Consider the following 57,671-nt stretch of genomic DNA (forward strand, 5'->3'; position numbering starts at 1 on the left):
TGTTCTACGTGAACGTCGCGTAGGTAAAGTTGCAAATCTTGAACAAGCCGTTGAAGAAGCAGATATCGCAGGTTCGGTCGGTATTGCACATACGCGCTGGGCAACCCATGGTAAACCAACTGAAAATAACGCCCATCCGCATATTTCAGGCAATGTGGCTGTTGTTCATAACGGTATTATTGAAAACTATCAAGAGCTTAAAGATGATCTTGAAGCGCTTGGTTATGTTTTTACCTCACAAACAGATACAGAAGTTGTTGCACATTTAGTCAATGACGCTTTAAAAAGCACCCCGAGTCTTTTAGAAGCGGTTAAAAGTGTGGTGCCTCAACTCAAAGGTGCTTATGCACTGGGTATCGTACATACAGACCATCCTGATGAATTAATCACGGTGCGTGAAGGTTCACCTCTCGTGATTGGTGTCGGTATTGGCGAGAACTTTATTAGCTCGGATCAATTGGCACTTTTACCAATTACCAACCGTTTTATCTACCTTGAAGAAGGTGATATTGCACGTTTGACACGTAATACTATTGAAGTATTCGTCGATGGTAAATTGGTGAATCGTCCAATCAAAGAGCTTGATGCGACTGTAAGCAATGCTTCAAAAGGTGAATATAAACACTATATGCTCAAAGAAATTTATGAGCAGCCTGAAGCGATTAAGCAAACGATTTCACAAGCATTAAATGGTAATGCGCTTCGTGATGATTTCCTTGCCAATGCAGTTCAAGATTTCAGCCAAATTCAACAAGTGCAAATCATCGCATGTGGTACCAGCTACCATGCCGGCATGATTGCCAAATATTGGTTTGAACAACTGATCGATGTACCTTGCCAAGTCGAAATTGCCAGTGAATTCCGTTATCGCTCGCCTGTGATTGTGAATAACACACTGTATGTTTGTATTTCTCAATCAGGTGAAACGGCCGATACTTTAGCTGCACTGCGTGATACGCAAAAACGTGCAGCAGCGAAAAGTTTAAATATCACCACCATGACCATTTGTAACGTGGCAACCTCGTCGATGGTACGTGAAACCAACTACAGTTTGTTAACACTCGCAGGCCCTGAAATTGGTGTTGCGTCGACTAAAGCCTTTACCACACAGCTTGCGGCATTGATGCTATTAGTATTGAAAATTGGTCAAATTAAGCAAAGCATTTCAACTGACCGTGTCTCTGAAATTATTGCAGCGCTTTGGCATACACCAAAAGTGATTTTAGATACTTTACAAAATAATGCTGAGATTCTACGTCTATCAGAATTATTTGTTGAAAAAAATCACTGCCTATTCTTGGGTCGTGGAACTGAGTTCCCTATCGCACTTGAAGGTGCTTTAAAACTTAAAGAGATTTCATACATCCATGCAGAAGGCTACGCGGCTGGTGAATTAAAACACGGTCCATTGGCACTGGTAGATAATGATATGCCTGTGGTGATTCTTGCTCCACAAGATGACATGTTGGATAAACTCAAATCGAATATGGAAGAAGTGCAAGCACGTGGTGGTGAGTTATTTGTCTTTGCAGATGAAAATAGCGGGATCAAAGCGAAAGATCGTCAACACGTGGTTTATGTGCCAAGTGTGAATGAAATCTTGGCACCAATTGTGTATAGCATTCCAGTACAACTGCTCTCATATCATGTTGCAGTGCTGCGTGGAACAGATGTCGATCAGCCACGTAACTTGGCGAAGTCTGTGACGGTGGAATAATTTAAGGGTATTAAAAAGGGCGCTTTGTATTCAAGTAATAAAGTATCATCTTGAGTAATATAGTTTCATCCTATGTAATAAAGTATCATCCTATATTGCCTAAATATTAATCGCCTGTTATTCTAAATTAATAAAGAATAATGGGCGATTTGTTATGGCGACAGAACATCAGCAGAACCGCTGGATTAAAGAAGGACGTGGACAAGGCAATCTAAAAGATTATAAGCCGTGGATTACTATACGGGATGTTAGTTCAAAAGGTCGTTCTCACCGAGTTTTTGGTCATACAACAAAACGTACCCATCATTTATTATCTGATTTAGAACTTGCGATTTTTCTACTTTTAGACTGGAATCCTTTAATTACTGATATTAGAGAGCAATTTCCCTTACCTCTCAATGCTACGCTGGAAATATCAGAACAAGCTAAAATCTCTCACCCAAAAGTTAGAGATACTCTACAAACTATAAGTTCAAGTTTTTATGTTAATAGTCAAACTGCTGATCAACCAAATTTTGCCATTCGAACTAAATACACAAATGACTTACAGAATGAGAGAATCATCGAGAAACTAGAACTAGAGCGTAGATATTGGAAAAGTACAAAAACACCTTGGTATATCCTTACAGAAAAAGAAATTCCTTTAGTTATTTTGAATAACATCAAATGGCTTTATCCAGCCATGAGAGAATCTAGTACTACAATTTATGATCAGTTAAATTCGTACATTCATATATTTACACAATATCCTGAACTCAATTTAATCGATTTAAGTAAAAAAATAGATCAATCATATAATTTACCAATTGGTGCGTCTTTAGCAGAGCTTCGAGAACTACTTGCTCAACGTTATTTCATTTTTGATATAACCAAAGACTATAAAAAGATTAAGGCTTCTGAGATTAAATTAGGGAATTTTGAAATATGGGAGGAAATTCGCCATGTTTCGAATCAATGATGTATATAAGTTTCACGGTGAAGACTACCGACTTCTTAAAATCACTCCTTCTCATATTATATGGATTGATCTAAACCACCCCCATGCAAATCCCTTTTTAATTGAAAAAGAGGAATTACTTACAGCCATAGAGGCAGGTGAAGCAGAAATAATTGAGGATCCTTTTGCCGATATTGTCTTAATTAATGTAAAAGAAGGCTCTGTACAACAACAAAAACGTGATATGGGAATGAACATTATAGATTTACTCATTTCTAATGAAAATTTCTATGATCCGTCTATACGCTTTAGCCTTGTTAAAACAATTATTGAACAGCACAAAACAACCCATCAGACTATTTATAGATTGGCACGTCGATATTGGCAACGAGGTCAAACACCAAATGCCCTTATTCCCAGTTATAAAAATTCTGGTGCTAAAGGTACTAAGCGTATTGCAAAAGATAAAAAATTAGGGAGGCCAAGAAAATATACTGAAGGTGTTGGTGCATTAGTTGATCAGAATATTGAAAGGTTATTTAGAATTATTATAAATAAGTATATGTTAACAAAGGATAAATACTCTTTAGGTTATGCTCATCGTAAATTTTCTACGATGTATCATACATTATTTCCAGATATTCCTGATAGCGAAATCCCAACTATCTGGCAGTTTAAATATTTTTATGATCGTGATTTTCCCAAAGTAACTCAGCTGACTGCTCGAACTAATCCAATTACTTATGCAAAAGACATCCGAGAGCTCTATTCAACTGTAAACACCCAAGTCTTAGGACCTGGATCTCGCTATGAAATTGATGCAACCATTGCAGATATTTATCTTGTATCAGATTCTGATCGTGCTTGTATTGTTGGGCGGCCGACTATTTATCTAGTTGCTGACGTATTTAGTAGAATGGTAGTGGGTTTCTATATTGGATTTGAAAATGCTTCCTATGTGACTGCCATGCAAGCTCTACAAGTTGCCATGACAGATAAAGTTGAGTTGTGTAAACAATATGGTTACGAAATTACACACGATGACTGGCCGTGTATTGGATTACCTGATGCCATTTTGGCAGATAGAGGTGAATTATTAGGACATCAGATTGAAGCTTTAGAATATAAATTTTCTATTCGTATCGAGAATACCCCGCCTTATCGTGGAGATTTAAAACCTATTGTAGAGCGTTATTTCAGAACTATTCAGGCAACATTTAAGCCTTTTGCTTCTGGTGTAGTACAACAGGCTAAAGAGAAAAAACGTGGGGGGTCTGACTATCGGTTAGATGCGACACTTACGATAACTGAATTTAAGCAGATCATTATCGGTTCAATCCTTACACACAATACGTCACATCAATTGACAACTTATGATCGTGATATAGATATGCCTAGTGATCTTCCTTTAGTTCCTATTCATTTATGGAATTGGGGAATACAACATCGCGTAGGTCAATTAAAACAGGTTTCTGAAAAAGCATTACGTGTTGCTTTATTACCTAAAGTTAAAGCAACCTTATCTGACCTTGGATTAAGAGTGTTTGGAGTATTTTATCATTGCCCTGAAATATATGAACAAGGCTGGATGCATCGTAAAAAATCTATTTCTCGTCCACAATCATTTCAAGTAGCTTATGACCCAAGTAATGCAGAAATAATTTATGTGTTTTATGAGGAGCATAGTCTAGATTATTGGGAAGCAATACTTTCTCCAAGATCAAGAGAATTTATAGGCTGTAGTTTTTGGGAAGTTTGGCAAATTCAGCACGAACAAAAGAAAGTAGAAGCCGCTCAAAATCTAAAAACCAATAGGTCTCAAGCATATATTGAAGAACGTATTGAATCAATTATTGCACAAGCAGATAAAAACAAACCTTCTTCTACATCCAGTAAAAAACAACGTTTGACTAATCTTCGTGAAAACAAACAGGCTGAAAAAGATATTGAACGATTGAAACAGAGAAATAATAGTCAAAAATCATCAAAAAATGCTTTGACGGTTCTAGAGCACCCTGAGTCATCTTCAAAAACTGAAAATAATATTCTCCATATGCCTAAGTCGAAACAATTCATAAACTTAGAAGATGATGAAGATTACAGACTTCGTTTTGGAGTTTATCAAGATTTACTAGATGATCTTGAAGATTCTAATGATGAAAGTTGATATTCACGAAATATAAATAGGCAGGATACGATTATGAACAATAAAAATAACCATGCAGTGTATACAGCAAGTCCAGTTGCTGATTATCAGGGGAATCCTTTTATCGAGGCATTACCTGTAATTTTTGAGGCAAAAGATACAATCCAAGCCATTAAAGGCACTATTGAATTTAAATTATCCGATAGACAACTCCCCAATAATACTCGTGCTCATATTATATCGCAGTTATTAAATAATTTTTTTCACCCTATTAAACGACATTTAACATTAGAACAAAAAATTTCTATTATGTTGAGAAAAGGCTATGTAGGACGAAATATTACTACAGGTGATTTAAATCGGCATTTACAAAATAGTTTTGAACATATTAAAAGCAATGATTTTAATGCTTCTCGCCATACAGATTTAATATCAACAGCACAGAGTCTAGTGTTTATTGGCTTCTCTGGTAGTGGCAAAACAACCACATTAAATCGCATTCTTAAAAATTACCTACAAAAAATTTACCATCCTGAACATAATTTCACTCAACTGGTCTATCTAAAAATAGACTGCCCATATAATGGCTCACTTAAATCTCTATATTTAAGTTTCTTTAGTGCTGTTGACCGTGCTTTAGGAACTAATTATGAACAACAATATACTCAAAAAAGACATAATGAACAAAAGCTCTTGCAACTTATGGGACACATTGCCCATCTTCATGCAATCGGTCTTTTGGTGATTGATGAAATTCAACACCTCATGGCAAACAGATCTAAAAATTCTGATGAAATGTTAAATTTTTTTGTGACTTTAGTGAATGTTTATAGCTTGCCAATCATTATGGTAGGAACACCTAAAGCAAGTAATATATTTGAGCGTGATCTGCGCTCCTCACGTCGAGCTGTAGGTTTTGGTTCAATCCACTGGGAACCTATAAAAAATGAGCCTGCAATAAAAACTACAGATGGAAAAATTCGAAAATCTGAGTGGATGACATTTACAGATGCTCTTTGGAAATATCAATGGTTAAGAAAAGCTGATCTCTTACTCTCAGAGGAGTTACGACAATGCTGGTTTGATCTAACCCAAGGTATTTTAGATGTAACTGTTAAGCTTTTTGTCCTTGCACAAATACGGGCAATTGAGTCTGGTTTAGAACGAATTACTGTAAAATTGCTCCAAAATACATATCAAGAAGATTTTAAACCAATTCATCATATTATAGATGCTTTACGTTCAGGTGATGCTCGACGGATTGCACAATATCCTGATTTGATCACACCTGAAATTGACAGACAATTATTAAAACTCTTTTCCAAAATCGAAGAAAGTGCAATTGAGCAAGAAGATGAGCTTGCTGAATATCAAGGACATGACGAATCTATTCGCTTACACAATCTATTACTAGAACTTGGTTATGAAACTAAACTTTTGATACCAATGGTTAAAAAGATATTTACCGAATATCCTGATAAACACTTGACCGAGTTACTTCCCATTATTATGGACTGGTTAAAGCAAGATATAGATCCAATAAAGGATTCCTCATTATCCAAACCCAAAACATCCAAACCTAAACTGCTTAAATATGATCAATGGCATACATTGGATTCAGTTGATTTACGTTTTCAATTTTCACAAAAAGAGAATGACCAAAGTTTTTATGATCATTTAAAAACCCAAACAGATCTGATCTTTGATATATCTCATTGGATAAAAGAAGTGAGTTAGATATGCTAAATTTTCCTATGCCTTATGAACATGAACTTATTTATAGTACAGTGGCTCGTGCTGGAATCCGCTTGGCATTTGAAAGTCCAAAGCAATTACTTGATGCTGTATTTAAAAATAGACAGGTTATTGCTACGGTTGATTTACCCTGTCATCTTAATGCGATCGTTAATCAGTATTCTGAAAAACAATTGAGTCTACAAAATATAATATACAAACATACATTATTTCCTATATATGCACCATTTGTACCTGAAGTAAGAAGAAAACAATGTATCAAATGGATGGCTAATATTTCACAAGGCTCAATACATCTTTCTTTGGGAATTAATGCTTCACGAATCCCTATTATTCACAAACTACGCTACTGTCCAAAATGTTTGAAAGAGCAAGCTCTTCAAAAAGGTGAATTCTACTGGTTGCGTTTATGGCAAATACAGGGAGCTTGCTGTCCACAACACGGTAAACTTGTCGAATCAACACTAGATTTAAGATCATTACATCGACATGACTTCATTGTACCTTCAGATATTTCCTGTACTGAATGGAATCAGGAATCGGCAACAAATGATGAACTTTTTATTAGCTCAAAATTAATAGAATTGCTATCTATACCACCTTTTGTATCATCAAGTTATGAACAGTGGACAATATTCTATAATGAACTAGCTAAACGAAATGGCTGTATACGTGGGCAAAACCAAATTGCTTTCGACCAAATTTTAGAAAAAATATCATTACGGTGGTCACAAAAATTTCTTAGGCAATATCATTTGGATGACTTAGCATCTGAAACCAGTTGGCTACGTCATATTTTTAGAAAACATCGCAAAAGCTTTAGTTATTTGGAGCATATTATTGTAATCGAAGCTTTTTTGAATACTGACTGGTCTTTTGCAGATATATTCACTCAAGTTAAATCCTTCCAGAAAGTAGTCTCTCAACAAAATAATCAAATAAAACCGCAAGATACTAATTTTGAAATAACCAGAGCTGAGAATCGTGAAAAATGGGTAGATTTAGTACAAAACCATGGGGTTAAACCCGCTCGTCACCTGCAGGCAGCTCTTTATGCATGGTTATATCGAAACGATAAAGATTGGCTATTGCAGACCAACCAAAACTTCCATCAGAAGTTTATTCCACAAGGGACTAAAATTGATTGGCAAAAACGCGATCTTTTGTATGTAAGGCAACTTATCCAACTTAAGAATACTTTAATCTGGGATTTAGATAGTCCGAGACGTTCTACAAAATGGTGGTTGAAACAGACGTCTACTTCAAATACATTAGAAAAAAACCTACATAAACTTCCCCTAATTAGACACTTTCTAGAGCGATATTGTGAAGATATTAGCTGTTATCAAATCAGGCGGCTAACAAAAGTTTTTATAGCGAGTAATCTCAACAGACAACCACTTCCTCAGTGGCGCATTCTACGAAAAGCTGGATTAAGTGAAGAACGAATGACATCTGAAACGAAAAAATTTCTAGAATACATCGTTCATGAATTCTCTAACATTATTCAAAATTAATTTGATTAAATCATTACCTTAATGAAATTAAATTTTGAGATTTCAATAAAATAAGCTTTAATATATAGTCATTTTTGTAAATCAACCAATGATTAAAATGGTAAAATCCTGATGATAAAAATTAAAAATTTTCCTAAAAATTCGAGAATTACTTTTTTAGGTTCTATTTTTAAAGACATAAAGAATAGCGAATGGAATATCACTATTGGATTAGAAAATGATAAATATTCAACAAAAGATCAGAAATATATATTAAACCACGCTCGTTTTTCTAATATGCCATTACTGGCACGCAACCGACGTTTCAATCAGACTGAAACCTTTACTCCTTTTAATGAGTCTACGATCACTATTAAAATAGATGATTTACAAAAATGGGATGTTGTAACTAATCAATCAAATCAGTATCATTTCAGCCATATTGTTAGCGATATTCATGCAAAACTAACTGATATTGAAATCGTTTTACCTCAGATAGAGCTTGCTAGAGTATTATTCTTCCATAATGCCTATCTATCTCGTGGTGCATTGGATCAAGGCCGTCTTACTCGGGAATTTGATATTATAAAGGAAGATCATCAAACTCTGATCAATATTCCTGTACTCTGTAACTTCCCAATGTCCCAATTTAATAATATAGGGATGCGCCGCTTGCTCGCATGGATATTACTCGATACAGAAGCACGAACATCTTTTGAAAGCATCTCCAAGAATTTTTTAAGTGAGAAATTGCAGACAAAATTCCGGGAATTTTGGAACTTCAATTTTGTGCCACCGTCCTTAAAGGATACTGAAATCACATTAAAAGTATATTTTAGTGCGAAGCAAAATAAATATTACGTAAATGAAATTCTAGCAATATCAAACTTACCTAGTGAAATTAATCATACGGTCATTTTTTGTAGTCCAAAATTTACTGTAAAAAATACTCAAGTAAGTTCTGGAGGTTCTTCAAGAGGCAGTAAAACTCCAAGAAATGAAGACCCTATAATTGATAATGAGAAAGAAGCTAATAGTGATAAGCCAACGGTAATTATTGATTCACAAAAAATAATAATGTCACTCGCATCACCTTTTGAAACCCAAAAAGCAATAATTAAACGTTCTGGTAAAAAAGGTAAAATTAATAACGATGATATAAATATATTACCTGAACCTCATGTAGGTACAGGTGAATCTAGTATTTTTGGTGAAATTGGCCGAGGAGAGTTTGAAAATTGTCAAGATGAAAGTGATGATCTTGAACTATTCATGAAACGATTTGAAGCATTTCAAGCTATGATTGAAGAATTCAGATCACAGCATCATATTCCATCAAAAGTTAAATTTACCATTTCTAAGCTTCCTGCTGTGAATCGATCCAAACTACACCTGACCGATGATGGTATCCTTCGATGTATCGCCGAAGTACAACTAGAATTTCAAAATAAGCAATTTATCATTCTAGAAATTGATACTAGCGACAACCGAAAATCACTGTCTACATTAATTATTAAGGTTAATAATACGGAAATCTGGGATCAACATTTTCCAAAATTTAAAGAAGATATTATTAAACGCTCTTTACGTTGGCCTACCGCAGAATCCTTAAATAACATTGGTATTCCCAAAGGTGTTAACCATCCAAAAAATAAATTTGAGATCACTATATCCGATAAAGAATTTAAAGATTGGAAAAACCGATTTATAGAAGTTTTAAAATCTACTTAATTGATATTTCTATAGTATAAGAAATTGAAAAATATCTTTTGTTAATTGGATATTCCTTCGTTTCATGGGACTTAATCTTGCACCTATCTGTACATCAATAACATAAGTACTTTGATCTCTAGATTATATTTCCTTATATTCAGGATGATACTTTATTACTGATTTTTTTATGGAGTTGAGGATACAGCATGATTTACGATGATACTTTATTTTCAAAATGATAAATCATGCACTATATAAATCAATTAGTTAACACAAATTTAGGGTGCAACTTTATTACTAGCTTACATCAATAAGTGGTGATGGATTATTCTCCCCATATACGGTTGCTGAAGAGCTAAAGACAAGCTTAAACACTTCTGCTTTTTGCATTGCTTGGGTAAGTTGAATGGATGCTGAAATATTATGATCAAAATATTCAAGCGGGATTTGCTGGCTTTCACCTACAGCTTTTAGACCAGCAAAGTGAATCACTGCATCAATTGGATAATTTTGAAAAATCTGATCTAAACAATGAAGATCCCGAACATCACCTTGAATGAAGGTCAATTTTTTCTGACTTAACTGCTCAACACGTGCTATTGATTATTTACAGCTATTAGATAAGTTATCTACTACAACATCATAACCTGCATTGAGTAGTTCTAAGCAGGTGGGTGAAGCAATATAACCTGCACCACCTGTAACCAAATTTTTTTTGCATAGCATCAATCTTATTTGAAGTATTTATTTCTGCTGATCTCTAGAACTAGAACCTACATATCTCTCAGTGCCTACTACTTGATCCGGAGCATTAATCCCCTCTTTGTTAAGCATCACTTTTACTGTTTTAAACATAATTTTAAAATCTCCCAAAATAGATCGATTTTCTACATAGTGCACATCAAGCTCAAACTTCTCTTCCCACGAAAGGTTATTACGACCACTAACCTGAGCTAAGCCAGTCATACCTGGTTTTACTTCATGGCGACGCATTTGATGCGGTGTATAGTGCTCTAAAAAGTCTTTCATTTGAGGACGAGGACCTACGATGCTCATGTCCCCTTTTAAGACATTAATCAGCTGAGGCATTTCATCCAAGCTTGTTGAACGCAACTTATGTCCAAATGGCGTAATACGCTGATCATCAGGCAAGGGATTTCCATGTTTATCAACTGCATCTAACATAGATCGGAATTTTATCATTTTGAAAATTTTGGCATCTTTCCCTGGGCGCTCTTGATAGAAGAAAACCGGAGAGCCTAGATTTTTGCGGACTTTGAACAGAACGATAATAAAAATAGGACTTAAAATTACTAATGCAATTAAAGCAATTAAAAAATCAATTAATCTTTTCATAAAATTAACCACTAAATTGAATTTTAAATATCCATCACAGTACACATTTGATTATTAATAATATCAACATCAAATTTAGATTTTGCTAAATTATGTGATTCAATAGCCATCTGATTTAAAATTTCAGGATTTTCTACAACTTTCAAAAAAGCTTTATACAACCCATCAACAGAGCCAACATCTACAATAAAGCCATTAACATTATCAATAACAGTTTCTTTACAGCCTGGAGCATTTGTTGTAATTATTGCTCGTCCCATTGCCATTCCCTCCAGTAAAGAACGAGGAACACCTTCACGATATGAAGGCAGAACTAAAACGTTATATTCTTTTACAATTGAAATAACATTATTTGTATACCCATGATATTCGACTATACCTTCCGATACCCAAGAATTCAATTCTTTCTCTGTAACAGATAATGGATTTAAATCTATAGAACCTAATAATCCGAACTTAATATTCGGATAAACGGATTTTAAGCGTTTTATAGCGTCAATATACTCATAAATACCTTTATCTTTTAACAGTCTAGCAACCATTAAAAAACTTGGAATTGGTCTATCATTTTCATCATTAATCAAAGGCATCAAAGAAAATTTAGAAAGGTTTACTCCAGAACCATTAACAACTGTAATATTACTTTCATCAATAATTAAATTTAATTTTTTGAATAAATCCACGTCATCATAATTTTGAAAAAAAACTGAAGAAGATTTTTTTATCGCCAACCCATAAAGAAAATGTAAAATTCTCTGCTTATAACCTAATTTTCTTTCAGTCTCATAACTATTAAAAGCATATCCTAAACCACTAATTAACATATGGCATTTAACGATTCTTGCAATCCTCCCAATAATTACTCCATATATTGCTGGCTTAATGGTATATCCCAACACATGATCGGGTTTAATATCTTTCAAAACGTAATATAGAGAAAATAAAGATTTCAACTCTCTCGCTGCATTCATTCCAGTACGATCTAAATAAAAATCTCTACATATAATATTATTATCAATCAAGATTTTTGCAGAGTCAGAGTTTTCTAAATTTGGTGCAACTGCATAAACAATATACCCCAATCCAACTATTTTTTTCAAAAGATCTAAGCGAAAATTAACCAGAGATTTTGGATCATTTGAAATAATCATGAAAATCATTTTTTATCACCTTTTTTCATTTGAAAAATAATTAATGCACACATAAAAATGGGGAAATAAGAAAACCATCTTAATCTTATTGCTGTACCAAAATTGTCATTAGATATTAACCAAATTGATGTGTATATAATAAAAAATATAAAACAAAAATTTAAGAAAAAGTTAAACATGTTTCTATTTCTAATTACATAAATCAAGCAAACAATAAATGGAATTGACTCCAAGACAAATAACAAAAAAGATGAAAAATTAATAAAATAAAATCCAAATAATTGAATAAAAGCACTATTTGAAAAATTTGCAAAAAACATAGCCTTATTTGAAAAATCAATTTTTAAATTTGTATTTGCATCATTCTCTACAAACCAGTTCCTATATTCAATTAATGGATCAAAAACACCTACATAATTCAATACAAACAAGGAGAATACATAAATCAGAAGCTTAAAATAAAAACCACGACCATCAACTCTTATATATTTTGACAAAAAATAACTTGCCAAAAAAGCAAACCCAAGATAATCCCTAAACCAGAACAGCCACAATCCAAAAATCAACACATATAAAAAAGAAATATTAAATTTAAGATTATTTACTTTAACAACATATAATGCCAAGAAAAAAACAAAAAGCATTACCACATCACGATATATATCAAATGAATGGTACAATATGCTTGGAAAGAAAAAAACCAAGAATAGCGATAAAAAATAATATACGTGATTCCTTATAAAATCAGATTGACTAATAATAGCAGTATAAAATATAGGCAATAAAATGCTATTAATAAATAATATGAAATATAAAACAATTTGCCTATTATAAAGACCAAATGTATTAAGCTCTTTTAAAAACCAGAACCAAAAATTAGTAGCCACTCTATCATATAAGTATCCAGTAGCATACAAATGATAAGTTTCAGCATCTCCATTTTTCAAAAATATATCATTGCCAAAATTGAAAAACAAAACCAAATATACCAATAAAAATTTTAAAAATATCAAAAAAAAGATAAATGTAAAATTCTTATAGGTTATAAATTTAAGCATATATTCCACTCACCTTCTTTCCACTTAAAATCATAAAAATGAAATTTGAGAATAAGATATAGAGACAACCAAGCAATATAAAATTATTAAATTGAAACAAGCTAATCAAAACATAAATTAATGGATAACTGATTACTATCGATAAAATCATATAAAAATTTAAATCCACATTTCTTACTACACTTATAGTTACAAAAATCCCTCTAATTAAAAATGAAACCAAAACCAAAACAAAAAATAAAAAAAGCGTTAGATAATTTTCATCTAATGATATTAAAAAAAACCCAGTTATAAAAACTAAAAAAACTGGAGAGATTAGTTTTAAACCTACATCGCACCCTATTTTTTTATTCATTTTATCGCAATATATACTTAATGGGTATTGCATTATATTAACAAAATTACTGGAAAATAAGTGTAAAATAGTATAAATACCCAAACTTTTTTTATCACCAAAATACATAATAAAGTACCGGGGAACCAAACTATTTAAGCTTACAACTGTATTTAAAACCCCATACTTAAAACTCACACGCAAATATTCAACTATAAAACCATAATTAAATTTTGCACGAATTCTAAAAGCCTCATAAAAATATACTGGCAATTGAGAAAATAAATAAATAAATAGTGTTTTCTTTAAATTAATCTCATATCCATTCAAGTAAAAATATATACCAATCATCCAAAAAAATGAAATTCTAAAAAAATTTTGTTTTAGAACATATTTATAATTTTTATAGCTTGAAAAAAAACCAACCACCAATTCAAACCTTAAATCCAAATATTTAACTAAGAAAAAAATTAAAAAAACATCAGGATCAAATATTTTAAAAAAAATATTCAAGAACTGAACAAGAACACCGCCACAAACAAATGTTATTACTGTTGAGGGTAATACTTCATTAACAAAAAAAAACTTCTTATCCTTATGAGTAATATTCATTAGCTCAAGATACTTATATAAACTGAATGTGACTATAGGAGCCATAATGCTTGTTAGGGCAGAATACTCCCCTATTAGTTCGAACCCATTCACTAAATATAAATATGCAAAAACAGAAATCACTGTCCCCATCGACAGTGATTTAATAAATACTAATTTAAAAATATTTAACAAACTTAAAGCCTTTTTATTAATTTAGCAGGAATCCCACCATATATACCATTAGAAGGTAGCTTTTTTGATAAAACAGCTCCTGCAGCTATAATTGTTCGTTTAGGAATAAATGAACCTGCTAATATTCTAACCCCACAACCTATCCAAACATCATCTTCTATAATTATATTTTTCTTGTCTAAAGGATTGTATTTTATTGGCAATGACACATCATTCCATGTATGATTAGTGGATAAAATACTGGAATTATGGGCAATTGCAACAGCATCCCCTATTTCAATACCACCTGAACATATCAATGTAGATTGATGGTGAATACTAACATTATTTCCTAATGAAAGGTTTTCAGGACTTTCTATATATATTCTTGATCCAAAAAAAACCAACTTTCCACATTTTTTCAATCTACCTGCAATAAAAATATATCTAATAATAGCTCCCATATTTCCATCAAATATATCTGATAATCTCCAGATAAAATTAAAAATCGGAACCGGTAAATATGAAAATATTTTTGATATAAAAAAAAGAAGTTTCCACATATCTTGATTACTCATTTCAAGTTGTTTACGTACCAACGCATCGCAAGTTGAATACCTTCAGCAATTTTAAACTGTGGCGCATAACCCAAGCCTTGCTCAATTTTGGCAATGCTGGCTTGTGAATGACGTACATCACCTGCACGAAACTCACGATAGACAGGATCACGGTCAAATTGAACATCATTTTCAGCAAGTGCGACTTGAATAGCACGATATAACTCATTCAGCGTAGTACGGTCACCTACTGCCACGTTATAGACCTGATTTTTTGCTTGATCTGATGCAGTCGCCGCCAAGATATTAGCTTGAACAGTGTTATCAATAAAACAGAAGTCACGACTGGTTTCACCGTCACCATTGATGAAGACATCCTCACCATCAATCATCGATGCTGTCCATTTTGGAATCACTGCCGCATATGCACCGTTTGGATCTTGGCGTTGACCAAACACATTAAAGTAACGTAGGCCAATCGCTTTAAATCCATATGCACGTGCAAATACATCAGCATAGAGTTCATTGACATACTTGGTCACCGCATAAGGCGAAAGCGGATTACCAATATTTTCTTCCACTTTTGGCAATGCTGGATGGTCACCATAGGTCGAACTGCTGGCTGCATAAGTAAAGCTAGCAACACCTGCATCACGTGCTGCGGTGAGCATATTTAAAAACCCACTGATATTGGTTTCATTAGTTGTGATGGGGTCAGCAATGGAGCGTGGTACAGAACCAAGTGCTGCTTCATGCAGTACATAATCCACACCTGCACAAGCTTTTTGGCAATCTGCAAGATTACGGATATCGCCTTCAATAAAGCTAAATTTTGCCCATTGTTCAGCAGTGACTAAGCTTTGCACTTCATCCAAATTATGCTGATGACCTGTGGCAAAGTTATCCAAACCGACAACCGCTTGATCTAGCTTTAATAATGTTTCAAGAAGATTCGAGCCAATAAAGCCAGCCACACCCGTCACTAACCAAATTTTGGGTGCTGTTTTAAGGTTTGCACATACCTGTTGATATTGATTCATGATGGTATGCTCCTTACAAACGCAGATCAGATTCAGCTTGAGATAACACGTATTTCAAGTCATACAGCACATGATCAGCTTTACCCAAAGCACGAATCGCATCTACGCCCATATCTTTAAATTGATGATGTGCAACTGCCAAAATAACGGCATCATATTTGCCATTTTCTAAGTTTGAAATTGGGCTAATACCATATTCATGCTCAGCTTCAGCTGCATCTACCCAAGGATCATAAACATCAATCTGAGTGTGATATTCTTTGAGTTCATTGACGATATCAATGATGCGGGTATTACGAATATCTGGGCAATTTTCCTTAAAGCTTAAGCCTAAAATGAGGACTTTGGCATCTTCAACTTGAATGCGTTTTTTCAGCATTGCTTTAACCAGTTGAGTCACCACATAAGCGCCCATACCATCATTTAAACGACGGCCTGCCAAAATAATTTCGGGGTTGTAGCCAATCGCTTGCGCTTTATGAGTTAAATAGTACGGATCAACACCAATACAGTGACCACCGACTAAACCCGGACGGAACGGCAAGAAATTCCACTTGGTACCTGCAGCTTGCAATACTGCTTCTGTATCGATGCCCATTTTATTGAAAATCAACGCCAATTCATTAATTAAAGCTATATTCACATCACGCTGTGTGTTTTCAATCACCTTCGCCGCTTCTGCAACTTTAATACTTGATGCTTTATGTGTGCCTGCTTCAATAATCAAGTTATAGACTTGATCAACATAATCAGCCACTTCAGGTGTTGAACCAGACGTAATTTTTAAAATATTGGTGACACGGTGCAGCTTATCCCCTGGATTAATACGCTCAGGGCTATAACCTGCGTAAAAATCCTGATTAAAGGTTAAACCTGAAACTTTTTCTAATACTGGAATACAAGTTTCTTCTGTTGCCCCTGGATAAACAGTTGATTCATAAACAACAATATCGCCTTTCTTTAAAACTTTACCAATGCTTTCTGAAGCTTTGATCAAAGGTGTTAAATCTGGCTGCTTATATTCATCAATTGGGGTAGGTACAGTCACAATAAAAAAGTTGCAGCTGCTTAAATCTTGTAAATTTGCACTGTAGCTTAATTGAGCGGCCTGCTTTAACTCTTCTGGAGAGACTTCCAATGTGTGGTCTTGACCGTTTCGAAGCTCATCAATGCGTTTTTGATGAATATCAAAACCCACTACAGGCACTTTTTTTCCAAATTCAACTGCTAGCGGTAAACCAACATAGCCAAGTCCAATAATTGCTATTTTCAGTTCAGAAAACTGTAACATTTTACAAAAGCCTTATGTTATGTATTTATGCGTATATAATTAAATATTTAAAACCGCGCATAATATAACAGATATTATTTTAATATTTCCAACTATTATATTTTTTATTATCGTTGGAATAAATTAATAATAAAATTTACTAAATTTAACACTTTCGTCATAATTCATCTGAATGATTTAAATTGTTTTTGTATCCATCCACATATAAAGTTAAGATATTAATTAGACTTGATAGCTCCCCATCACCACCTCTAATCCGGCCTAAATCTTTGAATAATTTTACAATTAAATCATAAGAATAAAATCCCTCAAAAGATTTTAATATCCGCTCATGATCAGTTTTCTCTACATTATCCGCATCAATTAATAATTCTTCATACAATTTCTCACCAGGTCGTAATCCAGTAAATTCTATTTTGATGTCGCCAAGACCATTTTCATCTATTGGTTTAAAACCACTCAAACGAATCATTTGTTTCGCCAAATCGACAATTTTGACCGGTTCACCCATATCAAGTAGAAATACATCACCTCCTATCCCCATCGCACCTGCCTGAATCACGAGTTGAGCTGCCTCAGGAATGGTCATAAAATAACGCGTGACTTCTGGGTGCGTTACTGTAACAGGCCCGCCTTTAGCAATCTGCTTTTTAAACAAAGGGACGACAGAACCTGACGAACCCAATACATTGCCAAAGCGCACAATACTAATTTGCGTTTTTGGATTTGTAGATGCCAAGCCCTGACAATACAATTCTGCCATACGTTTGGACGCCCCCATCACATTGGTTGGACGTACCGCTTTATCTGTAGAAATTAAAACGAAGGTTTCAACATTTTGATTCACCGCTGCATCTACACTACGCTGTGTGCCAATGGACGTATTATAAATACCTTCAAATGGGTTTGCTTCAACAAGTGGTACATGTTTATAAGCCGCAGCATGATAAACCGTTTGCACATTGTATTCTTGAATAATACGTTCTAATTTTTGCTGATTGGTGACAGAACCTAGCACTGGAATAATTTGTATATCAGAAGCCCGCAATTCACGATCAATTGAATACAAAGCAAATTCAGACATTTCAAACAACACGAGCATTTTCGGCTGATGCTTCACGATCTGACGGCATAACTCAGAACCAATCGAACCGCCCGCCCCTGTCACCATGACCACTTTATTTTTAATATTTTTTTCTAACAGTTCAGGTTTCGGCGGTACAGGATCACGTCCCAATAGGTCGATAATATCCACTTCACGAATATCTGAAACTTGGACTTGACCATCCACCAGTTGGGTTACCCCTGGCAGTTCCATAATTTTGACATCTGCCGTATCAAAAGACTCAATAATCTCTTTTTTCCGTGCACGACCAACGGAAGGCATTGCAAGTAATACTTCTTCAATACCGAATTTTCCAAGTTTTGCTTGCGCTTTTTTGGGTGAATAAATTTTTAAACCACTCAGTGACTGACCTTGTAAGGAGCGCTTATCGTCAATAAAACACACGGGCAAATAATCATCTGAGCGGTTTAAAGCTGCTGCAATTTGCTGACCTGCCAGCCCTGCGCCATAAATTGCCACACGTTTACGGCTTTGCTTTTTGGCAAAAGTTTTAAGGGTAGCGTAGCGAATGACTGCACGGCTCCACCACATGTATGAAAACAGCATAAAGCCATACATCAGTGGAATACTCATGGGAATAAATGCAACATTGAGTTTTTTAATCGTGTATAAGGCCACGATTTGAATAAATGTCCCGATTAAAATTCGCAGCAAATAATCTTCATTAAATGAACGCACAATTGCACGGTAAATACCGAGCAAAGCAAAAACCAGAATGCCAACCACACCGACATAAATATACCAAGCATCCAGTCCTTGCATGACCTGTACATTGGGACGTGCCAAACGAATGGCATAAGCTAACCACATCATCAATGGTAAAATACAGATATCCATCAGCACCAAAACGATTTGTTTTTGGCGACGCGGTAATGATGCTATAGAACGGATAAAGTCTTTCACAAGATGCTCAAATGGGGTCAATAAAGCGAATAAGAGCGCATATTATACGCTCTTTTCAGGTTTAGATTTTTGCGATCACCGCTTGGATCGCATCCACGGTTTTTTGCAAGCTGTGCTCAGATAATGTTGGGTGTACAAGGAACATTAAGCTTGTTGCACCTAGCTGTTTAGCTTGCGGTAAAGACTGCGCAGGACGCCAAGGCGTACCATCAAATGCTTTTTCTAAATACACTTCTGAACACGAGCCGCTAAAACAAGGCACATTCAATGCATTGATTTCTGCCATGACTCGATCACGCGACCAATCTTCAGGCAAGGCTGAAGTATTCACTTGCACATAGCATTTATAGGCTGCATGCACATATTCAACAGACGGTTTTACTACAGTAAAATACGGACTATTTTCAAACGCCGCTTGGATACGCGCCATATTGGCATTACGTTTTGCAGTCCATTCGGGCATTTGTTTGAGCTGTAAACGGCCAATCACCGCCTGCATTTCCATCATGCGCCAGTTGGTGCCAAATGAGTCATGCAGCCAGCGAAATCCCGGCGGATGTTGCTTGTTATACACGCTATCAAAGTTTTTGCCGTGATCTTTATACGACCACATTTTCTTCCACAGACTTTCGTCATTGGTAGTGACCATGCCGCCTTCACCGCCCGTGGTCATGATTTTGTCTTGGCAGAAAGACCATGCGCCTATATGACCGATGGAACCAGCTGATTTTCCTTTGTACATTGCACCATGCGCTTGGGCACAATCTTCAATCACAAAAATGCCTTTTTCCTCAGCCAACTGCATGATCGGATCCATATCACACATCCAGCCTGCCAAATGTACACAAATAATCGCTTTGGTATTCGGCGTAATCACTGCTTCAATGGTACGGCAAGAAATATTCTGTGAATCCAGCTCTACATCGGCAAAAATAGGATTAGCACCTGCAGTCACAATCGAGCTTGCCGAAGCTAAAAACGTACGTGAGGTAACAATCACATCATCGCCTGCGCCAATACCTAAGGCTTTGAGTGCTAAATCGAGTGCGACTGTACCATTAGCAACGGCAACTGCATGCTTGGTTCCTGCAAACTGTGCAAATTCCTTTTCAAATTCACGGCATTCTTGACCGGTCCAATAATTCACCTTATTAGATAAAAGGACTTTTGATACCGCATCGGCTTCTGCTTGAGTAAAGCTTGGCCAAGGTTCAAATGCACTGTTTAACATGGAGTTTTCCTAGTCTCAAAATCGAGTTTAAAAATCTATTTTCTCATCACAATACGGGCAGGATTGCCTATCACTGTTGCGCCTGGAGGCACACTTTTAGTCACGACAGCACCCATACCAACAATAGCACCTGCACCAATTACTAAAGGCTGATCAGGTGTGCCCTGCTTAATCATCGCACCCGCGCCAATATAGGCATGCGCGTGTATATGAATATTGCCGTTGCATTTTACGCCTGGCGCGAAAGTAACGAAATCCCCAATCACGCAATCATGCTCCACATAACTGTATAAATTGGTATGAAAACACTTGCCGATTTTGACATTTGAGCCAATGGTAACAAATGGACTTAAGGCAGAGCCTTCAGCGAGTTCTATTTGATCCATTAAAACCACATGGTCCGCGATGATCGACCAAAGGTGAATGCCATCCATCTTTAAACGCTGAGCGATCTTTTCTCGTACATGACTATTGGCAATAGCAATTTGTACGTATTTTTCTGAAGACGTTTCATTTAAAAATGCGAGGTAATTCATGGCACGATAACCATTTACGTCTGCAAACGATTCCAAGGCATCATCAATAAATACGATTTCTGAAGCATCGCTTTCACGTGCTAATTGCTGGCGTGCAACAGGCATTAAACTCCGCCCGCAGCCTGAAGCGCCATAAATGGCATAGAGCTTAGTCATCTTTAGGCTCCGAAGTACCGGTAAATTTACTCATGGTCGCTTCACCTTCGGCACTAATATCATCTTTAGACAATACTTTTTGTACCGTTTTCAGCATGATTTTAAAATCTAGCCATAATGAACGGTTTTCGACATACCATGTGTCTAGCTCAAATTTCTTTTCCCATGAAATGGCATTACGACCATTCACTTGCGCATACCCTGTGATGCCCGGACGCACGTTATGACGTTTGGCTTGTTGCTCATTATAGAGGGGTAAATATTCCATCAGCAGTGGTCGTGGTCCGACAATACTCATATCGCCTTTAATCACATTCCACAGTTCAGGCATTTCATCCAAACTGCTGGCACGCAGCATTTGACCAAAGGGTGTTAAACGCTCACTGTCGGGCAAGGAATCACCTTGTGCATCAACCGCATCTTTCATACTGCGGAATTTGATCATTTCAAAAGGTTTGCCATTGAGCCCCGGACGCACCTGACGGAACAACACAGGTGAACCCAAATTTTTTCGCACCTTATATGCCACAAAAGCATATACAGGAGACAGCAGCAATAGCGCAGATGATGCAATCACAATATCCAATAAGCGCTTTAACATGGTTCACTCTTGAGGTTAGATAAAAATGGTGGAGTCAATATTTATTTCTAGCAATGATTATACCCTGTCCAAAGCCATCAGATTTGTAAAAAATTCAACATCACAGGGATTCAAGTATTCCCCATTCTAAAAGCTGCTAAACCATATAACCGTTTAGAGATCTGTCCAACGACGATTAACTGCATGACCCGGATTATTCATACTGATCACCTTCGCGTAGTTTCCTACCGCAGTTGCATTTTCAGGAATATCTTTGGTCACGACGCTGCCCGCGCCTATAGTGGCATTATTACCAATTTTGACATATTCAATAATGCAGACATTTGGCCCAATATAAACATTATCGCCAATTTCTGCAGCTTGACGGCCGCCATTTGCACCAATGGTGGTAAATTGCGATAAATTCACATTATTGCCGATCACGGTTGTCGGATTGACGACCAATGGCCCGCCATGACCAATATAGAGGCCGTAACCAATTTTAGTGCTGGTATGAATATCAATGCCGTACTGCTTTTTTTTATAATAATAAATAGGATAAGCCAGTTTTGCCCACGCGCTTTGAATGCTGGCTAAACGCAGCCAAAATGAAAAATTAAAACCACGATTGAAAAAATAAGTTTTCAAAAATGTTTTAAAACTGACATGACCGGTATAACGGTATAAATCACTTTTTATATATTTTAAGGTCATCTGGATCGCCTCTTAAATTGGGTAAATCGCCTTTAATGAATATCCATTTCAGCCATCATGTGCTTATTCACTTGATGCACATCATATTTATTCAGCGCAATTTCCCGCGAACGCTGTCCCATATACTCAATCAGTTTTGGATCTTCAATAAAATATTGCATGCATTGCACCAAATCATCTACAGACTTGACTCCAACCAAATAACCATTCACACCGTGCGATACCGTTTCGCGACAACCTGGTGCATCAGTGGTAATAATCGCTCGTCCCATAGCCATCGCCTCTAATACCGTACGTGGCGTGCCTTCACGGTAGGAGGGCAACACGTAGACCGAGCTTTCAGCAATTGCAGGACGAACGTCACTGAGTTTGCCCCAATATTTGAGGCGATCATCGGCAATCCATGTATCAAGTTCGGCTCTAGAAATAGCTGATGGATTATCATCAATCCAACCGACCAAATGAAATTCCGATTCAGGATATTGTGCTTTGATGATGCGCGCCGATTCAGCATATTCACGTACGCCTTTATCACCTAAAAGGCGTGCAATGAGTAAGAATGAGACTTTGACCTGCCCTTGTTCATTTTTGGGTAAAGGCATGAAATCAAAGTCTTGCACATTCACCCCTGAACCATTCACCACCACAGTTGGTTTATTGGCATCAAGCAAATGCATGTCTTGGAATAGCTTTAAATCGTCTGGGTTTTGAAAAAAGACTTTATCGCTACGTTTGAGCGCTTGTGCATATAAGCCATGCACCATTTTTTGGAACACACTGCGCTTACCTGATTCGACATTTTGAAAGGCATAGCCCAGACCTGTAATTAAAGCAAAACGATGCGGTACTTTCGCAAGCCAAGCCGCAAGCGTACCGTAAATAACCGGTTTAATGGTATAGGACAGCACATAGTCAGGCTGAATTTGACGGATCTTCTGATAGAGATGTTTTAACAGTTTTAAATCCGCCAGCGGATTGGTGCCTGTGCGCTGCATGGGAATTTCATGCAGATGATAGCCAAGGGCTTGCAGTTTCTGCTGTTCTTCAGGAAATGATGCAAACTCAGGCGCCATAATGTGAATTTCATAGCCATGGGCAGAAATCGCTTCTAATAACTTGCCACGAAAATTGAGTACAGATGGCAAAAAACTGCTGATCATTAAAAACTTCATGCCTGTTGGCTCCACACCTGCATATATTGACGGCTGACAGTTTCAATACTGAAATTCTGTTCTACCCGTTCACGCGTCGCCTGTTTTAAGCTTTGTTTTTCTGCTTCTGATTTTTGTGCGTAGGCTAAAATCGCATCTGCCAAAGCTTGCGCATTACGTGCTGGAACGATACTTCCTAAATCCTGCACAATATATTTGGCATCACCCACATCTGTGCTAATACACGGCAAACCTGATGCCATGGCTTCGACCAATACATTTGGAAAACCTTCGGTAATTGAAGTCATCAAAAAGGCATCAATGGATTGATAAAAAGCAGGCATGTCCGAGATTTGATCAAGCAAATGTACTTTTTGAGCATCTAACTGATACTGCTCAAACAACGCTTTCACTTCAGAGTTTTCTAAGCTCGCACCTGAACCTGCAATCTTAAAGATGATGTTTTTATCTTTCAGCAAGCCCATGGTTTCAAACAAATAAGGATAGCCTTTTGCGGTGTGATAACGCCCTGCAAAACCAATCACGGTTGGTTCGTTTAACTGTAAATTCGGCTGAAACTTATCGAGAAATACACCATTGGCAATCACATGTGTATTAGGATTATTTAAGCCAAAATTTTCATGTTGTAATTTTGATGAATGGGCGCAATAAATAACACCAGCCACACTTTTAACTAGTATACGACTAATAAACAATGAAATTTTTGTAGGAATAGATTCTTCTTTCAATGAAGACAATGAGTGATGAATACCCCAAAAAATTTTAGGTTTTCTAGTCAAACATATTGTACTCAACGATGTAAAAACATTGGCATGGTACATCCAGCATTGAATTATATTTGGAGATAATTTTTTAAATAGCTTATTTAATTTTATAAGAACCAACAAGCTATTTATACCATTCCAGTGGAAGGCATATTTAGCCTTACAAATATTCAGGGCTTCTTGATAAGTATCAGAAATTCTCATTAAAACAATTAATACATGGTCATATTTATCTTGCGTTTCCTTAATAAAACGAGCAAGCATCATCTCCCCGCCACCCATTGCAGAAAAATTAGTAATCACATGCACCATTAATGGTTTATTCATGATGCTGACTCCAGCATACGCAAATACTGCTTAAGTACGGTTTGCTTATGAAACTGCTGAATATGCGCTTCAAAATCAGCATTTTGATATTGCACATAATCTGCAAAAATTGCTTGTTGCATCGCTTGGGTTAAACCTGCCTGATCATTGCATTCGACTAATAAACCAAACTTGGTATGGTCTAAAATTTCACGTGGACCACTTGGGCAATCAGTACTGACCACTTTGACTTTAGAGGCTAAGGCTTGAATGAGTACGCCCGGTAAACCTTCCCAATTTGAGCTTAAAACAAAAAGCGATGCATATTTAAAATAAGCGTATGGATTGGCATCAAAGCCTGGCAAATCCACCACGTCTTTTAGACCCAAGTCACCCACTAGAACTTCGAACTCTGCACGCAGTTCACCCTCACCTAAAATCAATAATCGGGTTTCAGGATGCTGATCATGCAAGGCTTTAAAAGAGCGAATCAGAAAACCAAAGTTCTTTGCTTCAGTGAGACGCCCCACTGCCAAAATCACTTTATTGTCACTGTTCAAAAATTTGTGTGTGACTGGTGCTTTGAGTTTTTCAAAATAGGCATCGTCCAATACAGGGTTATAAATCGTGCTCAGATTATTATTTTTATAACCATAATATTCACGGAAGTCGGCTTCAACTCCTTTGGACACACAGACTACTTGCTGTGCCATGGGATAAGTCCAATTCACCAAAGTTTTCAGTACAAATTTGGCAAGACCTTGCAACTTTAAGTTTTTGGACGGCGTGGATACCTCACGGAAGATCAATCGCGTTGCAACACCTGCAAGTTTTTTCGCAATGCCTGCCACAATATTGGTATGGGTTTGCGTTGCAACCAAGCAGTCGTATTGCTCAGCTTTCATTTTTATTTTTAAAGGCGTGATGCTATTCATCACCCGACCACAATTAAAATTGACCAATTCAATTTTAGAACTGACTTCGGGTAGCAGCTTGGCTTTGTCACCATTAAGGTCACATACACCTAAATGAATCTTTAGCCCTTGTTCAGCAAAGCTGTTCGCCAGTTGAATGACCGTACGTTCTGCACCGCCACCGCCCAAGCTTGGCAAAAAGAACATGACTTTATTCAACATAATCAGACCTAAATTTTATAAAATGCGAGAATATTAACGATGATTTTTTGAGGCTTGAATTGCCATGGCACGTTCCACACGTTCGCGATAATCCGCAATACCCGCTAAGTCAGTATCACTGGCACAGGTGCTTTGAATTTTGGCTTGATAATCAGCAAAACTGGATACCACTTTAGCAGGCACACCAATCGCCACGCTATGGTCAGGAATGTCTTTAGTCACCACCGAACCTGCGCCGATCACCACATTCGAGCCAATGCTCACACCCGGCATAATAATGCTATTCACACCAATAAATACATGTGAACCCACCTGAATTGGCGCAAAGCGTTGATAGCGTTTCCCTTGGTCATCTTTGACCAAACAGGTACTGCCATCATGGGTAATAAATTTCACCCCTGAAGTGACCGTCACATGGTCGCCAATGCTGACCAAGAACGGTTCTGAGCCCCAACTTTTAATATAGATTCGGCAGTTTTCACCGACTTTCACACCTTTTTTACGTGCATAAGCCACACTGCCCTTCGCCATAAAATAAGCAAGATCAAACAGCTGTCGAAAAGCAGAAACCATAAATGCCATACGTATGACCTATGTCAGGATCAGAAAATCGAAAGGAAAAAAATTAAGCTGAATATTTTACGCTGAAAACGTGTTTTAGGATATGAATAGTATTTTAAACAGTTTTGATCTTTTTAGCCGGAATACCGACATATACCCCTGATTCAGGCAAAGATTTAGATACCAAACTACAAGCACCAATCACGCTATCATCGGCAATAGTTACACCATCAAGTACCGTAACCCGTGCACCTAGCCAAATATTTTGTCCTAAACTGACGCCTTGTTTGGTAATCGCATCTTTCACCAACAGATCAGGCTCACCAAATTTATGGTTGCTGGCAATCAAAATACTTTGCGTACCAATACGGGTGTTATCGCCAATGGTGATACCACCACAGCCATTGATAAAAGACTTCGAGTTAATACTGACGTCTTGACCAATCGACACCTTGCCACCAAAGCATTTGATATAACAGCTTTCACCAATAAAACTGTGATCTGCAATTTCTAAAATCGCGCCTTGCTCGACAATTAAACTGACATGGTCGCCAATATAGACATTCTTACCGATCTTGACTTGGCCATTAATCTCTAGAGTACACGCTTTCCCGAAGTAACGGAATTGTGTGCCAAATGCCATGTTGTACATCACTTTACGGCACTGTGAAGCAAACCAATTTATGTATTTTAAGATTTTAAAAAACATCAGTTTTTGTTTCTCCACACCACATATAAAATGGCAAAGTTATAGAAAATTAATGCCACAGGCACCGCCAAGAGCATATAAATTTTATCGACACATAAAACATATAAGCCTGCAAATAAAGCGAATTTAATCAGGAGTTCAACAATTTGCAGTTTAAATAAGACTTGGCTATTCCGCTTGGCAATTAAATAAGCCGAACTTGGCGGATTACAAAAAACAGCCCAATAGCCCAACGCTAAAATTTGGAAATAAGTTGAGATGCCAACCCATTCCGAGCCAAAAATCCATAGATATAGCGATTCAGGCAAAATAAAGAAAATGGCAAATAAAGGCAGTGAAACCAGACTGAGCAATACACTGGCTTTTAAGGCATTTTGATTGGAATCTGTGTTTTTAAATTTGCGAATAAAGAACTGACGCAAAGTTTGTGAGATCAGATTAATCGGAACACGCAAAGTCCGTTCAACAATGGCATAAAAACCCATCGCCTGCACGCCGACAAAATGCGACACCACGTAGTAAGGCAAGTTATGCGAAAAACTATTTAGCAAGGCATGTGGTGTATTGGCATAAATGAAATCTTTATAATGTTTAAATGCCTGCCAACTCACTTGATAGAGCTGATGTTTCAGTAAATAAATCAGCACTGCCACAATCATAATGACCGAACTGACGTTATAACTGTTCACCAAACTAATTTGCATCACGAGCGGTAAAGACAGTTGAACCGCCACCACGATGGCACTACGGAAAATATTTAAACCTGCACAGAAATATTCTTTATGTGCGGAAAATTGATAATTATACAGACTTTGAATCAGGGTATTGGCAAGCACACCTGTCGCGACCGCCCCTGCCATTTCAACATTTAAAATAACACTGATGATGATGCCACTGATCATCGCAATGCCTATTGAGAACACCGCCCCTTCAAAAATCAGACTCTTTTTGTCTTGCTCTTCTGCGACCAATAAAGCTTGATCAAGGCGCAGATTCGCAACGGTCGATAAAACACTGACTATTGCCAATGCAATCCCGTAAGCACCAAAGTCAGCAACAGAATATAGGCGTGTTAAAACAGGAAGTGCGATAAATGTAATTATCGCACCGACCAGTAAACTGAGTGTAATCAGTCCAATGGACTGATATTTTGCGAAAATTTTCGCAATCATCTGTTCAATATCATTTTAAGTTGTTTACGTACCAACGCATTGCAAGTTGAATGCCTTCAGCAATTTTAAACTGTGGCGCATAACCCAAGCCTTGCTCAATTTTGGCAATGCTGGCTTGTGAATGACGTACATCACCTGCACGAAACTCACGATAGACAGGATCACGGTCAAATTGAACTTCATTTTCAGCAAGCGCGACTTGAATGGCACGATATAACTCATTCAGCGTAGTACGGTCACCCACTGCCACATTATAGACCTGATTTTTTGCCTCATCTGATGCAGTCGCCGCCAAAATATTGGCCTGAACAGTGTTATCGATAAAACAGAAATCACGACTGGTTTCACCATCACCGTTGATGAAGACATCTTCACCATCAATCATCGATGCTGTCCATTTCGGAATGACTGCTGCATAAGCACCGTTTGGATCTTGGCGTTGACCAAACACGTTAAAGTAACGTAGGCCAATTGCTTTAAAACCGTATGCACGCGCAAATACATCGGCATAGAGTTCATTTACATACTTGGTTACTGCATAAGGTGAAAGCGGATTACCAATCTGATCTTCCACTTTTGGCAATGCTGGATGGTCACCATAAGTTGAACTACTTGCCGCATAAGTAAAACTTGCAACACCTGCATCACGTGCTGCAGTGAGCATATTTAAGAAACCACTGATATTGGTTTCATTGGTGGTGATGGGGTCAGCAATTGAACGCGGTACAGAACCTAACGCTGCTTCATGCAAGACATAATCCACACCTGCACATGCTTTTTGGCAGTCTGCAAACTGACGAATATCGCCTTCAATAAAATGGAAATTCGCCCATTGCTCAGCAGTCACTAAGCTTTGTACTTCATCCAAATTATGCTGATGCCCTGTAGCAAAGTTATCTAAACCCACTACAGTTTGATTAAGCTTGAGTAAGGTTTCTAAAAGGTTTGAGCCAATAAAGCCTGCAACACCAGTGATTAACCAATTTTTTGGTTTTTGATTTAACTGCTCACATATAACTTGATATTGGCTCATTCTTTTCTTTTCCTTAAAATTATAAACGAATGTCTGATTCAGCTTGGCTTAACACATATTTTAAATCATACAAAATATGTGCTTCTTTACCCAATGCACGAATTTTTTCAGCACCCATTTCTTTAAACTGCTCATGAGCAACGGCCAAAATCACCGCGTCATATGTGCCTTCTTTCACAGACTGCACAGGGCTAATGCCATATTCATGCTCAGCTTCAGCTGCATCTACCCAAGGGTCATAGACATCAATATTCGTGTGATATTCTTTAAGTTCATTGACGATATCAATAATTCGGGTATTACGAATATCTGGGCAGTTTTCTTTAAAGCTTAAACCTAAAATGAGTACTTTGGCCTCTTCAACTTGAATGCGTTTTTTCAACATTGCTTTAACCAGTTGAGTCACGACATAAGCACCCATACCATCATTTAGACGACGGCCTGCCAAAATAATTTCGGGGTTGTAGCCAATCGCTTGCGCTTTATGGGTTAGATAATACGGATCAACACCAATACAGTGACCACCCACTAGCCCTGGACGGAACGGCAAGAAATTCCATTTCGTGCCCGCAGCTTGCAATACGGCTTCTGTATCGATGCCCATTTTATTAAAAATCAATGCTAATTCATTAATTAAGGCAATATTCACATCGCGCTGTGTGTTTTCAATCACTTTAGCCGCTTCTGCAACTTTAATACTTGATGCTTTATGCGTGCCTGCTTCAATAATCAAGTTATAGACTTGATCCACATAATCAGCGACTTCAGGTGTTGAACCCGAAGTGATTTTTAAAATATTGGTAACGCGGTGCAGTTTATCACCCGGATTTATACGCTCAGGACTATAACCTGCATAAAAATCCTGATTGAATTTTAATCCTGAATTTTTTTCTAAAACTGGAATACATACTTCTTCAGTTGCACCAGGATAAACCGTTGATTCATAGACAACCACATCGCCTTTTTTCAATACTTTAGCGATACTTTCGGATGCTTTAACCAAAGGAGTCAGGTCGGGTTGCTTAAATTCATCGATCGGGGTTGGCACTGTCACAATAAAGAAATTACAGTCTGCTAACTGCTCTAAGTTCGTGGTGTAGCTTAAATGCGTTGCTTGCTTTAATTCTTCTGATGAAACTTCTAAAGTATGATCTTGTCCGCTCTGTAGTTCATCAATACGCTTTTGATGAATATCAAAACCCACAACGGGAACTTTTTTTCCAAACTCAACAGCTAGCGGTAAACCGACATAACCTAATCCGATTATGGCAATTTTTAATTCGGAGAGTTGTAACATACTGAAGCCCATGTCATCGATGAATCATCAATCATCGTTATGTTGTAAATAGCGTTAAATTATATCAGAAAATCAAATTTCGATTGTGTAATGATGTTCTATGAGGACTGTAATTTTAATCAAAAATATTTATAGGATTAAACAATTCACCCTATAAAACCAACTTTGTATATTTAAAAAAATTCAAATAACAATAAGATCTTTAAAAAGATATTCATCCATGCAAGTCTTGATTAAACTTACGATTTAAAACAAATGTAAAGCTATATTCTACAAGGTGAATAGTATAAACTTAACATTCTAAAATGAGTAATTTGGGTACTTAAACCCGTATTTCAATGATTCAAATATTTTATAAATAGGATTTGTATTCGAGTGAGTTACTATCGTTATAGCTGTATGTTAGCTTTGAGTCTAAGTATGACGGGTTGTGCCATTACTTCAGGCTTACAAACCTATGACCTTCCTAAAGAAGGCACATTTCAGACTGATTTAGGCTCGACAGTCAATGTTATTAAACTAACTCAAGAAAATTTATTAGCTGTTCAACCTGCCCAAGTAAATCAGCAAAATTTTGCCCATCTATTCAATCAACAACAAAAAAGTTATCATTTAAATCCGGGTGATATTTTATCTATTTATTTATGGGCGTACCCTGAAATTACACCACCCACAAATACAATAAGCAATGAGGAAGCGATTAAATCAAACGGCTACCAAATTGATCAAAGTGGCTATATCCAATTCCCTATTATTGGCCGATATAAAGCAGCGGGTAAATCACTCAATCAAGTCAATCAAGAATTACGTAACCAATTAGCACGTTACTTAAAAACACCTGATGTGATCGTTCGTGTGCTTTCCTACCAAGGCCAACGTTATTCAGTACAAGGTAATGTAATGAAAGGCGGTCAGTTTAACCTTACCGATCAGCCTACAAGCATCTACACTGCGCTTGGCCTTGCCGGTGGTGTAAATAGTCAATTTGGTGACAATGCCTCATTAACTTTGGTTAGAAATGGGCAAAGTTATGTCTTAAATAGCATTGAATTGGAAAAAGCGGGGTATTCTCTTCACAATCTACTCATCCAAGCCAACGATACGATTTATGTCAATTCACGTGAAAACCAAAAGATTTATGTGATGGGTGAATCTGGTAAAAACCAATCATTGCCAATGCGTGAACAAGGTATGAGTTTAAGTGATGTACTTGGCGAAAGTCTCGGGATTAACTCACTTTCAGCGAGTCGTGGCAAAATTTATGTGGTTCGCAGTGACATGAATAGCCCAATGACTGAAATTTATCATTTAGATTTGACCAGCATTGGTGACTTCGGCTTGGCCAATCAATTTAAAATGCGTAGTAACGATATCGTCTATATCGATGCATCTGGGTTGGCACGTTGGCAACGTGTAATCAATCAGGTGATTCCATTCTCAAATATAATTTATAACTTTGATAGAATGGGTCAATAATGTTATTTAAAAATATTCTGGTGGTGTGTGTAGGTAATATTTGCCGAAGTCCTATGGCAGAATATCTTCTGAAAAAGAATCATCCCGATCTGAATATTTATTCTGCTGGAATCTCAGGTATGATTGGGCATGCTGCTGATGCAAAAGCGCAACACTGTATGCAACTCATTGGGATAGATATGAGCGGACATATTGCCCAAAAATTAAATGCTGAACTGATTAAAAAGTCAGATTTAATTTTGGTCATGAGTTCCAATCAATTAAAGCATGTTGAACAGACTTGGCCATTCGCTAAAGGAAAAACTTTCCGTCTGGGTCATTGGCAAAGTAAAAACGTACCTGACCCCTATCAGCATGATCAAGCTTTTTTTGATGAAACGTCACTACTCATTCAGTCCTGCGTCGCAGATTGGACTAAACATATTTAACTTTTGATGTACGATTATGAGCCAAAATACCAATACAGAAGATACAATTGATTTAAAAGAATTATTTTTCTCTCTGATTGCACAATGGAAGTTAATTGCTTTATGTGTAATTTTAAGTCTCGTTTGCGCCCTACTTTATTTAAGAACAACTCCCGATACATATGCTGTTAATGCGTTAGTACAAGTTGAAGAAAATAAAGGAACTTCGGCAGCACTGTTGGGTGATCTTTCAAATATGATTGATCAAAAACAGCCTGCCCAAGCAGAAATTGAAATTCTAAAATCACGTCTTGTTCTAGGAACTGTAATTCAAAACTTACATCTAGATTTAAGAATTTCAGGTACTCAAAACTCATTTACAGATCGTTTATTTTCGCCCCATGATTATGTAACTGAATATAAGAATAAATCAGTCGTTTTCAAAGATAATGAAAAAAGTTTTGAAATTCGTCAATTTGATATCCCTACACAATATCGTGACAAGGATATTGGCCTACAGTTTCAAGAAAATAAACTTTCTTTAATTGATCTAGACACTGACCAAAAAATATTAACAGCACCATTGAACCAAAAAAGTTCTTTGCGAACAGCAGAAGGTCTTTGGGAAATCTCAGTTTATAGCAAAGATCAATTCAAAGATGACTATTTAATTCAAAAGCAATCTTTACCAGCTGCTGTGGACAGCATTTTGGCAAACTATTCGGTTGCTGAAAAAGGTAAAATGACGGGCGTGCTTGGTCTGAATTACCAAGGTCAAGATAAAGAACATATTACTCAAGTTTTGAATGCCATCCTTGCAGCATATAGTCATCAAAATATTGAAAGACGTTCTGCTGAAAGTGCACAAACATTAAAATTCCTTGACGAACAACTCCCTGAACTAAAACAACAGCTTGATGTCGCAGAACGTGAATTTAACAAATTCCGTCAAGAGTTTAATACCGTCGATGTGACCAAAGAATCTGAGCTATATTTAACTCAAAGCATCACCCTTGAAACTCAAAAAGCTGAATTAGAGCAAAAAGTTGCTGAAGCTTCTGCAAAGTACACTAGTGAACATCCAGTGATGCAGCAAATGAATGCACAACTTGGTGCAATCAATAGCAAAATTGGTGAACTCAATACAACTTTGAAAAAGCTTCCAGATTTACAGCGTCGTTATTTACAACTTTATCGTGAAGTTGAAGTAAAACAACAACTGTACACTGCTCTACTTAACTCTTATCAACAATTACGTATTGCGAAAGCAGGTGAAATTGGCAATGTCCGTATTGTCGATACTGCTGTAGAGCCAATTGAACCAATTGCACCTAAGAAATTACAAATTTTAATTCTCTCTATTTTCCTTGGTGGTTTCCTCGGTACATTACTTGCACTACTACGTAACATGCTTCGTTCGGGAATTAAAGATTCTTCAGAAATTGAAAACACTCTGGATCTTCCTGTCTATGCCACCGTCCCACGTTCGCCTGTTCAAGAAAGCCGTATTAAACTCTTGAAGAAGAAGAAAACAATTCCAGTTCTTGCAGTTAAAAATAGCGATGATATTGCAATTGAAAGCCTGCGCAGTATGCGTACTGCTATTCACTTTGCACTGACATCTGCAAAAAATAACCTGATCATGATTTCTGGGCCTGCACCAGAAGTTGGTAAATCGTTTATTTCAACCAACTTGGCTACGATTCTTGCGCAAAGCGATAAACGTGTTTTAATTATTGATGCCGATTTACGTCGTGGGTATTTAAACAAATACTTCAATCATGACAACCAACCAGGTCTTTCTGAATATTTAAATGGTCAGCGTGATCTAGACAGCATCATTAAAACCACTGAAATTCCAAATTTGAGTGTGATTACTCGTGGTAAAAGCCCTTCTAACCCATCTGAGCTTTTAAGTTCTGGTAAATTCAAAGAATTCTTAGATTTGATTTCACCGATGTTTGATCATGTGATCATTGATACCCCTCCTGTACTTGCGGTGACAGACGGTATCATTATTTCGCAATTTGCTGGCGTGAATCTGGTGATTGCTCGTTATGCGAAAACTCAGTTGAAAGAATTAGAGTTAACCGTGAACCGCTTTGAACAAGTGGGTGTGAAGGTCAATGGTATTATTCTAAACGACATTCAACGTAGCTCAGCAGGTTATGGTTATGGTTATGGCTATAACTATTCTTATGGTTATAAAGCTTCAAAAGACCAAGACTAATTCAAGCCTATTCAAAAAAGCCACCGAATACGGTGGCTTTTTTTATTTTCGAAATTTATGTTGCATGCATCTTTCTGTATAAAAAATGTTTTATATATTCATACCGTTATAGTATAAAAATAAGAACATGACTATGATGATCTTTCCTGCACCTTACCTGATCATAGAGATAGGTAAGCGCTGAACAGGAAAAGTCTGCTAGAATTTCAGCAACTTTTTACATATAAAATAATTGTGGGAAAATATATGAGTAAGGCCCTACCTATCGCTGTCGCTGTATTACTCGGCGGTGCCGCACTTGTTCCTGTTTACTATGCAACTAAAACACCTGCTACGCAATCAGCAACATCAACTCAACCAGCTGCAAATGCTTCTGCTGTCGCTAAAATCAGTTATGCACTTGGTTATGAAGTTGCCCATCAAACGCCTCCAGAATTAGATATTGATAGCTTTGTCACTGGCGTTCGTGCGGGTCATGCTCGTGCAAAACCTGCATATACTGAAGAAGAATTACAAAAAGCATATGCTGAGTTCCAGCAAGAAATGCAAAACAAGCAGCTCGAAAGCAATAAGCAAGCACAAAGTAGCAGCGATAATTTCTTAACGGAAAACAAAAGCAAAGCTGGGGTTAAAACCACTGCTTCTGGTTTACAGTACCTAACAACGAAAGAAGGTACAGGTAAACAACCGCAAGCCACATCAGTTGTTAAAGTTCACTACACAGGTAAGTTAGTGGATGGCACTGTATTTGATAGTTCAGTACAGCGCGGCGAGCCAATTGAATTCCCATTGAATCAAGTGATTCCAGGTTGGACTGAAGGTCTACAGTTAATGAAAGAAGGCGGCAAAGCCACTTTGTATATTCCTTCAAACCTCGGTTATGGTGCTCAAGGTGTTCCGGGAACGATTCCACCGAACAGTACTTTAATTTTTGATGTAGAACTCATTGAAGTTAAATAATAAAACCGGTACAGGAGAGCTTTTCGCTCTCCTGCTTTATTTTGAGACTCGGTCATGAAATTACAGATCAGTATGTTGTGTTTGGCACTCTGCTCAAGCACTGTATTTGCCAAAGATGTCAGTAATAAAAGTAGTGCTGCAGAACAAGTCGGTTATAGTTTTGGTTATTTAATGGGACGCAGTAATGCTGAATCCATTAAGGATTTAGATATTGATGCATTTGTTGCAGGTTTAAAGGCAGCATCTAAAGGTCAAGCTTCGTCACTAACAGATGAAGAAATGACCCGTGCCTTAACCCAATATAAAAAGCAAACCGAAGCGAAACAACTGATTGAACTGAAACAAAAAGCGGATGCGAATGCCACCATTGGTGCAGCTTTCCTTGCTGAAAATGCCAAAAAACCGAGCATTCTAGTCACGAAATCTGGCCTGCAGTATCAAGTCATTCAAGCCGGCAAAGGTAAATCACCCAAAGCCAATTCAACAGTGAAAGTTCACTATGAAGGTCGCTTAATTGATGGCACTGTTTTTGATAGTTCAATTGCACGTAACCAACCTGCGATGTTCCAAGTGAGTCAAGTCATTCAGGGTTGGACAGAAGGTCTACAGTTGATGAAAGAAGGTGCAAAATATCGCTTCTTCATTCCTGCAAATTTAGGCTATGGTCAAATTGGTTCAGCAGACGTCATTGAGCCAAATAGCACGCTGATTTTTGATGTAGAGCTCATTGAAGTTCTCCCGAAATAACAATACTCTCTTTAGGAGCATCGACAAATCTCGGTGCTCCTCAATATTTCTTCTTTCCATTATTTTCTTTTACAATTTTTTTGATTGATTTGACTTAAAATTCACATTGATATCTTATATTTATTTCACAAAAACCAATTTCCCTTTATCTTAAGTCTTCATTAACTGCGTAGCCGCACATAAGGATTTGACCATGACCGTTAAAATTAAGACGCGCGAAATTCAATATACAGCAGCGGATGGAACTCAACTTTTTGGCTATTTTGCTGCTCCAGAGTTAGACACTGCAGTCGCAGGTGTGTTAGTTGCCCCTGAATGGTGGGGACGCAATGAATATACCGAACAACGTGCGCGTGAATTGGCTGAACAAGGCTATGCTGCTTTCGCTTTGGATATGTATGGTGACAAAAAAGTCACCACAGATGCCAAGCAAGCTTATGAATGGATGATGCAAACTTTTGATCATGCCGACACCATTGTGACCCGTGCGTCTGCTGCATTAAACACTTTGGCACAGCAAAAAGAAGTAAATGCAGATAAACTCGCAGCTATAGGCTTTTGCTATGGCGGAAAAGTCGTGCTGGATTTAGCTCGTTCAGGTGCTGCATTAAAAGCTGTGGTGACCTTCCATGCAACACTTGCTACAGCGACTCCTGCACAAACAGGACAAGTCCAAGCAGAGATTTTAGTGCAACATGGTGAGCTCGACTCGATGGTGAGCTTAGATGATGTTGCGACCTTTAGAAATGAAATGGATGCTGCCCAAGTGCAGTATCAAATCAATATTTTTGAAGGCGCAAAACACGGCTTTAGCAACCCGATGGCGGATGAACGTGCCAAAGCCAACGGCGTAGATTTAGCTTATAACGCTGCTGCAGAACAACAAAGCTTAGCGGCCATGTATGCCTTGTTAGCACGCCAGCTTAGTTCTTAAAGCCATAAGAACCACTACCAATATTTAATTTATAAAAATGAGGAGAGCACAATGACAGAACTCAATTGTCCATATTGCAATTTTGACGAATATGACGTTATTGCAAAAAATGATTTTGGTGTTGTACTTCCTGAACCACATACACTGTCTAAAGGGCATGCTGTCATTGTCCCGCTACGTCATGTTGGTTCATTTTTTGAAATTACTGATAAAGAACGTAAAAGTTTAATGTCCTTACTTGAACAAGCGCGTAATGAATTAAATTTACGCTATCAACCCACTGGCTTTCATATTGGGTTTAATGATGGACAAGTTTTTGGCGAAGCCACTGAACATGTGCATATTCACATTATTCCACGTTATGAAAACCAAACATTGGCGCTCGATACCCGCTGGGGCTTTAAAAGCTAAACTTTAAATTTACACTCACTAAGGAGCCTCGGCTCCTTTTTTGATGGCCACTATTTTTGCATTTCCCCTGATATACAGTTTTCGTTTTGAACAAAAAGAATGACTATTGAAAGATGTATACTAGGCAGGTTTTTTCAATTTTGACTGTATTGCATGTTTAACTTTTCTGATGCCCTTCTCGACTGGTTTGATGTCCATGGTCGTCATGACTTACCGTGGCAAGTGAAGGATGACCCTTACAAAGTATGGGTTTCAGAAATTATGCTACAACAGACTCAAGTCAAAACCGTCTTACAATATTTTGATCGATTTATTCAACGGTTTCCGACTGTTGAAGATTTAGGCCATGCCTCTTGGGATGATGTGGCGCCCTATTGGGCTGGCTTAGGCTACTATGCACGGGCTCGGAACTTACACAAAGCCGCGGGTATTGTTGCACGTCAGGGACATTTTCCAAGCAATCTTGAGCAGTGGATGGAACTACCGGGCATCGGCCCGTCTACCGCGGGTGCGCTGATGTCTTTAGGTTTAAGACAATATGGCGTGATTATGGACGGCAACGTCAAGCGTGTATTGTCTCGTTTCTTTGCTATTGAAGATGATTTATCGAAACCTGTACATGAACGGGCCATGTGGCAACTGGCGACAGAGCTCTGCCCCACTGAACGCAACCACGATTATACCCAAGCGATTATGGATCTGGGTGCAACCGTTTGCACGCCGAAAAAACCGCTCTGTTTATATTGTCCCATGCAACAGCACTGCAAAGCACATGCACAAGGTTTAGAGACTGAATTACCTTATAAAAAGCCTAAAAAGCCTGTTCCAGTGAGAGAGGCTCAAGTCATGCTGATTCAATCTGCAGGAGAATGGCTGTGGATACAACGTCCGAATAGCGGTCTATGGGGCGGTCTGTGGTGTTTACCTATTTTTGATCAACCCCATGAGTTTCAATCCCACACTCAGCAACTTGGACTGAAACCTACCACCACTCAAGTGCAGATATCACATAGCTTTACCCACTTCACTTGGCTTTTAGAAGCTACTGTATTTACCGTTGCCGCCGATCAAAAAGAACATTTAGCCATTGAATGCAACGCACAGTGGTATACCCCGATACAAGCCACTGCACTCGGTATTCCAACCGCCATGAAAAAACTCATTTCTACGCTAGAACTCGAAAGCCATTCTATGCCATAGTTTTGAACTGCTCATCAATTGAATAGGGACAAATGTGACTCAAGGATTTTTTCAGCTTCGCAAAGGGTTGTTCAGCGGTATTGGTTTTATTTTGCTTTTACTCAGCGCCTGTACGTCGACTCCACCCAAACCATCAGGCAGTACATTGCCTGCTCATGAAGTGAAAAAATTACAAAACATGCGTTTATCCAATCAATTGCCTGTTCCTGTTCATCAAGTCAAACGAAGTGCGCTCAAGGATACTTGGGGCGCAGCGCGTAGCCAAGGACGAAGCCACGAAGGTATTGATATTATTGTTCCACGTGGAACAAAAGTCCTCAGTGCTACAGAAGGTTTAGTTGCTGACTTACGTAATAACAATTTGGGTGGTAAAGTGATATGGATTATGGGGCCCGCAGGCTCTTGGCATTATTATGCGCATCTTGATGCTCATAAGCGTGGCTTAAACGTCGGCGACTATGTCAAAAAAGGTGATGTCATTGGCTATGTAGGTAATACTGGCAATGCTCGACATACTGCACCACATTTGCATTATGGCATTTACTTGGGTGGTAAAGGTCGCAATGCCGTTAACCCCTATCCGTATTTACGTTAATTTTAGGAAACATACATGTCAGAAGCGTTGATCAATCGTCTGGTGGAATTTGCAGAATCTGGTAATCAACAAAAAATCAGCCTCAATGGACAGTCTTATCAGGGCTGGATCATGGAGATCACTGAAGAAGCATTACTCATCAGCACCGGCTACGCAGACAAATCTGGTAAAGATGTATGGATTCAATTTGCCGATCTCGATCAAGCGGAACTGTTGTATTGGGACAATAAAAACGACCAATGGACAGTTTTTAAAATTTAAGTCAAAAGGAGCATTCAACATGACGATACAACGCTGTGCTTGGTGCTCCGAAGATCCTTTGTATATTGCCTACCACGATACTGAGTGGGCTAAACCCAGTTTTGATGAGCAGCATCTCTTTGAAATGCTGTGTCTTGAAGGACAACAAGCAGGGCTGTCTTGGATTACTGTGCTGAAAAAGCGGGCCTGTTATCAGCAGCATTTTTTTCAATATCCCATTGCCGAAATTGCAGCGTTGAGTGACCTACAATTACAAGAAAAATTGCAAGATTCAGGTTTGATTCGCCATATCGGCAAACTCACTGCCATTCGTGATAATGCCAAAGCATGGCAACAGTTAAAAGCCCAAGGGATTCATCCTGTGGAATTTCTTTGGAGTTTTGTCGAAGGACAAATTGCCAATAATGATGTAGTTGAATATCGCACAGCTCCTGCACAAACCGCTCAAAGTCAGGCCATGTCCAAAGCATTAAAAAAGCATGGTTTTAAATTTGTCGGCCCGACGACTTGCTATGCTCTGATGCAAGCCATCGGCATGGTCAATGATCATGAAAATCACTGTGACTTTAAATACACGCACGAAGAATGACCTCAAAAACAGAAAGGATAGAATAATGAGTAACAACACGATCCACGCCTATGCAGCAATGAACAGTGGTGAAGCCCTTGTTCCCTACCAATTTGATGCAGGTGAATTACAAGCCCATCAGGTTGAAGTCAAAGTCGAGTATTGCGGTCTTTGTCACTCAGATATTTCTATTATCCAAAATGATTGGAAATCTTCGGTTTATCCTGTGGTCCCAGGGCATGAAGTGATTGGAACCATTACCCAACTCGGCAGCGAAGCCAAAGGACTGAAAATCGGACAACGTGTGGGCATTGGCTGGACAGCAGAAAGTTGTCAACACTGTGACCCATGTATCGATGGTCGCCAAGTCCAATGTACCGGAACCAAGACAGCGACGATCGTCGGTCATGCAGGTGGCTTTGCCGACAAAGTCCGTGCGGGCTGGCAATGGGTTATTCCGCTTCCAGATGATCTCGATCCAACCAGTGCTGGCCCTCTGCTCTGCGGTGGGATTACAGTATTTGATCCCATCTTACAGCACCAAATTCAGGCCATTCACCATGTTGCCGTGATCGGCATTGGTGGTTTAGGTCATATGGCGATTAAACTGCTGAAAGCTTGGGGCTGTGAAATTACCGCGTTCAGTTCAAATTTAGATAAAACCGATGAACTTAAAGCCATGGGTGCTGACCATGTGGTGAATAGTCGTGATCTTGCTGCAATTAAAGCGCAGCGTGGGAAGTTCAATTTGATTTTAAGCACAGTCAATGTGACGTTGGATTGGCAAGCCTATCTTTCGACTTTGGCACCGAATGGAAGCGTTCACATGCTTGGCCTAGCACTTGAGCCGATGCAAATCCCTGCAGGAATGTTGATCAGCGGTGCTAAATCTGTCACTGGCTCATCAACAGGCTCTCCTGCAGCACTGCGTGAATTACTTCGATTCGCTGCACGTCAAAATATTGCACCACAAATTGAAATGTATCCCATGTCTCAGGTGAATGAAGCGATTGAACGTTTGCATTCAGGAAATGTTCGTTATCGAATTGTGCTGAAAGCTGATTTTTAACGGCAAAAATCTAAGCCAAGAAAGCCTGCTGCATACAGGCTTTCTTGTGCCCTTTATACACTCATCAAAATTAGACGGTGTTTGTATTTATGCATTCCCTACGCACCCAATCTGCAAGCAATAAAATGGCCTGCTGAATTTCTGCCGACAACTCATGCCCTGCATTTAGGCGAATACAATTGTTATAACGATTGTCCTCACCAAAAATTAAACCTGGCACAATATTGATGCCATGTTTTTGCGCATGGTAATACAGCGCCAAACTGTCTATTTGTTCAGGCATCTGCAACCACAGTGCATAACTGCCTTGAGGCCGATTTAGACGGATATCAACCCCTTGAAAAGCGTCGTAAATATACTGACGATACTGCTCGACTTGCACCATTAATTTAGGACGCAATTCAGCAAGATGTTGGCGATAAGCACGACTAAAAATCAAATCTGCAAGTCCTAACTGCAAAGGCGTATTCACCGAATCATTTTGCAAAAGTAATTTGGGACGCAAATGTTGCAAATGTGGTGGAAGACAAAACCACCCCACCCGATAAGAAGGCGATAAAGATTTTGAAATCGACGCACAATAGATCACATAGCCCGCCCGATCCCAATATTTGATAGGCAATGGTCGCTTTGCATTGAAACTACACTCAGCATAAATATCATCTTCAATCACATAACATTGATATTTTTCAGCCAGTTGTGCAATTCGTTCCTTATCTTCATTACTTAAACAAAAACCCAAAGGATTTTGAAAATTTGCAGTCAATAAGCATACTTTCGCGCCTGAATCCCGCATTGCTTGCTCTAAACGATCTAAATCAAAACCTTCAGTATTGGCAGGAATTTCAACAATTTTCCGCTTTAATAAAGCTAATAATTGCAATTGCCCGTTATAGTTCGGCGTCGGGACAATGACACTCTCCCCTTCCGCACTCAGATTTTGCAACATCACTGACAAAGCCGGCATACAACCATTGCTGATGTAAATATCATCCTTAGGCATGTAAAAACCATCTTCAGCCCAATGTGCCGACAAAGCTTCACGCAATTGTGGATGACCTTGCCGATTGTTATATAAAAAATCTTCTGGTTTACAATGCTTTAATGCCCTTTGAATTGAACGTCTGAGTGCTTCAACAGGAACAAAATTGGGGGACAACTGAATTGAACCCAAATGAATCAGGCGGCTATTTGCAGATGCTTCATGGATCTGAATTTGCAATTCTAAATTCGAAATTTCACGAGGTCGGGAATCAAAATCAGGATGATTCGGCACGGCAATTTGCTGGGCTTTCTGTGAGGATTGCACAAAATAACCAGACTTTTCTTTGACATAAATGAGGCCTTTAGCTTCAAGTAATTCATAGCAGCGTTTCGCGGTATTTAAACTGATCTGATGCTGCTGTGAAAATTGACGTAGCGCATACAGACGCTGCCCTGCGGCCAATTCACCACTATAAATTTTCTGTGCCAACTGCTGCGCAAGCTGCTGATATTGAAAAGCCATCTGTACCCTTTTTTTAATCATTCTTGTATCTGTACCCATTAAGTTAACAGATTTAAGCTGATGGCATCAGGTTGATATCTCAAAAATAACGATAGAGGGAAAATTAAATGAATGACTTCACGCAGCTTCGAGCGGGTCTAATCATCATCAGTACACTCACGCTTATGGCGTGCCAACCCGAACAGCACACTCAAGCTCAAAGCCAGCAAAATTTTATCTGTAAATCTTTAATTCAAGGTTTTTTGAGTGCCCAAAAACTGACGCAATATGAACTTGAACTGATCCAACCGATCACTAGCGGTGGGTTACATCAGCAGCTATATATCTATAAAGCCAAGTCTGAAAACGGCATGAATATGATGCCGCAGCAAGCCAAACTTCGCTTTGCCTGTGAACAAATGACCGCGCGGCAATTTCAAATCAAGTTACATCCGCATCAATTTCCAGAACAGACCTTACTCAGCATCGAACTTCCAGAAACACAGCACATGCAGCAGTTGACTGCATTTCGCCTGCCTGAGATGCAAAGTCATTGATCGTTCATATTGAACTAAATCATTGCTAAGGCTTATTTTAAAATTTCAGGAAAGGTCGCAACAGTTTTGCTTTTACCCAGCTGCACTTTCATTTTTTGTAGCATTTGATAAGGCTGTTGCTGCACAAACATATTCACGAAACTGAGCGGAATGGAGCCTTCCGGATTGGCATAGCCATAGGTCGAAACTTTGACCTTTTGATTGCCTAAACGCTGGAAGGTCCAATCGCCCTCATAGTCGGTGAGGCGTACATAATTGGGATTGATCGGATAACCTTTTTTCACCGCTTTATTTTGGATGCTAATAATGCCTTGTGCATCTTTACGCATTTTGCCTTGTACCACCAAATCACGGTCTTTCAAGGGAAAAGGAAAATCCAACACCATATATAAACTGAATTCACCTTTCTGGTCATCGCGGGATAATACTTTGACACTGCCCATATAAGGGACCCAATTCACTGCATTTTCCACATCTAAAATCAGGGAAACCGCTTTTTCAATGGGTACATCAAAACTGGTTTCAGCTTTGTATTGAAAGACAGGATTTTGAGCATTTTGGTAGGTCCAAACCTTAATATTATTTTTATTAATCGTGAGTTTGGCATTATCCATAGTTTTCGCTTGTACTGCCGCAGTGAATGCGACAGCACAGGCCATAAAGATGACTTTTTTCATTCCATTGATCGTCTTATTTTAATTTTATGCTGTTGTTATAACGGATTTTAACGCGCTTTTATACGTCAATATCGTTAAAACCCAGTACATCTTTCATATCGTACTTACGTGCTTCACGACCGACTACCCATGCAGCGGCACGTACTGCACCAGAGGCAAAGTTCATACGGTTGGTCGCTTTATGTGTAATTTCAACTCGTTCGCCATCCGCAATAAACATCGCAGTATGTTCACCGACAATGTCACCACCACGAATCGTTTGGAAGCCAATGGTTTGACGTTCACGTGGACCCGTATGACCTTCACGGCAATACACAGCATCTTGTTTTAAGTCACGTCCTAAAGCACCGGCAATGGCTTCGCCCCACATTAGCGCTGTACCTGATGGTGCATCAACTTTATGACGATGATGGGCTTCAATCACTTCAATATCTACAGTATCGCCAAATACTTTTGATGCCAATTCAAGAAGTTTGATTGAAACGTTTACACCGACAGAATAGTTCGCTGCATAGACCACAGGGGTTTCTGTTGCTGTTTCATCGAGATAAGCTTTTTGCTCATCATTCATACCTGTGGTACCAATGACAATCGCAACGCCGGCTTCACGGCAAAGTTTAAGATGCTGTGCCGTTGCTGCAGGTGCAGTAAAGTCGATCACGACATCACAATCTTTTAAAACCTCAGCAAGGTTACCGACAACCTTTACGCCAACCGCGCCAATCCCTGCAAGTTCACCGGCATCTGCACCGACCAAGCTACTTTCAGGACGTTCTACCGCAGCAGCCAATTGATAACCAGCTTGCTGAACCGCCTGAATTAAGATGCGTCCCATACGACCGCCTGCGCCCAAGATACCAATACGTGGAGCTGCTGACATAACATTTTCCTAATGTTGATTCGAAATTGGTCTTACTATATCAAAACTCCATGCGCAGGCTAAGTTACAAACAAAAAAATCCTGCATTTTCCGAAGGACTTTTGCAAATCAAGCTCTTCGACAGACGCTGACTATTCCCTCACCAAGTTTAGGCATTTTCACGGTATGATAGGCGCGTTCTATTGATCTTGAATATTCATGAAAACCCTATTGTATCTTTGTGCGGCAGTCTGTATTGCACTGGCATGGCTGATTCCGATTCATTACCGACCTTGGGCCACGTATACCGGTGAGCTTTATACCTTTTTTGCCCTGTTTGCCTTAGCGGCAACGTTCTTTAAAGAAAAGCTCATGGTGGCAAAAATTTCCTTGCCCCTGTTGCTCTTAGCGTTGATTCCCTTTGTGCAACTGGCTTTTGGGCAGGTGTATTATTTTAGTATTGCCTTACTCTGTATGCTGTTTGTGTTCAGCTTCTGGCTGTGTATCAATCTTGGTTTTAGCCTCTCACAAGGTACGGAAAAACGCGAAAAAACCTTCCTATACCTGAGCTATACCTTTGTTGCATCTGGGGTCATGACAGGGCTCATCGCAATATGTCAGTGGTTAGATTTCGACTCGTTTCTTCCTTTTGTGATGAAAATTAGTGGAACTACGCGCCCATTTGCAAACTTTGCTCAGCCAAATAACATGGCCACGTTTCTGCTCATGTCCTTGTTAGCCTGCTTATATGTTTATGAACAGCAAAAAGTTAAAACCCGCTATTTGGTCACTTGTGCAATTCCTATTTTAATTGGGGTCGCGCTCAGCCAATCTCGCACCTCTTGGGTGGCAAGTATCTGTGTCCTAGTCTATTTGGCTTATGCACAGTACAAAGATTATATCCGTCTTCGCTGGTTTTACAGCTTGGCCTGGTTTATCGGCTTTGTGGCACTGATTGTATTGATGCCAAAATTAAGTCAAATCATGAGCCAAATATCCGACATGAATATTCAAGAAAGTCGTGACGTAGTCAAACGTGCTGGTGGAGATATGTCTCGTTTAGCCATTTGGCAACAAATGGCGCATGCCGTAGCTGCACAGCCTTGGTTTGGCTATGGTTGGCATCAGACTAGTAGCGCTTTTGTCTCGATCTCTGACACGGTGCAAGGGCCTGTATGGATTCGTAGCTCACACAATTTTATTTTGGATTTCTTATTGTGGAATGGCGCCATTATTGGTGTACCGTTCTTGACCTATTTCGCCTATTGGGGCATCCAATTACAAAAGTTAGCCAAGTCTGCATTATCTGTGATTGGCCTATTGATGGTCGGTGTCTTCATTATTCATGCCATGTTGGAGTTTCCGCAAAACTACGCATATTTCTTACTGCCTGCGGGTTTTATTATCGGGATTCTTCAAGCAGCGAAGCCACAGACGGCTACATTGAGTCTGTCACCATGGTTTATCCGCATTGTTTTCGTGATTGGTGCAGTGCTGATTACGGTGATTTATCGTGATTATGCTAATGCAGCGATTCAGCTGGGCCAGGCATCAAAATATGAAAAAACACCGGAGAAAATCACTAATCATGAGCCGATCTATTTGCTGACGGAATTTAGACATCGGGTGGCGATTATTCGTTTAAATCCGTACTCCATCGTTTCTGAACAAACCATTCAGGATACTGAAAAATTGGTTCGCAGCTATCCAGCGAAATACCACATCATTAAATATGCACGTTTATTGGCCTTTAATGGTCGTGAGGCTGAAGCACGTCATCAGCTACAGCGTCTTAAAAATATCTATAGGCTCGACATGAGCTATGAGAGTTTATTACTACCTATAGCACAGCCGAAACCTTAAAACGCTCATTAAAAAAGCCTGCAATTTTGCAGGCTTTTTTATAGCTAAGTTCAAATCACAGCGAACTCAAGCAAATCATATCAATTAATCAAATAAACGGTCGAAGAATGATTTTTTCTTCGGAGATGATTTATTGTCATCGCCATCCATCGTGTCTTGTAACTCTTTTAACAATTCACGTTGACGAGCCGTTAAATTCACTGGCGTTTCCACCACGATACGGCAGAGTAAGTCACCAGTCATGCTGGTACGTACAGGTTTCACACCTTTACCACGTAAGCGGAACAATTTGCCAGTTTGAGTTCCTTCAGGCACTTTCAAGCTCACACGGCCATCGAGAGTCGGAATTTGAATTTCTTTACCCAATGCAGCATCTGCAATGCTTACAGGCACATCCATATACAGGTCAGCGCCATCACGTTGGAAGATTTCGTGTTCACGTACCACCACTTCTACATATAAGTCGCCTGCTTGGCCATCACGGATCGCCTCGCCTTTGCCACTTAAACGTACGCGGTCGCCATTATCCACACCTGCAGGAATGGTCACTTCTAAAGTTTGCTGACGGTCAGAAACCCCTGAACCATGACATTTATTACATGGGTTCTTAATAATTTTACCTTGACCACGACAGGTGCTACAGGTTTGCTGCACAGAGAAGAAGCCCTGTTGCATACGCACTTGACCTGCACCATGACAAGTTTTACAGGTTTCAACGTCGTTTGGATTTTTAGATCCTTTACCATCACAGGCATCACATGGCGCTGGCGCAGTAAAGGTAATGGTTTTTTTCACGCCCTTCACAGCTTCCTCAAGGGTAAGCTCCATAACATAGCGTAAGTCTGAACCACGGCGTGCACGTTGCTGACCACCACGGCCACCACCGCCAAATGCGCCACCGAATATGTCACCAAACTGACTAAAGATATCTTCTGCGCTAAAACCGCCACCGAAGCCACCGCCGCCGCCCATGCCGCCTTCAAAAGCTTGATGTCCCATACGGTCATACATACTACGTTTTTCGCTGTCCGATAAAACTTCATATGCTTCTGCAGCTTCTTTGAATTTTTCTTCAGCTTCTGGGTTATCTGGATTACGGTCAGGGTGATACTTCATCGCCAACTTACGGTAGGCTTTTTTAATTTCATCATCACTTGCGGTTTTAGATACACCTAAAACCTCATAATAATCACGTTTAGCCATGTCTGGCGATGCTCCTCACGGAATTTAATTTAATACTTAACTGTGGTCTGAAATTGGGGAATCAAACCATTTTTTCAAGGGGTAGGCAGGAAAAAAATAAATCGACTTAGAAAACAGCCTTATTTTTAACGAATTTGGATAGACCTTGGATCCATGCATTTAATAGATACAAAAAGGCAATCGCAGAAAAGATCACACCAATTACCGTGCATGCAGTCACCCAAAGATAGGTGTCCCAATAATAGAAAAATAAAGGAATAAACCACAGTGCGGCAAAAATGGCCATCATGGAATAAATCACGACGGTGCGCATGACCCAAAGCGCTTGGGCTTGGAGCCAAACTTCTGCAGAATCGATTTGAGTTACTTTGCGTGCAAAGCCGTAGGCAAATACACCACTAATCAGGGTAAATAAAGCGAAAAACATGAAGACATAAGAAATCGCAATATAACGGCGATACTTAGCTAAACTCTCTGCTGTCATCTGTGATTCAACCCCGTACACCACAATATGCCGCGCTGCACTTGTGGTTGTTTTACTTTTTAAAAATGTCTTTGTAGATCAGGTGCTACTATAGAGAAAAATTCAATATTTCGCACCCAATATTATGACACTTTTAAGGATTCTGCTGAGTTTTTTTCACTTTAAACCACTGTGCATACAACGCAGGTAAAAAGAACAAGGTCAGTAGGGTCGCCACGATCAATCCACCCATAATCGCCACGGCCATTGGACCGAAGAAAATACTGCGAGAAAGTGGAATCATCGCCAATACAGCGGCCAATGCAGTCAACACAATGGGACGGCAACGACGTACCGTCGCATTGATAATCGCATCCCAAGCCGACTCCCCGGACTGAATATCTTGTTCAATCTGATCAATCAAAATCAGTGAATTGCGCATAATCATTCCAGACAGTGCAATCGTGCCGAGCATTGCCACAAAACCAAAGGGTTTATTGAACAATAACAGGAATAACACCACGCCAATAATGCCCAAAGGTGCAGTTAAAAATACGATCATCGCCCGTGACATGCTGCGTAGTTGAATCATCAATAAGGTCATGACAACTGCGAGGAATAATGGCATGCCCGCATTTACAGAAGTTTGACCACGTGCTGACTCTTCCACAGTACCGCCTACTTCGAGGAGATATCCATTCGGCATCTCTGCACGTAACTGATCAAATGAATCTTTTAACTCACCCACCACCGTTGCAGGTTGCAATTTACTGCGAATATCCGCGCGCACAGTAATGGTCGGTAAACGGTTACGATGCCAAATCAAACCTTCTTCAAAGCTATACTCAATTTTCGCAATCTGCGCCAATGGCACTGAACCACCATTGCTGGTCGGTACAGCCAAACTGCTGAGAGAACCGACATCCAATCGCTCGGCTTGATCACCACGCATCCGAATTTCAATCAGCTCTCGTTTCTCACGATACTGATTAATCACTGCACCACTGATTGAACTATTCAAGAAATTGGACAGATCTAGACTGGAAACCCCCATTTGACGTGCGCGATCTTGGTCGATGTCCAGTTTAATCACTTTGCTTGGCTCACCCCAATCCAAATGCACATTGGTGGTGTTCGGGTTTTCACTGACTTTTGCAGACACCCGTTGTGCCCACTCACGCACCAAGCTCAGATCTTCACCCGACACGCGGAACTGCAATGGATAACCCACGGGTGGGCCATTTTCTAAAAGTGAAACCCGTGTACGTACTTCAGGTAAGAGCTTACGAATTTCTTCTGCTAATGACTGACGAATTTCATTGCGATCATCTAAAGATGAAGCCAATACCACAAACTGAGCAAAACTGGCTTGGGGTAACTGCTGATCTAGAGGTAAATAAAACCGCGGTGAACCTGTCCCCACATAAGCCACAAAATTATCAATGCCTTGTTTTTTCGACAAGAACGCTTCGACTTTTTTTACGGCCGCTTCTGTGGCTTTCAGAGATGCACCTTCCTCGAGCTTTAAATCCACTAAAATTTCAGCACGGTTTGACGGTGGGAAGAACTGCTGTGGTACAGTTTTAAACATTAAAATCGATAACACAAAGATGCCAACCGTCGCTGCAATCACCGTCTTACGATAGGTCACACAAGTGTCGACCCAACCACGGAAACGTTGATAAAACGGAGACTGATAAGGATCGTGATGTTCGCCGGCATGATGCACCATCGGCTGAGGTTCAGGTTGTTTGCGCAAACGTGCCCAGAGGCGCTGATACCACGGGGCTTTTTGTACTAAATCTTTGTTGAAATCTGGCAGTAATTTATCCCCTAGATAGGGAACAAACAGCACCGCTGCAAACCATGACACCACCAATGCAATAGTGACCACTTGGAAAATCGAGCGAGTGTATTCCCCTGTGCTCGATGCGGCTGTGGCAATCGGCAAAAATCCTGCAGCCGTAATTAGCGTGCCTGTTAGCATTGGAAATGCAGTCGTCCGCCATGCATGTCCGGCGGCTTGTAACCGGCTATAGCCCTGCTCCATTTTGATCGCCATCATTTCGACAGCAATAATCGCATCATCCACCAATAAACCGAGTGCGAGAATCAAGGCCCCCAAAGAAATCTTGTGCAAACCGACATCAAACATCTGCATGCCTGCAAAAGTCATGGCCAAGACTAAGGGAATGGAAAATGCCACAACCAATCCTGTACGGAAACCCAAGGAGAAGAAGCTCACCAATAGGACGATAATCACGGCCTCAGCGAGGACTTTCATAAACTCATTGACGCTGCGCTTCACGGCTACAGGCTGATCAGAAACTTTTTTTAGTTCCATACCCAAGGGCAAGGTTTTTTGCAGGCGGGCAAATTCTGTTTCAAGGTTTTTACCCAAAGCCAGAATGTCGCCTCCTTTACGCATCGACACGGCAATGCCTAAACCATTTTCACCCATAAAACGCATACGAGGCTGCGGTGGATCACTAAAGCCCCGATGTACATCTGCCACATCACCCAATTGAATCGTTCGACCATTCACCAATAAGGGCATCTGACGCAGTTCATCAATGTTTTGTAAATTGCCGCTGACACGCACTTGAATCCGGTCTGAATTGGTTTCAAAAAAGCCAGCACTGGCAACCGTGTTTTGCTGCTGCAAGGCTTGTTGAATCGCCGTCACGGGTATGCCCATTTGCGTGGCTTTGGTGTTGGAAATTTCAATCCAAACTTTTTGATCTTGTAGACCAATCAAATCCACTTTCGCAACGTCTTTGACTCGTTGTAACTGGAGCTGTAAACGGTCGGCATATTCCTTCATGGTGGCATAGTCAAAGTCTTTGCCGGTGAGCACATAGATATTACCGAAGGTGTCACCAAACTCATCATTAAAGAAAGGACCTTGCACCCCAGATGGTAATTGATGGCGAACATCATTGACCTTTTTACGCACGGTGTACCAAACATCGGGGACTTGCTGCGAACGTAGACTGTCCTTGGCCACAAAGGTCACCATGGATTCACCCGGACGTGAATACGCCATGATGCGTTCATACTGCCCCGTAGTCATCAGTTCTTTTTCAATTCGATCGGTGACCTGTAGCGAAACTTCTTTGGCTGTTGCACCAGGCCAATAGGTTTGAATCACCATGACTTTAAAGGTAAATGGCGGGTCTTCACTCTGCGACAATTTGGAATAGGAAAATATCCCAACGATGCCCAGCAGAATCATAAAATAAAGGATTAAACCTTTATTTTTCAGTGCCCACTCAGACAAGTTAAAATTCATTATTTAACTCCTGTCTGAATGTGTACCGCACGATTTTCACGATCAACGGGTTGTATTTTTTGTTTTTCGCGGAGTAAATGCACGCCGCCAACCACCACAAAATCCCCTGCTTGCAAACCACTGAGTACGGGCACGCTATCACGTCCGTATTCGCCTAAAGTTACTGGAACTTTACGTACCGTATTGTCTGCATTGACCACCATCACATACGCCTGCTGACCACTCGCAGACACACTCGATAACGGCACATGCAAAACATTCTGCTGTGCTTTGGTTAAAAATACCCGTGCACTTTGCCCCAGTTGAATGGCGCTATTGCCTTCACGTAATGCCACTTTGACACTATAAGTACGAGACTGATCGGCAGCAGGACTAATTTCACGTACATAGCCTGCAAATTTTTCCTGTGGTTTCGACCACAAGGTAACCCATGCATCCTGCCCTGTTTTAATTTCAGCAACAGCCTGTTCAGGCACACCAATGACCACGTCACGTTCACCTGCAATCGCCAATTGAAAAGCTGGTTGTCCTGCTGCAATCACTTGACCAATCTCAATATTACGTTCAGTAATGACCCCATTTTTATTGGCAATTAATTGGTTATAACCGGTCTGATTACGACTCACATCATAATTTGATTGAGCTTGCTTTAAGTTCGACTGTGCCGCTTTATATTGGTTTTCCACCGCATCGTACTGCGAGCGACTCACAGCATTGACTGGCAATAATTGCTTAAAGCGTTTTAGTTCATCTTCAGCAATCTGTGCAGCGGAACGCGCACTTTCAAGCTGTGCTTGTGCTGCATTCAGTTGCAACTGTGCATCTTTGACGTCTAATTTTGCCAAAACTTGCCCGACTCGGACTTGGTCTCCAACATCGACATAGCGCTCAGTGATTTGACCGCCAACCCGAAAAGCTAAAGCTGTTTGCTGGCGGGCTTGTACATCACCCGCATAACTTTTTTGTTCAAAATGTGTGGCGCCCGGCTGAGTCACCATCACAAATGGCACTTCCTGTTCCGTTTGGGCTTTATCCTTGCTGCATCCCCATAAGGTCACACTGCAAACGATAATCATGCTGACAACTGTGGTCTTAATCGTACTCATGAAGTTCGCTCTTAATAAAAAGTCTTTTTTAGGGCAGAATATTATTCAATTAATTTGGTTATTTTTTAATTAATAAACCATGCGGTACATTAATTAGATTAATTATCCGAAATCAATGACCTTTTCGCCTTTTTTGGAATTTTTTCAGCAAATGAATGTCGGCCGCCCGAAAGACTTAGAAAAACGACAACGGATTTTAGAGTCTGCAAAACAATTATTTTTAGAAATGGGCTATCACGGTTGCAGCATGAATCAGATTGCGCAACATGCAGGGGTCACCAAACTGACGGTCTATAACCATTTTCAGGACAAAGCCACTTTATTTACCAGTGCAATTGAAGATACCTGTGAATATATTTTAAATACTCGCCCGCGACATCTGCACAGCGAAAGTCATTTTATGCAGGCTTTCGTAGAAATTTGTGAGTTGGGGCTGAACATCATGAATTTGCCAGAAGCCATTAAACTGGACTTATTACTTTTGGAGTTGGCTGCCGAACACAGTCCCTTGGTGGAACAGTTTTTCCGTGCCTCACATTTGAAAATGCGCCAAGTCTGGGAGAATTTCTTTCAAGACGCAGCAGCTTTAAATTTCATTCAGCAGGATAATCCTGCCCGACAAACTGAACTGATTGTGTCGCTACTGATGGGACTACGCCATCAAGAAGTCTTATTGGGCATGCGCCCAGTACCTGAAACAGCAGAGCGACAGGCCATTATTCACTCTGCCATCGACATCTTTATGCTGAAATATCAACTCGGCACACAGAGCTAAGCATTTTCTGAAATATTTCAAGGCTAAACTGAAACAAATGGCATAGCTATTGCTCATTTACCTAGAAAAGTCATCCGACTTTTGTCTGTACCCCCCTTTTGCCACAGCACTTTCGGGGTATAGTCGAGACAGGAATACGCGGAGAAATAACAAATGATTCAACAAATTGATGCTCCATTACGTGAAGACGTGCGCTTACTGGGCAATTTATTAGGTGAAACCCTAAAGCAGCATGCAGGACAAGATTTGTTTAATCAGGTAGAGCAAATTCGTGCTTTGTCTAAAGGCGCACGCGATGGACAAGTTGAAGCCGAAAAACAGTTAGAACAATTATTTTTAAATTTAAAAGATGAAGAAATTCTGCCACTGACCCGTGCATTTACGCACTTTCTCAACTTTGCCAATATTGCCGAACAATACAATGTGGTACGTAGCCGTCGCCAAAGTGAGTTTGATGAGCAAGCACCTTCACCGAATCCACTCGATCATTTATTTGAAAAATTTAAAAGCAATAACATCAGTGCGGAACAACTGTTCCAACAAATTTGTGAATTAAAAATTGAACTGGTCCTGACTGCACATCCAACCGAAGTCAGCCGCCGTACCTTGATCCAGAAATATGATGGGATTAATGATTGCCTGTTTAAAATGGATCAACAAAAACTTACGCCACGCGAACGCAAAGCCGTACTGGATGATTTAAAACAACTGATTTGCTCGGCATGGCAAACAGATGAAATTCGTCAACATCGCCCGACGCCTGTCGACGAAGCAAAATGGGGCTTTACGACCATCGAACAGACCTTGTGGAATGCTGTACCCAAATTCATGCGTGAATTGGATGGCATGGTCCAAGATCATTGTGGCAAGACGTTGCCTTTAAATGTTGCTCCTGTGCGCTTTGCATCATGGATGGGCGGAGACCGTGATGGTAACCCAAACGTCACCCATAATATTACTCAAGAAGTGCTTTGGCTTTCACGTTGGAAAGCTGCCGACCTGTATTTACGCGATATCGAAGACCTACGTTGGGAACTTTCGATTCAAGAATGCAGTAAAGAACTTAGTGATGCTTTGGGCCATTTCCACCCTGAACCGTATCGTGAATACCTGCGTGATGCGCGGGAACGCCTTAAAGCCACTCGTCACTGGTTGGCACTAAAACTCCGTGGTGAAGAGGCTGACGATAGCCAAGTCATTAAAAGCCGCCATGATTTGCTTGATCCACTATTGGTTTGCTACCGTTCACTGATTGACAGCGGTTTACCTGAAATTGCCAATGGTCAGTTACTCGACTTTATTCATCGAGTGAATTGTTTCGGTATCGAATTACTCAAATTAGATATTCGTCAGGAATCCACACGTCATCGCCAAGCGATTTCTGCTATTACGGAATATTTAGGTTTAGGTAATTTTGAAACATGGACGGAGCAAGCCCGTCAAAACTTCTTGATTCAGGAACTGCAAAGCAAACGCCCACTGTTACCGAAGTTTTTAAATGAGCCAAAACAAAGCCTGATTGAACATCCAGATGTACAAGAAGTCTTTGCGACCATGCGCACTTTGGCAGAACAGCCACCTGAAAGTTTAGGGGCTTATATTATTTCCATGGCCGAACATCCAAGTGATGTCTTGGCTGTATTGTTACTGCAAAAAGAAGCCGGCATCAAACAAGCGCTACGTGTCGTGCCACTGTTTGAAACCTTAAAAGATTTGGATGGTGCAGCCCGTACCATGAATACCCTATTTAATATGCATTGGTATAAGCAGCATATTCAGGGTAAACACGAGGTGATGATTGGCTATTCAGACTCAGCCAAAGATGCGGGCTTTATGTCGGCAAACTGGGCGCAGTATCGTGCACAGGAAGAATTAACCGCAGTTGCGAAAAAACATGATGTACAACTGACATTATTCCATGGCCGTGGCGGTTCAATCAGCCGTGGTGGTGCGCCGACACAGCAAGCGCTGTTTTCACAGCCACCAGGCTCGATTTCAGGGGCGATCCGTGTCACAGAACAAGGGGAAATGATTCGCTTCAAGTTTGGATTAGAAGGCATTGCCTTACAAAACTTGGAAATTTACACCGCTGCGACCTTAGAAGCGACCTTATTGCCACCGCCTGAACCGAAACAGGAATGGCGTCAGCTCATGCACAGCATGACGGATCTGTCGGTACAGGTGTATCGTCAAACCGTGCGTGAAAATCCGCATTTTGTAAAATACCTACGGACTGTAACGCCAGAACTGGAACTACAAATGTTACCGCTCGGCTCACGCCCAGCCAAACGTAAAGTTAGCGGTGGGATTGAGTCATTACGTGCGATTCCTTGGGTGTTCGCATGGACGCAAATCCGTTTGATGCTTCCTGCTTGGCTCGGTACTGGTGCTGCGATTAATCAAGTGATTGATCAAGGTCAAAAGCAGACACTCGAAGAAATGTTAGAGCAATGGCCGTATTTCCAAACCCTGATTGATATGTTGGAAATGGTCTTGTCCAAAGCCGATGGTCATGTGGCGCTGTATTATGAGTCTCATCTGACTGATGACGCAGACCTCAAACAGTTGGGCGAAGAGTTACGTCAGCGTTTACGTGATGCGGTACAAACGCTATTAGCACTCAAAGGTGAATCGAAATTACTCAGCAGTAACGATGTGCTCGACCAATCCATGAAGGTGCGTAAGCCTTATTTATTGCCGCTACATTTACTACAAGCCGAACTGATGAAACGCCGCCGTGCATACCTTGCCGAGCGTCAAGCTGAAAATACCCCAGTCGACCATGCGTTGATGGTTAGCATCGCGGGTATTGCGGCAGGTTTGCGTAACACTGGCTAAATCTTCCAAGTTTTCAAAAAGCACACAGAACTGTGTGCTTTTTTTTTGACCAGTCATATTGGTTTTAATTTATTTTGGAATATATAAAATAAGAAAAATTTATGAAGAATTGGCTCCAAGCCTATTTGATTAATTGCATGATTTAATGCCTTTTTTATACCCTTAAAACTTTTACCATTTGGTAAATTTATATGTAAAGTCATGTAATTAGTTTGAACAAAATATTTTTAAAAGAGATTAAATCTTCTAAAAAACAAGAGTATGATGTGCACAATTTATCTATTGAGTGCTCATTTTATGTCCAATTGGTTTCCCAAATGGCGCCCGTACGAAGGCAATATTGATGCACGTCCTGTAGGTACAAATGAGTACCTACCTCCGGTGCAAAGTGTTGTATTGGGGATACAACATGCCTTTGCAATGTTTGGGGCAACTGTCCTTGCGCCATTTTTGATGGGCTTTGATGCCAACCTTGCGATTTTAATGTCGGGGATCTGTACCATCCTGTTCTTCTTTATGACAGGTGGTCGTGTACCAAGTTATTTAGGCTCTAGTTTTGCCTTTATTGGTGTGGTGATCGCGGCAACCGGTTATGCAGCGTCAGGTACTGGCGCGCCAAATGCCAATATCGCATTGGCTGCTGGCGGGATCATGGCCTGCGGTATCTTATATGCCATTTTTGGTTTTATCGTGATGGCAACGGGTACACGTTGGATTGAAAAACTCATGCCGCCTGTCGTTACAGGTGCAGTGGTGATGATTATTGGTCTGAACCTAGCCCCAGTGACCATTAAAGGGGTTGCCGGTAATAACTTTAATATGTGGATGGCATTAGTCACTGTACTGTGTATGGGTTCAATTGCAGTGTTCACGAAGGGCTTGTTACAACGCTTATTACTGTTGGTCGGTCTATTACTGGCATATTTGGTGTATTACATCATTTCCAATGTCATGGGTCATGGCACGCCAATCAATTTCGTTC

Annotated in this window: 50 protein-coding genes and 1 pseudogene (2 of these 51 cut by a window edge); 23 read left to right on the forward strand and 28 right to left on the reverse strand. The window is 39.5% G+C overall.

Translation table 11 applies throughout. From position 1 onward, the window contains the following. The 6 genes from glmS to FTU22_RS11990 all read left to right on the forward strand — a co-directional run. Positions 1–1,717 carry the 3' portion of a glutamine--fructose-6-phosphate transaminase (isomerizing) gene (gene glmS, locus FTU22_RS11965; protein ID WP_180094614.1) on the forward strand. It extends 122 nt beyond the left edge of the window, so 1,717 of the gene's 1,839 nt are visible here — the last part of the coding sequence; its start codon lies off the left edge, out of view; the stop codon is at positions 1,715–1,717. A 154-nt stretch (positions 1,718–1,871) separates the two neighbouring features. Continuing rightward, positions 1,872–2,675 carry a TnsA endonuclease C-terminal domain-containing protein gene (locus FTU22_RS11970; RefSeq protein WP_180094616.1) on the forward strand — a complete coding sequence of 268 codons (804 nt, stop codon included), beginning with the start codon at positions 1,872–1,874 and terminating at the stop codon, positions 2,673–2,675. Then, the gene (locus FTU22_RS11975) at positions 2,659–4,821 is read left to right on the forward strand and encodes a Mu transposase C-terminal domain-containing protein (RefSeq protein WP_180094618.1); all 2,163 of its coding nucleotides are present in this window, start codon (positions 2,659–2,661) and stop codon (positions 4,819–4,821) included. The genes FTU22_RS11970 and FTU22_RS11975 overlap by 17 nt, the downstream gene beginning before the upstream one ends. A 33-nt stretch (positions 4,822–4,854) precedes the next feature. After that, on the forward strand, positions 4,855–6,537 hold the full coding sequence (locus FTU22_RS11980; protein ID WP_180094620.1) for an AAA family ATPase: 1,683 nt from the start codon (positions 4,855–4,857) through the stop codon (positions 6,535–6,537). Positions 6,538–6,539: 2 nt separating this feature from the next. Continuing rightward, the gene (locus tag FTU22_RS11985; protein WP_180094622.1) at positions 6,540–8,072 is read left to right on the forward strand and encodes a TnsD family Tn7-like transposition protein; all 1,533 of its coding nucleotides are present in this window, start codon (positions 6,540–6,542) and stop codon (positions 8,070–8,072) included. 111 nt (positions 8,073–8,183) lie between these two features. After that, entirely contained in the window at positions 8,184–9,782 is a 1,599-nt protein-coding gene (locus tag FTU22_RS11990) for a Tn7-like element transposition protein TnsE (protein WP_180017877.1), read from the forward strand. A 294-nt stretch (positions 9,783–10,076) separates the two neighbouring features. Here the strand turns inward: FTU22_RS11990 and FTU22_RS11995 are convergent. From FTU22_RS11995 to tviB (FTU22_RS12095), 21 genes and pseudogenes are all read right to left on the reverse strand, one after another. Beyond that, positions 10,077–10,490, reverse strand: a pseudogene (locus FTU22_RS11995) (SDR family NAD(P)-dependent oxidoreductase); the annotation flags it as partial. A gap of 18 nt (positions 10,491–10,508) precedes the next feature. Further along, positions 10,509–11,120, reverse strand: coding sequence for a sugar transferase (locus FTU22_RS12000; RefSeq protein ID WP_180094624.1), 612 nt, complete (start codon positions 11,118–11,120; stop codon positions 10,509–10,511). A gap of 23 nt (positions 11,121–11,143) precedes the next feature. Continuing rightward, positions 11,144–12,280 carry a glycosyltransferase family 4 protein gene (locus FTU22_RS12005; RefSeq protein WP_180094626.1) on the reverse strand — a complete coding sequence of 379 codons (1,137 nt, stop codon included), beginning with the start codon at positions 12,278–12,280 and terminating at the stop codon, positions 11,144–11,146. After that, a complete protein-coding gene (locus tag FTU22_RS12010; protein WP_180094628.1) occupies positions 12,277–13,218 on the reverse strand; it encodes a hypothetical protein in 942 nt (313 codons plus the stop codon). The genes FTU22_RS12005 and FTU22_RS12010 overlap by 4 nt, the downstream gene beginning before the upstream one ends. Before the next feature lie 103 nt (positions 13,219–13,321). Next, a complete protein-coding gene (locus tag FTU22_RS12015; protein WP_180094631.1) occupies positions 13,322–14,275 on the reverse strand; it encodes a hypothetical protein in 954 nt (317 codons plus the stop codon). Positions 14,276–14,451: 176 nt separating this feature from the next. Further along, positions 14,452–15,006, reverse strand: a complete 555-nt coding sequence (locus tag FTU22_RS12020) for an acyltransferase (protein WP_218955024.1) — start codon at positions 15,004–15,006, stop codon at positions 14,452–14,454. After that, entirely contained in the window at positions 15,003–16,025 is a 1,023-nt protein-coding gene (locus tag FTU22_RS12025; RefSeq protein WP_180094632.1) for an NAD-dependent epimerase/dehydratase family protein, read from the reverse strand. The genes FTU22_RS12020 and FTU22_RS12025 overlap by 4 nt, the downstream gene beginning before the upstream one ends. A gap of 13 nt (positions 16,026–16,038) precedes the next feature. Then, positions 16,039–17,316 carry a Vi polysaccharide biosynthesis UDP-N-acetylglucosamine C-6 dehydrogenase TviB gene (gene tviB, locus FTU22_RS12030; protein ID WP_180094634.1) on the reverse strand — a complete coding sequence of 426 codons (1,278 nt, stop codon included), beginning with the start codon at positions 17,314–17,316 and terminating at the stop codon, positions 16,039–16,041. 157 nt (positions 17,317–17,473) lie between these two features. Next, positions 17,474–19,345, reverse strand: coding sequence for a nucleoside-diphosphate sugar epimerase/dehydratase (locus tag FTU22_RS12035; RefSeq protein ID WP_180094637.1), 1,872 nt, complete (start codon positions 19,343–19,345; stop codon positions 17,474–17,476). Between the two features lie 61 nt (positions 19,346–19,406). Next, on the reverse strand, positions 19,407–20,576 hold the full coding sequence (locus FTU22_RS12040; RefSeq protein WP_180094639.1) for a DegT/DnrJ/EryC1/StrS aminotransferase family protein: 1,170 nt from the start codon (positions 20,574–20,576) through the stop codon (positions 19,407–19,409). Positions 20,577–20,611: 35 nt separating this feature from the next. After that, entirely contained in the window at positions 20,612–21,268 is a 657-nt protein-coding gene (locus FTU22_RS12045; protein ID WP_180094640.1) for an acetyltransferase, read from the reverse strand. Then, positions 21,261–21,869 carry a sugar transferase gene (locus FTU22_RS12050; protein ID WP_180094642.1) on the reverse strand — a complete coding sequence of 203 codons (609 nt, stop codon included), beginning with the start codon at positions 21,867–21,869 and terminating at the stop codon, positions 21,261–21,263. The genes FTU22_RS12045 and FTU22_RS12050 overlap by 8 nt, the downstream gene beginning before the upstream one ends. 153 nt (positions 21,870–22,022) lie before the next feature. Next, positions 22,023–22,562: a serine O-acetyltransferase gene (locus FTU22_RS12055; protein ID WP_180094644.1), complete on the reverse strand. Its 540-nt coding sequence runs from the start codon at positions 22,560–22,562 to the stop codon at positions 22,023–22,025. A gap of 32 nt (positions 22,563–22,594) precedes the next feature. Continuing rightward, positions 22,595–23,734 (reverse strand): glycosyltransferase family 4 protein, encoded by a 1,140-nt coding sequence (locus FTU22_RS12060; RefSeq protein WP_180094646.1) that lies wholly within the window; start codon positions 23,732–23,734, stop codon positions 22,595–22,597. Further along, on the reverse strand, positions 23,731–24,825 hold the full coding sequence (locus FTU22_RS12065; RefSeq protein ID WP_180094649.1) for a glycosyltransferase: 1,095 nt from the start codon (positions 24,823–24,825) through the stop codon (positions 23,731–23,733). The genes FTU22_RS12060 and FTU22_RS12065 overlap by 4 nt, the downstream gene beginning before the upstream one ends. Continuing rightward, the gene (locus tag FTU22_RS12070; RefSeq protein WP_180094651.1) at positions 24,822–25,940 is read right to left on the reverse strand and encodes a glycosyltransferase; all 1,119 of its coding nucleotides are present in this window, start codon (positions 25,938–25,940) and stop codon (positions 24,822–24,824) included. Before FTU22_RS12070 ends, FTU22_RS12065 begins: the two co-directional genes overlap by 4 nt. A 33-nt stretch (positions 25,941–25,973) precedes the next feature. Continuing rightward, positions 25,974–26,522: a DapH/DapD/GlmU-related protein gene (locus FTU22_RS12075; RefSeq protein WP_180094653.1), complete on the reverse strand. Its 549-nt coding sequence runs from the start codon at positions 26,520–26,522 to the stop codon at positions 25,974–25,976. Positions 26,523–26,616: 94 nt separating this feature from the next. Then, positions 26,617–27,144, reverse strand: coding sequence for a DapH/DapD/GlmU-related protein (locus FTU22_RS12080; protein ID WP_257227433.1), 528 nt, complete (start codon positions 27,142–27,144; stop codon positions 26,617–26,619). Positions 27,145–27,209: 65 nt separating this feature from the next. After that, positions 27,210–28,382 carry a lipopolysaccharide biosynthesis protein gene (locus tag FTU22_RS12085; protein WP_180094655.1) on the reverse strand — a complete coding sequence of 391 codons (1,173 nt, stop codon included), beginning with the start codon at positions 28,380–28,382 and terminating at the stop codon, positions 27,210–27,212. A 10-nt stretch (positions 28,383–28,392) separates the two neighbouring features. Beyond that, positions 28,393–29,415, reverse strand: a complete 1,023-nt coding sequence (locus tag FTU22_RS12090; RefSeq protein WP_180094657.1) for an NAD-dependent epimerase/dehydratase family protein — start codon at positions 29,413–29,415, stop codon at positions 28,393–28,395. Between the two features lie 19 nt (positions 29,416–29,434). Next, positions 29,435–30,712, reverse strand: a complete 1,278-nt coding sequence (tviB, locus tag FTU22_RS12095) for a Vi polysaccharide biosynthesis UDP-N-acetylglucosamine C-6 dehydrogenase TviB (protein ID WP_180094659.1) — start codon at positions 30,710–30,712, stop codon at positions 29,435–29,437. 399 nt (positions 30,713–31,111) lie between these two features. Between tviB (FTU22_RS12095) and FTU22_RS12100 the strand changes: the two genes are divergently transcribed. The 12 genes from FTU22_RS12100 to FTU22_RS12155 all read left to right on the forward strand — a co-directional run bounded on the left by FTU22_RS12100 (position 31,112) and on the right by FTU22_RS12155 (position 41,570). After that, positions 31,112–32,188, forward strand: coding sequence for a polysaccharide biosynthesis/export family protein (locus FTU22_RS12100; protein ID WP_218955026.1), 1,077 nt, complete (start codon positions 31,112–31,114; stop codon positions 32,186–32,188). After that, on the forward strand, positions 32,188–32,616 hold the full coding sequence (locus FTU22_RS12105) for a low molecular weight protein-tyrosine-phosphatase (RefSeq protein WP_180094661.1): 429 nt from the start codon (positions 32,188–32,190) through the stop codon (positions 32,614–32,616). Before FTU22_RS12100 ends, FTU22_RS12105 begins: the two co-directional genes overlap by 1 nt. A 16-nt stretch (positions 32,617–32,632) precedes the next feature. Continuing rightward, positions 32,633–34,825 (forward strand): polysaccharide biosynthesis tyrosine autokinase, encoded by a 2,193-nt coding sequence (locus FTU22_RS12110; protein WP_180094663.1) that lies wholly within the window; start codon positions 32,633–32,635, stop codon positions 34,823–34,825. A gap of 246 nt (positions 34,826–35,071) precedes the next feature. Next, a complete protein-coding gene (locus tag FTU22_RS12115; RefSeq protein WP_078191625.1) occupies positions 35,072–35,785 on the forward strand; it encodes an FKBP-type peptidyl-prolyl cis-trans isomerase in 714 nt (237 codons plus the stop codon). 54 nt (positions 35,786–35,839) lie between these two features. Further along, a complete protein-coding gene (locus FTU22_RS12120; RefSeq protein WP_180073496.1) occupies positions 35,840–36,532 on the forward strand; it encodes an FKBP-type peptidyl-prolyl cis-trans isomerase in 693 nt (230 codons plus the stop codon). Between the two features lie 193 nt (positions 36,533–36,725). Beyond that, positions 36,726–37,466, forward strand: coding sequence for a dienelactone hydrolase family protein (locus FTU22_RS12125; protein ID WP_180094665.1), 741 nt, complete (start codon positions 36,726–36,728; stop codon positions 37,464–37,466). 51 nt (positions 37,467–37,517) lie between these two features. After that, the gene (locus tag FTU22_RS12130; protein ID WP_078191628.1) at positions 37,518–37,877 is read left to right on the forward strand and encodes an HIT family protein; all 360 of its coding nucleotides are present in this window, start codon (positions 37,518–37,520) and stop codon (positions 37,875–37,877) included. Positions 37,878–38,030: 153 nt separating this feature from the next. Beyond that, a complete protein-coding gene (mutY, locus tag FTU22_RS12135) occupies positions 38,031–39,077 on the forward strand; it encodes an A/G-specific adenine glycosylase (protein ID WP_180011066.1) in 1,047 nt (348 codons plus the stop codon). Positions 39,078–39,144: 67 nt separating this feature from the next. After that, complete coding sequence (locus FTU22_RS12140; RefSeq protein ID WP_218946176.1) at positions 39,145–39,672, forward strand: M23 family metallopeptidase; 528 nt, start codon at positions 39,145–39,147, stop codon at positions 39,670–39,672. Between the two features lie 15 nt (positions 39,673–39,687). Continuing rightward, positions 39,688–39,933 (forward strand): hypothetical protein, encoded by a 246-nt coding sequence (locus FTU22_RS12145; protein ID WP_078191630.1) that lies wholly within the window; start codon positions 39,688–39,690, stop codon positions 39,931–39,933. 19 nt (positions 39,934–39,952) lie between these two features. After that, on the forward strand, positions 39,953–40,522 hold the full coding sequence (locus tag FTU22_RS12150) for a DNA-3-methyladenine glycosylase I (RefSeq protein ID WP_168379438.1): 570 nt from the start codon (positions 39,953–39,955) through the stop codon (positions 40,520–40,522). Between the two features lie 25 nt (positions 40,523–40,547). Continuing rightward, entirely contained in the window at positions 40,548–41,570 is a 1,023-nt protein-coding gene (locus FTU22_RS12155; protein ID WP_168379437.1) for an NAD(P)-dependent alcohol dehydrogenase, read from the forward strand. Positions 41,571–41,640: 70 nt separating this feature from the next. Here FTU22_RS12155 and FTU22_RS12160 read toward each other — a convergent pair whose 3' ends face one another. Beyond that, positions 41,641–43,077 (reverse strand): PLP-dependent aminotransferase family protein, encoded by a 1,437-nt coding sequence (locus FTU22_RS12160; protein ID WP_180094667.1) that lies wholly within the window; start codon positions 43,075–43,077, stop codon positions 41,641–41,643. 107 nt (positions 43,078–43,184) lie between these two features. Between FTU22_RS12160 and FTU22_RS12165 the strand changes: the two genes are divergently transcribed. After that, a complete protein-coding gene (locus FTU22_RS12165) occupies positions 43,185–43,613 on the forward strand; it encodes a hypothetical protein (RefSeq protein ID WP_257225930.1) in 429 nt (142 codons plus the stop codon). A gap of 32 nt (positions 43,614–43,645) precedes the next feature. On the opposite strand, the gene FTU22_RS12170 is transcribed toward FTU22_RS12165, so the two are convergent. Both FTU22_RS12170 and dapB read right to left on the reverse strand, forming a co-directional pair. Next, positions 43,646–44,290: an START domain-containing protein gene (locus FTU22_RS12170; RefSeq protein ID WP_180066868.1), complete on the reverse strand. Its 645-nt coding sequence runs from the start codon at positions 44,288–44,290 to the stop codon at positions 43,646–43,648. A gap of 58 nt (positions 44,291–44,348) precedes the next feature. Next, positions 44,349–45,170, reverse strand: a complete 822-nt coding sequence (gene dapB, locus FTU22_RS12175; protein WP_078194102.1) for a 4-hydroxy-tetrahydrodipicolinate reductase — start codon at positions 45,168–45,170, stop codon at positions 44,349–44,351. A 198-nt stretch (positions 45,171–45,368) separates the two neighbouring features. Between dapB and FTU22_RS12180 the strand changes: the two genes are divergently transcribed. Further along, entirely contained in the window at positions 45,369–47,012 is a 1,644-nt protein-coding gene (locus FTU22_RS12180; RefSeq protein WP_180049565.1) for a PglL family O-oligosaccharyltransferase, read from the forward strand. Positions 47,013–47,096: 84 nt separating this feature from the next. On the opposite strand, the gene dnaJ is transcribed toward FTU22_RS12180, so the two are convergent. The 4 genes from dnaJ to FTU22_RS12200 form a co-directional block, all read right to left on the reverse strand. After that, positions 47,097–48,215 carry a molecular chaperone DnaJ gene (gene dnaJ / locus FTU22_RS12185; RefSeq protein ID WP_111885156.1) on the reverse strand — a complete coding sequence of 373 codons (1,119 nt, stop codon included), beginning with the start codon at positions 48,213–48,215 and terminating at the stop codon, positions 47,097–47,099. Positions 48,216–48,321: 106 nt separating this feature from the next. Then, positions 48,322–48,699 carry a hypothetical protein gene (locus FTU22_RS12190; protein ID WP_180011060.1) on the reverse strand — a complete coding sequence of 126 codons (378 nt, stop codon included), beginning with the start codon at positions 48,697–48,699 and terminating at the stop codon, positions 48,322–48,324. A gap of 133 nt (positions 48,700–48,832) precedes the next feature. Then, on the reverse strand, positions 48,833–51,970 hold the full coding sequence (locus tag FTU22_RS12195) for an efflux RND transporter permease subunit (protein WP_180049567.1): 3,138 nt from the start codon (positions 51,968–51,970) through the stop codon (positions 48,833–48,835). Further along, the gene (locus FTU22_RS12200; protein ID WP_180049569.1) at positions 51,970–53,076 is read right to left on the reverse strand and encodes an efflux RND transporter periplasmic adaptor subunit; all 1,107 of its coding nucleotides are present in this window, start codon (positions 53,074–53,076) and stop codon (positions 51,970–51,972) included. The genes FTU22_RS12195 and FTU22_RS12200 overlap by 1 nt, the downstream gene beginning before the upstream one ends. 151 nt (positions 53,077–53,227) lie before the next feature. On the opposite strand from FTU22_RS12200, the gene FTU22_RS12205 reads away from it, so the two are divergent. From FTU22_RS12205 to FTU22_RS12215, 3 genes are all read left to right on the forward strand, one after another. Then, entirely contained in the window at positions 53,228–53,851 is a 624-nt protein-coding gene (locus tag FTU22_RS12205; protein ID WP_143221706.1) for a TetR/AcrR family transcriptional regulator, read from the forward strand. A gap of 153 nt (positions 53,852–54,004) precedes the next feature. Then, on the forward strand, positions 54,005–56,689 hold the full coding sequence (gene ppc / locus FTU22_RS12210) for a phosphoenolpyruvate carboxylase (protein ID WP_180073490.1): 2,685 nt from the start codon (positions 54,005–54,007) through the stop codon (positions 56,687–56,689). 297 nt (positions 56,690–56,986) lie between these two features. Next, a protein-coding gene (locus FTU22_RS12215; protein WP_180073489.1) for a solute carrier family 23 protein crosses the window boundary here: on the forward strand, positions 56,987–57,671 show its 5' portion. The gene runs 620 nt beyond the window's last position; only the first 685 of its 1,305 coding nucleotides appear in the window; the start codon lies at positions 56,987–56,989; its stop codon lies beyond the right edge, outside the window.

The organism is Acinetobacter sp. YH12076, from assembly GCF_013419525.1.
Taxonomy (GTDB): Bacteria; Pseudomonadota; Gammaproteobacteria; order Pseudomonadales; family Moraxellaceae; genus Acinetobacter; species Acinetobacter amyesii.

Coding starts and splice junctions, on each gene's coding strand:
- FTU22_RS11970 (WP_180094616.1), top strand. CDS start 1,872: ATGGCGACAGAACATCAGCAGAACCGCTGGATTAAAGAAGGACGTGGA.
- FTU22_RS11975 (WP_180094618.1), top strand. CDS start 2,659: ATGTTTCGAATCAATGATGTATATAAGTTTCACGGTGAAGACTACCGA.
- FTU22_RS11980 (WP_180094620.1), top strand. CDS start 4,855: ATGAACAATAAAAATAACCATGCAGTGTATACAGCAAGTCCAGTTGCT.
- FTU22_RS11985 (WP_180094622.1), top strand. CDS start 6,540: ATGCTAAATTTTCCTATGCCTTATGAACATGAACTTATTTATAGTACA.
- FTU22_RS11990 (WP_180017877.1), top strand. CDS start 8,184: ATGATAAAAATTAAAAATTTTCCTAAAAATTCGAGAATTACTTTTTTA.
- FTU22_RS12000 (WP_180094624.1), bottom strand. CDS start 11,120: ATGAAAAGATTAATTGATTTTTTAATTGCTTTAATTGCATTAGTAATT.
- FTU22_RS12005 (WP_180094626.1), bottom strand. CDS start 12,280: ATGATTTTCATGATTATTTCAAATGATCCAAAATCTCTGGTTAATTTT.
- FTU22_RS12015 (WP_180094631.1), bottom strand. CDS start 14,275: ATGAATATTACTCATAAGGATAAGAAGTTTTTTTTTGTTAATGAAGTA.
- FTU22_RS12020 (WP_218955024.1), bottom strand. CDS start 15,006: ATGAGTAATCAAGATATGTGGAAACTTCTTTTTTTTATATCAAAAATA.
- FTU22_RS12025 (WP_180094632.1), bottom strand. CDS start 16,025: ATGAATCAATATCAACAGGTATGTGCAAACCTTAAAACAGCACCCAAA.
- tviB (WP_180094634.1), bottom strand. CDS start 17,316: ATGTTACAGTTTTCTGAACTGAAAATAGCAATTATTGGACTTGGCTAT.
- FTU22_RS12040 (WP_180094639.1), bottom strand. CDS start 20,576: ATGTTAAACAGTGCATTTGAACCTTGGCCAAGCTTTACTCAAGCAGAA.
- FTU22_RS12045 (WP_180094640.1), bottom strand. CDS start 21,268: ATGACTAAGCTCTATGCCATTTATGGCGCTTCAGGCTGCGGGCGGAGT.
- FTU22_RS12050 (WP_180094642.1), bottom strand. CDS start 21,869: ATGTTAAAGCGCTTATTGGATATTGTGATTGCATCATCTGCGCTATTG.
- FTU22_RS12055 (WP_180094644.1), bottom strand. CDS start 22,562: ATGACCTTAAAATATATAAAAAGTGATTTATACCGTTATACCGGTCAT.
- FTU22_RS12060 (WP_180094646.1), bottom strand. CDS start 23,734: ATGAAGTTTTTAATGATCAGCAGTTTTTTGCCATCTGTACTCAATTTT.
- FTU22_RS12065 (WP_180094649.1), bottom strand. CDS start 24,825: ATGAATAAACCATTAATGGTGCATGTGATTACTAATTTTTCTGCAATG.
- FTU22_RS12070 (WP_180094651.1), bottom strand. CDS start 25,940: ATGTTGAATAAAGTCATGTTCTTTTTGCCAAGCTTGGGCGGTGGCGGT.
- FTU22_RS12075 (WP_180094653.1), bottom strand. CDS start 26,522: ATGGCATTTATGGTTTCTGCTTTTCGACAGCTGTTTGATCTTGCTTAT.
- FTU22_RS12080 (WP_257227433.1), bottom strand. CDS start 27,144: ATGGCATTTGGCACACAATTCCGTTACTTCGGGAAAGCGTGTACTCTA.
- FTU22_RS12085 (WP_180094655.1), bottom strand. CDS start 28,382: ATGATTGCGAAAATTTTCGCAAAATATCAGTCCATTGGACTGATTACA.
- FTU22_RS12090 (WP_180094657.1), bottom strand. CDS start 29,415: ATGAGCCAATATCAAGTTATATGTGAGCAGTTAAATCAAAAACCAAAA.
- tviB (WP_180094659.1), bottom strand. CDS start 30,712: ATGTTACAACTCTCCGAATTAAAAATTGCCATAATCGGATTAGGTTAT.
- FTU22_RS12100 (WP_218955026.1), top strand. CDS start 31,112: ATGTTAGCTTTGAGTCTAAGTATGACGGGTTGTGCCATTACTTCAGGC.
- FTU22_RS12105 (WP_180094661.1), top strand. CDS start 32,188: ATGTTATTTAAAAATATTCTGGTGGTGTGTGTAGGTAATATTTGCCGA.
- FTU22_RS12110 (WP_180094663.1), top strand. CDS start 32,633: ATGAGCCAAAATACCAATACAGAAGATACAATTGATTTAAAAGAATTA.
- FTU22_RS12115 (WP_078191625.1), top strand. CDS start 35,072: ATGAGTAAGGCCCTACCTATCGCTGTCGCTGTATTACTCGGCGGTGCC.
- FTU22_RS12120 (WP_180073496.1), top strand. CDS start 35,840: ATGAAATTACAGATCAGTATGTTGTGTTTGGCACTCTGCTCAAGCACT.
- FTU22_RS12125 (WP_180094665.1), top strand. CDS start 36,726: ATGACCGTTAAAATTAAGACGCGCGAAATTCAATATACAGCAGCGGAT.
- FTU22_RS12130 (WP_078191628.1), top strand. CDS start 37,518: ATGACAGAACTCAATTGTCCATATTGCAATTTTGACGAATATGACGTT.
- mutY (WP_180011066.1), top strand. CDS start 38,031: ATGTTTAACTTTTCTGATGCCCTTCTCGACTGGTTTGATGTCCATGGT.
- FTU22_RS12145 (WP_078191630.1), top strand. CDS start 39,688: ATGTCAGAAGCGTTGATCAATCGTCTGGTGGAATTTGCAGAATCTGGT.
- FTU22_RS12150 (WP_168379438.1), top strand. CDS start 39,953: ATGACGATACAACGCTGTGCTTGGTGCTCCGAAGATCCTTTGTATATT.
- FTU22_RS12155 (WP_168379437.1), top strand. CDS start 40,548: ATGAGTAACAACACGATCCACGCCTATGCAGCAATGAACAGTGGTGAA.
- FTU22_RS12160 (WP_180094667.1), bottom strand. CDS start 43,077: ATGGCTTTTCAATATCAGCAGCTTGCGCAGCAGTTGGCACAGAAAATT.
- FTU22_RS12165 (WP_257225930.1), top strand. CDS start 43,185: ATGAATGACTTCACGCAGCTTCGAGCGGGTCTAATCATCATCAGTACA.
- FTU22_RS12170 (WP_180066868.1), bottom strand. CDS start 44,290: ATGAAAAAAGTCATCTTTATGGCCTGTGCTGTCGCATTCACTGCGGCA.
- dapB (WP_078194102.1), bottom strand. CDS start 45,170: ATGTCAGCAGCTCCACGTATTGGTATCTTGGGCGCAGGCGGTCGTATG.
- FTU22_RS12180 (WP_180049565.1), top strand. CDS start 45,369: ATGAAAACCCTATTGTATCTTTGTGCGGCAGTCTGTATTGCACTGGCA.
- dnaJ (WP_111885156.1), bottom strand. CDS start 48,215: ATGGCTAAACGTGATTATTATGAGGTTTTAGGTGTATCTAAAACCGCA.
- FTU22_RS12190 (WP_180011060.1), bottom strand. CDS start 48,699: ATGACAGCAGAGAGTTTAGCTAAGTATCGCCGTTATATTGCGATTTCT.
- FTU22_RS12195 (WP_180049567.1), bottom strand. CDS start 51,970: ATGAATTTTAACTTGTCTGAGTGGGCACTGAAAAATAAAGGTTTAATC.
- FTU22_RS12200 (WP_180049569.1), bottom strand. CDS start 53,076: ATGAGTACGATTAAGACCACAGTTGTCAGCATGATTATCGTTTGCAGT.
- FTU22_RS12205 (WP_143221706.1), top strand. CDS start 53,228: ATGAATGTCGGCCGCCCGAAAGACTTAGAAAAACGACAACGGATTTTA.
- ppc (WP_180073490.1), top strand. CDS start 54,005: ATGATTCAACAAATTGATGCTCCATTACGTGAAGACGTGCGCTTACTG.